We start from the raw sequence: 56,359 nt of genomic DNA, 5'->3' as shown, positions 1-56,359 counted from the left end.
CCGGCACCTTTCCCTTGAGGTCATCCAGAACGGCCGTCGCTGTGGCGAGCGCGAAGGCGAGTTCCTGTTCCGGCGTCGCGCCCGCCTCCTGCAAATGATAGGAACAAACGTTCATCGGGTTCCATTTCGGAATCTCCCGATAGCAGTATGCGGCCACGTCCGTAATCAACCTAAGGGAGGGTTTCGGCGGGCAGATGTAAGTGCCCCGGCTGAGGTATTCCTTGATGATGTCGTTCTGCACCGTGCCCTGCAATTTCGACACCTCGGCGCCCTGCTCCTCGGCCACCGCGACATAGAGCGCGAGCAGCCAGGGCGCCGTCGCGTTGATCGTCATCGAGGTGTTCATCTGCTCGAGCGGGATCTGGTCGAAGAGGGTGCGCATGTCGCCCAGATGCGCGATCGGCACGCCGACCTTGCCCACCTCGCCGCGCGCGAGGACATGGTCGCTGTCGTAGCCGGTCTGCGTCGGCAGGTCGAAGGCCACCGAAAGCCCCGTCTGTCCCTTGGCGAGGTTGCGGCGATAGAGTTCGTTCGAGGCCTGCGCGGTCGAATGACCCGCATATGTCCGCATCAGCCAGGGGCGGTCTCTCGTCGGTTCGGTCATCTGGGGCCTCGCTCTTGGTTGGGCAACATTGTTGCGCATGGCCCGATTTACTTGAAACGATCTGCCCGGTCAATTCGCTGCATCGCGGCATGGCCCGGGCGGAGCCGCGGCCGTCGGACATGGATTTACGCCGGGGCCCGCAGCCTTCAATATCCATGGGATGACCGCCTCCGTCACCCTGCCGCTCTGGCTCTTCCTGCTGATCCTCGCCTTCGCGGCGGTGACCTTCGCGTCGCATTTCCTGTTTCCCTCGGTGCGCTGGTTCTTCCGTCGCAGGCTCGAGCGGGCCGTGGCCCGGCTGAACGAGCGGCTGGAGCGGCCGATCCGGCCCTTCAAGCTGGCCGAGCGGCACGACACGATCCAGCGGCTGATCTACGACCCCGAGGTGAGCCGCGCGGTCGTCGCCACCGCCGAGGCCGAGGGCATCCCCGAGAGCGTGGCTTTCGAGCGCGCCCGCCGCTACGCGCGCGAGATCGTGCCGGCCTTTTCCGCCTCGCTCTATTTCGGCCTCGCCATCCGGCTCGCGCGCTGGCTGTCGGGGACGCTCTACGCGGTGCGTCTGGAGCGGGCCGCGGTGGTGGGCCGGATCGACCGCGACGCCACGGTCGTCTTCGTGATGAACCACCGCAGCAACATGGACTACGTGCTGCTGACCCATCTGGTGGCCGAGACCTCGCCCTTGGCCTACGCGGTGGGCGAGTGGGCGCGGATCTGGCCGGTCTCGCGGCTGATCCGGGCGCTGGGCGGCTACTTCATCCGCCGCCGCGAAGGCAACATGCTCTATCGCCGGGTGCTGGCGCGTTACGTCCAGCTCGCCACCGAGGGCGGCGTGACCCAGGCGATCTATCCCGAGGGCGGGCTCAGCCTGACCGGCGGTCTCGGACCGCCCAAGCTCGGCCTGCTGAAGTATATCGCCGAGGCCGACACCCAGGGGCGCGACGTGGTCTTCGTGCCGGTCGGGCTGAACTACGACCGCGTGCTCGAGGACCGGCTGCTCACCCGCGCCGGCGAGACCGGCGGGCGGCGCTTCCGCGCGCGGCCCTCGGCGATCGCGCGCTTCGTGCTCGGGCAGCTCTGGCTGAAGCTCCGGGGCCGGCACCGCCGCTTCGGCCAGGCCGCGGTGCGTTTCGGCCGGCCGCTCTCGCTCTCGGGCTTCCGCGGCGAGGGAGCAGCGGAGACCGAACGGCTGGCCGCCGAACTCATGGACCGGATCGGCGCGGCGGTGCCGGCGGTGCCGGTGCCGCTCGTGGCGCATCTGCTGCTCGCGGAAGGGCCGATGGACCGGGAGGCGCTCGAGGCACGGGCCCAGGCGCTGGGCGACGGCTGGGCCGCGCCCGCCGCGCGCCCCGAGGCGCTCGCGCAGGCCGTGGGGCAGCTCACGGCGCGGCGGGTCATCCTGGAGGAGGGCGGCGTGCTCTCGCCGGCGGAGTCGCAGAGGCCGCTTCTTTCCTTCTACGCGCGCTCCATCGCGCATCTTCTGCCGCCGGATGCTGCGGCTGCAGAATGACTTTCTGCGCGCGCTCGGTCATAAAGTTTCAAATGGCGCGCGCAGGAGGTTGCATTGTTGCGCGCCCGCCAGTATCCCCATCCCGACCGGGCCGACTCTGCGGCGCGGCATCAGGATTTGGCGAGGGAGGCCCGCATGGCTCTTGATTCCGAAACCGGCATCGCGCCGTACGAGGCGCCGGAAAAGGATCTCTACGAGATGGGCGAGATGCCGCCCCTGGGCTACGTCCCTAAGAAGATGCATGCCTGGGTCCTTCGGCAGGAGCGGCACGGCGAGCCCGACAAGGCGCTCCAGAAGGAGGTCGTGGACACCCCCGAGATCGACAGCCACGAAGTCCTGGTCCTGGTGATGGCCGCGGGCGTCAACTACAACGGGGTCTGGGCCTGCCTCGGCCAGCCGGCGAGCGTCTTCCGCGGCCACAAGGCCCCCTATGCCATCATCGGGTCGGACGCGACCGGGATCGTCTGGAAGGTCGGCGACAAGGTCACGCGCTGGAAGGTGGGCGACGAGGTGGTCGTGCACTGCAACCAGGACGACGGCGACGACGAGGAGTGCAACGGCGGCGACCCTATGCTCTCGCCCAGCCAGCGCATCTGGGGCTACGAGAGCCCCGACGGCTCCTTCGCGCAGTTCACCCGCGTGCAGGCGCAGCAGCTGATGCCGCGGCCGAAGCACCTGACCTGGGAGGAGTCGGGCTGCTACACGCTGACCTTGGCCACCGCCTACCGGATGCTTTTCGGCCACGAGCCGCACGACCTGAAGCCCGGCCAGAACGTGCTGGTCTGGGGGGCATCGGGCGGCCTCGGCTCCTTCGCGATCCAGCTCATCAACACTGCGGGCGCCAACGCGATCGGCGTGATCTCGGAGGAGGACAAGCGCGAGTTCGTCATGGGCCTCGGCGCCAAGGGCGTCATCAACCGCAAGGACTTCTCCTGCTGGGGCCGGCTGCCGGAGGTCGGCACCGACGAATACAAGGAGTGGTTCGCCGAGGTGCGCCGCTTCGGCAAGGCGATCTGGGAGATCACCGGCAAGGGCGTGAACGTCGACATGGTCTTCGAGCACCCGGGCGAGGCGACCTTCCCCGTATCGACCTTCGTGGTGAAGCGCGGCGGCATGGTGGTGATCTGCGCCGGTACCACGGGCTACAACTGCACCTTCGACGTGCGCCACATGTGGAGCCACCAGAAGCGGCTGCAGGGCAGCCATTTCGCCCATCTCAAACAGGCGAGCGCGGCCAACAAGCTGATGCTCGAGCGCCGGCTCGATCCCTGCATGTCCGAGGTGTTCCCCTGGGACGACCTGCCGGCCGCGCACATGAAGATGCTGCGCAACGCGCACAAGCCGGGCAACATGGCGGTGCTGGTGCAGGCGCCGCGCACCGGGCTCCGCACCTTCGAGGACGCGCTGGCCGCCCGCGGCTGACCGGCCGCGCCATCGCCGGCCTGACGGCGCCGCGCGCGGCGCCGCGCATCAGGGACTTGTCCTTCGCCGCCCCGCCATTTCCGGGGGGGATAGATCGGCGGGTTCGCCGGACGGGGTGCTGCATGCTAGAGTTGCATTAACCGCCCGTTAACACCTTGCCGAACAGACTCGCCCATGCAGCACGACTGGATACTCGACGTTCTGGAGGATCTCGGGGCGTATGCACGTGCGAACGGCTTGCCGGAACTCGCCGGCGAGTTGCTGGACGTGCGTCTGCTCGCCATGTCCGAAATCGCGTCGGGGGCAGGGGGGACGGCGGCCGGTGAGCGCATCTCGGCTGGAAAGCATTCTGGAAAGGCTGGACGCCGCCACTGCGCCTGACGATCTGCAGGCCGCGATCGAGGCGTTGCGCGCCCACTACGCAGTCGATCACCTCGTCTATCACTGGGTCAGTCCCGACGGGGAGCAATATGGCTGCGGCACCTATCCCCGCGCCTGGGTCGAGCGGTATCTGGAGCGCGGATACCTGCGGATCGATCCGGTGATCCAGGGCTGCTACCGCCGCTTCCACCCGGTGGACTGGAAGCGCCTCGACTGGAGCTCGCGCGCGGTCCGCGCCTTTCTGCGCGATGCGCGCGACCACGGCCTCGGACGGCAGGGCTTCTCCGTGCCGATCCGCGGGCCGGCGGGGCAGTTCGCGCTCTTCACCGTCAATCACGACTGTGACGACACCGCCTGGGCCGTCTTCACCGCGGCGCACTGCCGCGAGCTGATCCTCGTCGCCCATGCCTTCAACCGGAAGGCGCTCGAGTTCGAGGCCGGCCGGCTGCCCGAGCACCAGGCGCAGCTCTCGCCGCGCGAGCTCGACGCGATGACGCTGCTGGCCATCGGCTATTCGCGCGCCCAGGTGGCCGACACGCTGTCGATCTCCGAGCATACGCTGCGCGCCTACATCGAGAGCGCGCGCTTCAAGCTTGGCGCGCTCAACACGACCCACGCCGTCGCCCGCGCCATGAGCCGCGGGCTGATCGTGATCGGCCCCTGAACGCAACGGGCGGTCCGCGCGCGCGCCGTCAACCACCGCTCCCGAAATTGCCGCATCGCACGGCGAGAGGGAGCCCCATCATGCTGCGACTGCTGTCCGCCGAACGGCTGGCCCGACACCCGCGGCTGGCCGACGAGATGTTCCGCCACCGCGCGGCGCAGTTCCGCGACCGCCTCGGCTGGGAGGTGCAGGTGGATGCGGACGGCCGCGAGCGCGACGCCTACGACGCCCTCGATCCGCTCTACCTGATCTGGCAGCGCGCGGAGGGCGGGCATGGCGGCTCCTTCCGGCTGATGCCGACCGCGGGCCGCTGCATGGTCAACGAGCATTTCGCCGATGTGGCGGGCGTGACGTCCAGCCCCTTCATCTGGGAGGTGACGCGCTTCTGCCTCGCGCCGCGCGCGGAGGGGCAGGTCGCCGCGGCGCTGATGCTGGGCGGCGGCGCGGTGATGCGCGCGGCCGGGCTCGAGCACCTGCTGGGCGTCTTCGACGCGCGGATGGAGCGGATCTATGTCCGCATCGGCGCCGCGCCGGAGGTGCTGGGCCGGCGGGGCAAGGGGCGCGACCGCATCGGCGTGGGCCTGTGGCGCCTGACCCCGGAGGCGGAGGCCCGCGTCGCCGCGCGTGCAGGCCTGTCGCCCGACCTCGTGGCGCGCTGGGTCGCGCGGGACTTCGACGCCGCATCGGTGCCTGCGCCGGCGCGCAGCGCCTGAGGCGCCGGGACCGCCTCGCGCCGGCAGACCGACCCCGACGCCGGCCCCAGCGAGACGGCCCGCAAGGGCCACCGAGCGGCCCCGCGCGCGGCGTTGACGCCCGCCGCGCGCGTGGTAAACCCCGCCGCAGCTTGCAGCGGGGAGTGCCATGAACCTCTTTTCCGAGATGCACGGGGGCGTCGTCGCCGCGCTCGAGGCGCTGGTCGATGCCGGCACGCTTCCGGGCGGCCTCGACTTCTCCAACGTCACGGTCGAGCCGCCCCGCGACCCCGCCCATGGCGACATGGCCACCAACGCCGCGATGGTGCTGGCCAAGCCCGCCGGCATGAAGCCGCGCGACATCGCCCAGGCGCTGGCCGACCGCCTCGCCGGAGATCCGCGCGTCGCCGGCGCCGAGGTCGCCGGCCCCGGCTTTCTCAACCTGCGGCTCGCGCCCGCGGTCTGGCACGGCGTGCTGGCCGCCGCGCTGGGCGAGGGGCGCGATTTCGGGCGGTCGGCGCTGGGGCAGGGGCTGAGCGTCAACGTCGAATACGTCTCGGCCAACCCCACCGGCCCGCTGCACGTGGGCCACACCCGCGGGGCGGTCTTCGGCGATGCGCTGGCGAGCCTGCTGGACTTCGCGGGCTACGCCGTCACGCGCGAATACTACATCAACGACGGCGGCGCGCAGGTCGACGTGCTCGCCCGCTCGGTCTACCTGCGCTATCTCGAGGCGCACGGGCAGGAGGTCGCCTTCGAGGAGGGCACCTATCCCGGCGACTACCTCGTGCCCGTGGGCGAGGCACTGAAGGCCGAGGTGGGCGATGCCTACGTCGGCCGGCCCGAGGCCGAATGGCTCGCGCCCGTGCGCGACTTCGCCACGGACGCGATGATGGAGCTCATCCGCGCGGATCTGAAGGCGCTCGGTGTGGAGATGGACGTCTTCTTCTCCGAGAAGTCGCTCTACGGCACCGGCCGGATCGAGGCCGCGCTCGACAGCCTGCGCGACCGCGGGCTTCTCTACGAGGGCGTTCTGGAGCCGCCCAAGGGCAAGACGCCCGAGGACTGGGAGCCGCGCGAGCAGACGCTCTTCCGCTCCACCGACTACGGCGACGACGTGGACCGCCCGGTGATGAAATCGGACGGCAGCTGGACCTACTTCGCCCCCGACATCGCCTATCACTACGACAAGGTCGAGCGCGGCTTCGACTGGCTGATCGACGTCTTCGGCGCCGACCACGGCGGCTACGTCAAGCGGATGAAGGCCGCGGTCGCCGCGCTTTCGCAGGACGCGGTGCCGCTCGACGTGAAGCTGATGCAGCTCGTCAAGCTCTACAAGGGCGGCGCGCCCTTCAAGATGTCCAAGCGCGCGGGCACCTTCGTGACGCTGCGCGACGTCGTGGACGAGGTGGGCCCGGACGTGACCCGCTTCGTCATGCTCACGCGCAAGAACGACGCGCCGCTCGATTTCGACTTCGACAAGGTGCTGGAGCAGTCGAAGGACAACCCCGTCTTCTACGTGCAATACGCCCATGCGCGCGTCTGCTCGCTGATGCGCAAGGCCGCCGACGCCGGGCTGGCCGCCCGGGACGCCGATCTGCGGGCCGCCGATCTCTCGCCTCTGGCGCACGAGGCCGAACTGGCGCTGGCCAAGAAGATCGCCGAGTGGCCGCGGCTGGTCGAGATCGCGGCGAAGAACTGCGAGCCGCACCGCATCGCCTTCTACCTCTACGACCTCGCGAGCGAACTGCACGCGCTGTGGAATCGCGGCCACGACGAGCCGGCGCTGCGCTTCCTGCAGGAGGACGATCCCCAGGGCAGCGCGGCCCGCCTCGCGCTCGCCCGCGCCTGCGCCGTTGTCATTTCCGCCGGTCTTGGTATCCTTGGCGTGACGCCGGCGGAAGAGATGCGCTAGATCGCACGCCCGCCGGCGCAGACAGGCAAGAGCAGTCGGAGCCGGCCCTGCGGGCCGGACGAAACGAGGCGGGACATGACGGACAACGACACGGGTCACGGCGAGCCCGCGACCACGGCGGCGAAGCGGCCGTCGATCACGCAGTTCACCCAGATCGGGGCGGCGGCGGTCTCGCTCGCGCTGATCGCCGGCATCGGGGTCTGGGGCTACGGGCTGGTGGTGCGCGACGTGCACGGGGTGCCCGTGGTACGCGCCGCCGAAGGTGTCTCGCGCATCCAGCCCGAGAACCCTGGCGGCCGGCCGGCCGCGCATCAGGGACTCTCGGTCAATGTGGTGGCCGGGACTGGCACCGCCGCGCCGCCGCCCGAACGGCTGGTGCTCGCGCCGCGCGCCGTCACCCTGACCGACGAGGATCGCCCGCAGGCGGAACTCGCAGCCCGGGCGGCGGAGCAGGCGCCGCCGGCGTCCGGCGGCGAGGCGCCGAGCCCCGCCCTTCTGGCGCTCGCCGACCAGATCGCGGGCGATGCCCGCCCCCTTGCGCCGCTCGCGGATGCGGGGGCCTCCGAGGTGCGCGTCTCGCTGGGCGGCGTGCCACGGACGCCTGACGAGACCGGAGACGACAGGGTCGCGCCAGCCGCTGCGTCCTCCACCGATGCCGGGGAAGAGGCCGCCGAGGCCGATCCGGCCGCGGAGTCCGATCCCTCCCCGGAGGCGGTTTCGATCGCGGCGGCCGCGGGCGTGCCGGCGCGCTCGCTGCGGCCCCAGGCGCGGCCGCAGGCGCTGCGGACCGCCTCGCTCGCACCGGGCGCAGCTGCTGCGCCCTCCGCCGACGAAGCGGTTCCCGAGGCCGATCCCGCCAGCCTGCCGGCCGGCACGCGGCTCGTGCAGCTCGGCGCATACGAAAGCGCGGATGTCGCACGCCGCGAATGGGCGCGGCTGGACGCGCGCTTCGAAGCCTATCTCGAGGGCAAGACGCGCGTCGTGCAGCGCGCGCAGAGCGGGGGGCGGACCTTCTGGCGGCTCCGCGCCATGGGCTTCGAGGATCTGGCCGACGCCCGCCGCTTCTGCGCGACGCTCATGGCGGAAGGGGCCGACTGCATCCCCGTCGTCACGCGGTGAGCGCGCCGGCCGCCGCGATCCTGGGCTGCGCGGGGTTGGCGCTCGGACCCGCGGAGGCGCGTTTCTTTCGGGAGGCCGACCCCTGGGGCTTCATCCTCTTCGCGCGCAACTGCGAAAGCGCCGGACAGACCGCGGCGCTGGTCGCCGCGTTGCGAGAGAGCGTAGGGCGCGCGGCGCCGGTGCTCATCGACCAGGAGGGCGGGCGCGTGGCACGGCTGTCGGCCGATACCGGCCGACGCTGGTTGCCGCCGCTGGAGGCTGTCGCGCGCGCGGGCGGGGCGGCGGCAGAGATGCTGCGGCTGCGCTACCGGATCATCGCGCATGAACTGGCGGCGCTGGGCATCGATGTGAACTGCGCCCCCATCGCCGATTTGGCGACGCCGGCCACCCACCCCTTCCTGCGCGACCGCTGCTACGGCGAGACGCCCGGAGAGGTCGCCGCGCGCGCCCGCGCCGTGGCCGAGGGACTCATGGCGGGCGGGGTTCTGCCGGTGCTCAAGCATATTCCCGGCCATGGCCGCGCCCGGGCCGACAGCCATCGCGCCCTGCCGCGCGTCGAGGCGTCGCGCGCCGACCTGCGCCTGACCGATTTCGCGCCCTTTGCGGCGCTGTCCGACCTGCCCTTGGGCATGACCGCGCATGTCGTCTACGCCGCGCTCGACGACCGCCCGGCGACGATCTCAGCCCCGGTCATCCGGCTCATCCGCGACGAGCTGGGCTTCGACGGGCTGCTGATGACCGACGACCTTTCGATGCAGGCGCTGAGCGGCCGCCTCGGCGCGCGCGCTGCGGCGGCGATCGCGGCGGGCTGCGACGTGGCGCTGCACTGCAACGGCGATCTGCCCGAGATGGAGGAGGTGGTTGCACAGGCCGGCCCGCTCGCGCCCGAGGCGCGCCGCCGCGCCGAGACGGCGCTGGCCCGCCGGCGCGCGGCCGAGCCGGTTGACATCGCCGCGCTCGAGGCGAAGCATGAGGCCCTTCTGGCCAAGGCGCGCGATGGCTGAGCAGGAGTTCGAACAAGCCCCGCAGGACAGCGTTTCGGCGCGTCTCGCCGCCGAGGCGCTGATCGTGGACGTCGACGGCTACGAGGGGCCGCTGGACGTGTTGCTGACGCTCTCGCGCAACCAGAAGGTCGACCTGCGGCGCGTCTCGATCCTGCAACTCGCGGAGCAGTATCTCGCCTTCGTCGAGAAGGCGCGCGCGCTGCGCATCGAGCTCGCCGCGGACTATCTGGTGATGGCGGCCTGGCTCGCCTTTCTCAAGTCGCGCCTCCTGCTGCCGCCCGATCCCGAGGAAGAGGGGCCCTCGGGCGACGAGATGGCGGCCTATCTCGCCTTCCAGCTCGAGCGGCTGCAGGCGATGCGCGACGCGGCGGCGCGGCTCATGGCGCGCGACCGGCTGGGGCGGGACGTCTTCGCCCGCGGCCGCACAGAACGGGTGGAGCGCGTCAAGCGGGTGCGCTACACGGCCACGCTGCTCGACCTCATGCAGGCCTACGCGCGCATCCGCACCCGCGACGAGTTCCGCCCCTGGGCCTTCGACCGGCAGTCGGTCTACACCATGGAGGAGGCGCTGGAACGGATGCGCGGCATGATCGGCTTCGCCGGGACATGGACGGACATCTCGGTCTATCTGCCCGAGGGATGGCGCGCGGAGCCGAGCCGCCGGCGCTCGGCCACCGCCGCCACCTTCGCCGCCACGCTGGAGCTCGCGCGGGAGGGACGCATCGAGATCCGGCAGGAGGAGACCTTCGCCCCGATCGAGGTGCGGCGGCTGGAGCGCCCGGATGGCTGAGGGCGGCGACGAGGAAGAGGGGGCGCTGCCCCCGTCGCCCGTGCCGGGCGACTCCCCCGGGGTATTTCCGGCAAGAGGAAGGGACCGGGAGGCGCCGGCGCCGGGTGCGGAGGCGGGTGGTCCGGCGGAGGGTTCTGCCCGCGAGAGCCTTTTCGAGGCGCCGCCGATGGCCGAACAGGAGCGCATGGTGGAGGCGATGCTCTTCGCCTCGGCCGAGCCGCTCACGACCCGGGCCATGGCCGAGCGGATGCCGCATGGCTCGGACGCGGCGGAGGCGGTGCAGCACTTGCGCCGCCGCTACGAGGGCCGCGGCGTGCGCGTGGTGCGGGTGGGCGACGCCTGGGCGATCCGCACCGCGCCGGATCTGGGCTTTCTCATGCAGTCCGAGGTGGAGGAGACGCGGAAGCTCTCGCGCGCGGCCCTGGAGACGCTGGCGATCGTCGCCTATCACCAGCCGGTGACCCGCGCCGAGATCGAGGAGATCCGCGGCGTCTCGGTCAGCCGGGGCACAGTCGATCAGCTGCTCGAGCTCGACTGGATCCGCTTCGGCCGGCGCAAGATGACGCCGGGGCGGCCGGTGACCTTCGTCGTGACAGAGGCCTTCCTCGACCACTTCGGGCTCGAGAGCGCGCGCGATCTGCCGGGGCTCGCGGAGCTGCGCGCGGCGGGGCTTCTCGACAGCGCGCCCGGCGCGGGGGCGCCGGCGGGGCCGGGCGATGCGGCGGCCGAGGAGGGCGAAGAGGAGGCCGGGGGCGAGGATCAGACGGATCTTTTCGGGGACTGACGCCAAGAAATGACCATCTTCTCGTGCCAGGCAGGGCGCGAGGCGCAGAGGCAACGGAGCGGAGCATGAACGCGAACCGGATCTTCGACATGATGCTGCGGCAGGTCATGCGCCGGCTGATCGGCCGGGGCGTGAACGCCGGTATCGACAGGATGACGCGCGGTGGCGGGCAGAACGACGGGGAGGCCGACGGCGCAGGCGGAAAGGGGCGGCGTGCGTCGCCGGGCGGCGCGCGCAAGCACGCGCGCACGACGAAACAGGCGATGCGGCTGGCGCGGCGGATCGGCCGGTTCTGAGCCCTGGCGGCTCAGGCCGCGCGGAAGTGCTTGGACAGTTTCAGCCCCTGGCCCTGGTAGTTCGACGCGATCCCCGCGCCGTAGAGCCGCTCGGGCCGCTCGGCCATGCGCTCGTAGACGAGCCGGCCCACGGTCTGGCCGTGTTCGAGCACGAAGGGCGCCTCGTGACAGCGCACCTCGAGCACGCCGCGCGCGCCCGTGCCGCCCGCGCCCGCGTGGCCGAAACCGGGATCGAAGAAGCCCGCGTAATGCACGCGGAACTCGCCCACCATCGCGAGATAGGGCGCCATCTCGGCGGCGAAGTCCGGCGGGATGTGCACCGCCTCGCGGCTCACGAGGATGTAGAAGGCGCCGGGGTCGAGGATCAGCCGTCCGTCGCGCGCCGCGAGCGGCTCCCAGAACTCTGCCGGATCGTAGTGATCGAGGCGGTCGAGGTCGATGAGCCCGGTATGCGGCTTGGCGCGCCAGCCGACGCGTTCGCCCGCGCCGCGCCGCAGATCGACGGAGAAGCCGAGACCCCCGTCGATCACCGCCGGGCCGCCGGCCACGAGGCGCGCGCTGTCGTGCAGGGCCGCGAGCTCGGCATCGGTCAGCACGGCCTGCCCGCGGCGGAAGCGGATCTGGTTGAGGCGCTGGCCGGGCCGGACGAGCACGGAGAAGGAGCGCGGGCAGATCTCGGCGTAGAGCGGTCCGCGATAACCCGCCGCGATGCGGTCGAATTCGGTCCCGCCGTCCGTGACCGCCCGCGTGAGCAGGTCGAGCCGGCCGGTCGAGCTCTTGGCGTTGGCCACGCCCGAGATCTCGCCGGGCAGGTCCAGCCGCTCCTCGATCTCGGCCAGATAGACGCAGCCCTTCTCCAGCACCGCGCCCGGGCCGAGGTCGATCTCGTGCATGGCGAGATCCTCGAGGCGCCGGGCGACGCTGTGTTCCGCGCCGGCCAGGAAGGAGGCGCGCACGCGCCAGGCGCGCCGGCCGAGCCGCAGGTCGAGGCTGGCGGGCTGGACCTGATCGGGCGCGATCGGCGTGGTGGCGGTCGCTGCGCCGCGGGCGATCAGCGACTCGATGGTCTGGCACGGCAGCACGCCGGTCACGTCGAGAGATCCCTGTGCGGGTGGGGGCGCGTGGTGTCTGGCATGGCGTTTCGGCTCCGCAGCGGTCGCTGGGGGCGCATATTCGCGCAGTTTCCCGGGCAGGGCCAGAGGGGAGGCGGGGCGGTGGCTGGTCGGGCTAGCAGGACTTGAACCTGCGACCTTCCGTCCCCCAGACGGACGCGCTACCAGACTGCGCCATAGCCCGATCAGGGCGCCTTTCTAAACGTTCTGGCGTCGAGGGCAAGAGGGGAATCCGGCGGCGCCCAAGCCACCGTTCCCGGGCGGGGCGGCCAGGGATCGTCGCAGCGCGCGTTCCGCGCCGGGCGGGTCAGCTTCGGGCGGTCCCGGCTTTCCGGCGGTCCTGGAGCGCCGCCAGCGCGGCGAGATGGGGCTGCATGGCGCGCGCGGCGTCGGGCCGAAGGGCGCGCAACCGGGCGATCTGGGACAGCGGGCCCGGAGGCGCCTCGAGCGCATCGTCATCCGGGTCGGGCGGCAGATCCACCCGCATGGGATCCCGCGGCCGCGGCTGCGACGCGCCGGTTGTCGGGCGCTCGCTGCGCGTCCCGCGCCGCAGGAAGGAGGGCAGGTCGCCGGCGGGCGCGAGAATCGGGCCGGGCGCAGGGCCGTCGCCGGGCTCCGGTTGCGCGGCCGCGGCGGGAAAGTGCTCGGCCTGCTGCGCCGGCTCGGCGCTCTCCGATGCGGCGGGGGCGGCGGCCGGCTCCTCTTCCTCGGCGGTAGGCGCTTCGGGCAGCTGGCCTTGGTCGGCGTCGGCCGGTTCTGCGGTGGCATGTGCCGTGGCGGGCTCCTCCGTCGTCGGTGCCGCATCGGCCGCCTCGACCTGCGTGTCCGCCTCGGCCGGCGTGACCTCGGCGTCCACCGATCCGTCCCGTGCGGCAAAAGGCGGCGCTTCCGTCTCCTGATCGCCCGTGCCGTCGCCTTCAGGCGCGGCTGCGGCGGCGGGCGGACCTGCGGCCTCCGTCTCCGCTGGCTCGGGCGCCTCCGCCTGGGCCGGTTCGAAGGGCACCACGGTGCCCGATGCAGGCGGCGCAGCCTCGATCACATCCCCCTCGCCCTCGAGCGGCGGCGAATAGCCGGCGACATGGCGCACGCCCTTTTCGCGCAGGAGTTTCTGCACGCCCTTGATGGTCATGCCCTCGTCGTGCAGCAGCCGCTTGATGCCGCCGATCAGTTGCATGTCGGAGGGCCGGTAGTAGCGCCGCCCGCCCGCGCGCTTGACCGGCTTCACCTGGGTGAACTTGCTCTCCCAGAACCGCAGGACATGCGCCGGGGTGTCGAGCCACTCGGCGACCTCGCTGATCGTGCGGAAGGCGTCCGGCGATTTCTCGGGCATCTGGCTGCGCGCCTCCTCAGCGCCGGTTGCCCGCCGCCACCCGGTCCTTCATCAGGTGGGAGGGGCGGAACGTCAGCACGCGGCGCGGCTCTATCGGCACTTCCTCTCCGGTCTTGGGATTGCGCCCGACGCGCGCGGCCTTCTGGCGGACGCTGAAGGTGCCGAAGGACGAAATCTTGACCTGCTCCCCGCGCACGAGCGCGTCGGAGATATGTGCCAGAACGCTCTCGACGAGTTCCGCGGATTCGTTGCGCGAGAGCCCGACCTCGCGGAACACCGCCTCGCTGAGATCCATGCGCGTCAGCGTCTTTCCCATGCTGTCCCCCCTGTCGGTATGAGGGGCAGATTAGAAGCAGCGCAAAATCGCTGTCAACGACAAGGGGTTGCCTCGGCGGGCCGACGCCTGCGGCGGTCTACCACCGCAGGACGACCGATCCCCACGCGAGCCCGCCGCCGATCGCCTCGGTGACCAGCAGGTCGCCCGGCTTGATCTGGCCGCGGGACGCGCCGACCGAAAGCGCCAGCGGAATGGAGGCGGCGGAGGTGTTGCCGTGGTCCTGGACGGTGACGACCACGTTGTCCATCGGCATCTGCATCTTCTTGGCGGTGCCCTGGATGATGCGGATATTGGCCTGATGCGGCACGATCCAGTCCACGTCCGCGCTGGTCACGCCGGCCTTGTCCATCGCGGCGTGGGCGGTGGCCGCCAGCTTCTCGATGGCGTGGCGGAAGACCTCCTTGCCCTCCATGCGCAGATGGCCCAGCCGCTCGGTCGAGACGCCGCCGTCGACATAGAGGATGTCCTTGTAGCGCCCGTCGGAGTGCAGATCGGTGGACAGGATGCCGCGATCCTCGGCGGTGCCCTGACCCTCGCCCGCCTCCAGAAGAAGCGCGCCGGCGCCGTCGCCGAAGAGCACGCAGGTCGACCGGTCCGACCAGTCCATCAGGCGCGAGAAGGTCTCCGAGCCGATCACGAGGATTCGTTCGGCCTGCCCGCAGGCGATCAGCGCCGAGGCGTTGGCGAGCGCGAAGACGAAGCCCGCGCAGACCGCCTGGATGTCGAAGGCGAAGCCGCGCGTCATGCCGAGCTCGGCCTGCACCATCGTCGCGGCGGAGGGAAAGGTGAGATCGGCGGTCGAGGTGGCCAGGATGATCGCGTCCACCTCGTCGGGGGCGCAGTTCGCTGCCGCGAGCGCGGCGCGCGCCGCCTGCGTGGCCATCCCAGAGGTGGTCTGGCCCTCGGCAGCGAAATGCCGCCGCTCGATTCCGGACCGCGCGCGGATCCAGGCGTCGGAGGTGTCGAGGAAGGACTCGAAATGGCTGTTCTCGACGACCCGGTCGGGCAGGTAGTGCCCGACCCCCCTGACGATGGCACGGCGTGTCATGCGTGTGTTCCGTTCTGCTGGCTGCCCGACGCGACGGGAATCGCCTCTCCCGCGCCGGCGATGCGCTGGGCCAGCCGCTCCGAGAAGCCCGACTGCGCGAGCTGGAAGGCGAGTTTCACCGCTGCCGAGACGCCGGTCGCGTCGGCCGCGCCGTGCGATTTCACCACGGTGCCGTTGAGGCCCAGAAAGACGCCGCCGTTGACGCGCCGCGGGTCGATCCGCTTCTGCAGGCGGCGCAGCGAGGTGTAGGCCAGCACCGACGCGAGCCGCGACAGCGGCGTATAGGCGAAGGCTTCGCGCAGCAGGTCGCCGATCAGCTTCGCGGTGCCCTCGCCGGTCTTGATCGCGATATTCCCGGTGAAGCCGTCGGTCACGATCACGTCGGCGCGGTCGCCCGGAATGTCGCCGCCCTCGACGTAGCCCACGAAGTCGTAGTTGGCGTCGCCGGCGTGACCCTCGATCAGCTGATGCGCGGCGTGAAGCTCGGCCCGGCCCTTGTGCTCTTCCGTGCCCACGTTCAGCAGCCCGACCCGCGGGCGCACGAGATCGAGCCCGTTGCGCGCGTAGGAGGCGCCCATCAGCGCATATTGCAGCAGGTCCTGCGCATCGGCGCGGATGTCGGCGCCCACGTCCAGCATCACGTTGAAGCCCTGCGGGTTGCGCGACGGCCAGAGCACGGCGATCGCCGGGCGGCTGACGCCGGGCAGCTTGCGCAGCCGCACCATCGAGAGCGCCATGAGCGCGCCGGTATTCCCGCAGCTCACGCAGACGGTCGCCTCGCCGTTGCGGACGGATTCGAGCGCCGACCACATCGAGGTGCCCTGACCCTGCCGCATCACCTGGCTGGGCTTGTCGGCCATCCGCACGACACCGGGGGCTTCGCGAATCTCGACGCGGCCGCCGAGATGCCGGCGCTTGGCCACCAGGCGCGACAATTCTTCCTGCGGGCCATGCAGGATGAAGCGGATGTCGGGGTTCTTCTTCGCGGACCGATCGAGCCCGGCGACGACCGCCGCCGGACCGAGGTCGCCCCCCATCGCATCGACGCTGATGACCGTGCCCTTGCTTGCGGAAGGGCCGGGCCCGGCATTTCGATCCTCGGGGGCTGTCATGCGCGGGGCCCGTGCCGTGACTGCCTCAGGCGGCGTCCTCGTCCAGGTCGACCTCGTCCGCCATCGCGACGACCTCGCGATCGGCGTAATGACCGCAGGAGGGGCAGACGTGATGCGGGCGCTTGAGTTCGCCGCAGCTCGGGCACTCGTTCGGGTTCGCGCCCGAGAGCGCGTGGTGTGCCCGGCGCATGTTGCGGCGCGACTTCGACACTTTGTTCTGTTGAACGGCCATGATCGGACCTCGGTTCGTTGCGGGGGCGGCCGGCCGCTGTGCGGCGCAGTCATGCGGAGTTTCGCGGCACATAGGCGCGATGCCCCCGCAAGGGCAAGCCCAAATCCGGGTGAGGCGCGGAAAATACAGCGATTCCGTCGCGGCGCAAGCAGGATTTCGGGAACCCTCTCACTCCTTTCCGGCCAGCTTGTCGCGCAGGGACGCAAGGCCTGCGAAGGGCTTGGTCTCCTCGTCCGTCATCGGCGCGGCGCCCGGCGGCGCGGCGCGGCGGCCCTCGAACGCGGCGGAGTCGGCGCGCGGATAGTCCGGCAGCTCGAGCGACAGCGCCTCGGCCATCACCTCGGCCAGGTCGATGATCTCGGGCAGCGGCTCCAGCGTCTCGTCCTCGGGCATCTCGGTCTCGCTGCCGGCCTCGGGCTCCTCGAGCTCGGCGAGATACCGGCGCGACACCGACGCGTCGATCCGGGTGGTGACCGGCTCGAGCGTCACCGCACAGGGCTGGACGACCGTCGCGCCCAGCTCCGCCTCGAGTCGCCAGCCGCCGCCCCCCTCGGGATGCAGCGCGCCGGTGAAGCGCAGCTTGGGCAGGCGGATGAGATCGAGACGCTCGGCCAGCGCGGCGCGCGCCGCCGCGTCAGGGGCGAGGTCGAAGCGCGTCGGACCGCCGGTCGGCAGGGCGGCGAGCCGGAGGCGGTCGCGGGGGGTGTCGCTTGGGGCGGCCATGCGCGGCGAGCTTCCTTTCTTGATCGTTCTGCCGTCTCTATGTAAGCGGGAGAGGCGGCGCTGAAAACCGGGGCGAAGTTTGTCGATGGGGACCATTACGAGCGGTGCGAGGGGGCTGGCGCTGGTCGTGGCGACGATCGCGCTCACGGCCTGCTCGGCCCAGTACCGCGATCACGGCTACACCCCGCCGCCCGAGGATCTGGCGCAGATCGAGGTGGGGCAGGATACGCGCGAGACCGTGCGCGAGACGATCGGCGCGCCGACCACCGAGGCCATGATCGACGAGCGCAGCTACTATTACGTGTCCAGCCGGATGCGCCAATTCGCCTGGCGCGCACCCGAAGAGGTGGCGCGCGAGGTCGTGGCGATCAGCTTCGGGCCCTCGGGAACGGTCAGCAATGTCGAGCGTTACGGTCTGGAGGACGGTATCGTGGTGCCTCTGGAGCGCCGTGTCACGGATTCGGGCGGCAACGTGGGCTTCATCCGCCAGCTGCTGAGCCGGCTTGGCGGGTTCTCTCCCGAAACCTTCCTCGACTGAACGGGCCGCGCGGTCGGCGTGCGCGGGTCCGGTGCGACGGGCCGCTTGCCTGCCGTGCGCGCGGCACATAAGCTTCGGATCACGTGGAAGGACGCAGCGATGCTCGGCTTGCAGAAAGGGCGCTACCGCGCGCGTGTGGCCGAAAGTGATGCGGACGTGCGCGCCGCACAACGGCTTCGCCATATTGCCTTCGGGGAAGACCGGCCGGGCGCCGACCCCGAAGGACTGGACTCTGACGCCTTCGACGCGCGCTGCTCCCATGTTCTGGTCGAGGAGGTCGGAAGCGGACGACTGGTATGTTGTTTCCGCATCCTGCCGCTGCCCGACGGCGGGCGCATCGGCGAGAGCTATTCCGCTCAATACTACGAGCTCTCCCCCCTGGCCGAATTCGAGGGGCCGATCGTCGAGATGGGCCGCTTCTGCATCCATCCCGAGGTCACCGATCCCGATGTCCTGCGCGTCGCCTGGGCCGCGCTGACGCGCTACGTGGACGAAAGCGGCGTCAAGCTGCTTTTCGGATGCGCGTCGTTCAAGGGCACCGACGCAGAGGCCTATCTCGACGCCTTCGCCATGCTCAAGGAACGCCATCTCGCGCCCCGGCGCTGGCTGCCACGCGTGAAGGCGCCCAAGGTCTTCCGCTTCGCCGCGCGGCTCAGGCGCAAACCGGACGCGCGGCTCGCCATGACGCGCATGCCGCCGCTGCTGAAGAGCTATCTGCTGATGGGCGGCTGGGTGAGCGACCACGCGGTGGTCGACGACCAGATGAACACCCTGCATGTCTTCACCGGCGTCGAGGTCGGCGCGATCCCGCCCGCGCGCAAGCGGCTGCTTCGCGCCGCGGCGCATTAGGTCGCCGCGCGCCGCACGGCTATTCCATGCAGATGCGAGCGAACGGCGTTGACGCCGCGCCGCGGGCCGCTTAGCTGCCGCGCATGGCGCCGCCGCTTCTTCAGCTTTCCGGAATCGAGCTCGGCTTCGGGGGCAATCCGCTCTTCCGGGGCGTGGATCTGACCGTGCAACCGGGCGATCGGCTGGCCCTGGTCGGGCGCAACGGGTCGGGCAAGTCCACGCTGATGAAGGTCATGGCGGGACTTGTGGAGCCTGACGCGGGCAGCCGGGTGCTGCCGCAGGGGGTCGTGCCCGGCTATCTGGAACAGGAGCCGCGCATGTCGGGCGCGGCCACGCTGCGCGATTACGCCGTGGGCGACCTGCCGCCGGAAGAGCACTGGCGAGTGGAGCAGGCGGCCGAGGGGCTGGACGTGGCGCTCGACCGCGGCGTCGAGGCCGCCTCTGGCGGGGAGCGCCGGCGCGCGGCGCTCGCGCGGGTGCTGGCGGGCGCGCCGGAGCTTCTGCTGCTCGACGAGCCTACCAACCACCTCGACATCGCCGCGATTCGCTGGCTCGAGGCGCGGCTGCGGTCGTGGAAGGGCGCGGTCATCCTGATCAGCCACGACCGCGCCTTCCTGACGGCGCTTGCGCGCGGCGTGCTCTGGCTCGACCGCGGAGAGGTGCGGCGCGCCGAGATCGGCTTCGACCGCTTCGAGGCCTGGCGCGACAAGCTCTGGGAAGAGGAGGACCAGGCCCGCCACAAGATGGATCGCAAGATCAAGGCCGAGGCCCGCTGGGCCGTCGAGGGCATCAGCGCCCGGCGCAAGCGCAACCAGGGACGCGTGCGCGCGCTGCAGGCGCTGCGCGCCGAGCGCAAGGCGATGATCGCGCGCGAGGGCACGGCGGCGATGGCGCTGGAATCGGGCCCGAAGTCGGGCAAGCTGGTCATCGAGGCTGAAGGGATTTCAAAGGCCTATGACGATAAGCTGATCCTCAGACCGTTCTCGCTGCGGGTTCTGCGCGGCGACCGCGTGGCCTTCGTGGGGCCGAACGGCGTGGGAAAGACGACGCTGCTCAAGATGCTGACGGGCGAGATCGCGCCGGATTCGGGGCATGTGCGCCACGGCACGAATCTGGTGCCTGCCGTCTTCGACCAGGCGCGCGCGCGCCTCGACCCGGACGCCACGCTGTGGGAGAATCTGGTGGGCGATCCCGAGCTGCGCGTGAGCGGGCAGGCCGATCAGGTCATGGTCCGCGGCACGCCGCGGCATGTCGTGGGCTATCTCAAGGACTTCCTATTCGACGAGGCGCAGGCGCGGGCGCCGGTCCGCGCGCTCTCGGGGGGCGAACGGGCGCGCTTGCTGCTCGCCCGACTTATGGCGCGCGAGAGCAACCTGTTGGTGCTCGACGAGCCGACGAACGATCTCGACATCGAGACGCTGGACCTGCTGCAGGAGTTGCTCGACGGCTACGAGGGCACCGTGCTGCTGGTCAGCCACGACCGGGACTTCCTCGACCGGGTGGCCACGACCACCGTCGCGATGGAGGGCGACGGCCGCGCGACCGTCTATGCCGGGGGCTGGAGCGACTATGTCGCGCAACGTGGCTCGGAGCCGTTTTCATCAAATAATGCAGATAGTTCCGTTGCGGAGCGAAAGCAGCGGGCAAGTTCTGGCCGTGGGAGTGGGAAACCCGCCGGGACAGGCGTGAAACATTCTGAGAAACCGGGGGCTTCCGGCGCGTCGGAAAAGACCGGCGCGCCCGGGCAGCTGACCTTCACCGAACGGCACCGGCTTGACGCGCTGCCGGAGGAAATCGCCCGCCTCGAGGCGGAGGTCGCGAAACTCGAGGCGCTTCTCGCGGATCCGGAGCTCTACAGCCGCGAGCCGGTGAAGTTCCGCAAGGCGACCGAAGCGCTGGCCGCGCGGCAGGACAAGCTCGCCAAGGCCGAAGACGAGTGGTTGACTCTGGCAGAAAAGGCAGAAGCTTAGCGCGGTATCTTCAACTTCGATGCGACGCTGATGATCACCACCGTCAGCCCGATGCGGAACAGGTGGTGCAGCGTCACGATCGCCGGGCTCGCCCCGAGGCTCAGCGCGACGAGCGACATCTCGGTGACGCCGCCGGGGGCGAAGCTGATGAGCAGAACGTCCACCGGCTTGCCGGTCACGCCCGAGAGCGCCATGGCGGCGCCCCCTGCCATCGCCAGCATCACGCCGACCGAGACGAGCCCCAGGCCGGCCGCGCGGCCGAGCATCCTGCCCGTGACGCCCAGAAAGCGCGCGCCGAGGCTCGCGCCGACCACGATCTGCGCCGCGATCACCAGTTCGGCCGGCAGCGCGACCGGCCCGAAGCCCGTGAGGTTGAGCGCCGCGGCGGCCAGCAAGGGGCCGAGAAGCTGCCCCGCGGGCAGGCGCAGCCGCCGCGCCGCGATCAGCCCCACCGCCCCCGCGGCGAGGGTGGAGGCAAGGCCCCATGGCGTCACCTCTGCGCCCGGCGGCGCGCCCGTCACGCCGGCGGAGCTGCCCACGGGCATCCCCTCGATCAGCGTGATGCCGAGCGGCAGCAGGGTGACGACGAGGATGATCCGAAGAAACTGCTGCAGCGTGAGCTGTCGGATGTCGGCGCCGGCCGCCTCGCCCAGCATGATGCTTTCGTAGAGGCCGCCCGGCGTGGCGCAGTAGAAGGCGGTCACGCGGTCGTAGCCGCCCAGGCCCCGGAAGACCGCGTAGCTCGCCGCGAAGGCGGCGAGCGTGAAGACGGCGAGCGCCGCGAGGCTGACCGCGAGCCCCGGCAGGCGCGTCGCGAGGTCCGGCGTGACCTGCGCGCCGATCATCAGGCCGATCACCGCGATGAAGCTCAGCCGCAGCGGCTCGGGATAGCGGAAGCCGGCGGGCAGCCGGTGGCCGCCCAGGCCGACGATCAGCGCGGATGCGGCAAGGCTGCCGATGAGCCAGGGCAGAGGCAGCCCTGCGAGGCCCGCCACCCATCCGCCCGCCGCGCCGGCGGCGGTCAGGGCGAGCGCGGCGAGCGCGGTGAAGAGCAGGGCGCGATCCGTCATCGGGTGCGCGTCCCTTACCGGGCGGGCCGGGCGGGCGCAATCTCGCCCCCGCCGCATCCCGCGCTAGGATGCAGCGCATGACGGAGCCGCTGTTCATCGGATCGGAGGTCTATCGCGGGTCGAGCTACGGGCCGCGCCATCCCCTGCGCGTGCCGCGGGTGCCCACGGTGACGGATCTCGCACGCGCACTGGGCTGGCTGCCGAAGGGCCGCTTCCGCCCCAGTCCCCGGGCCAAGCCCGCGGCGCTGGCGGCCTTTCACGATCCCGGCTATCTCGCGACGCTCGTGCGCGCCGAGCGCACGCAGCGGGTGAGCGAGGAAGAGCGTGCCCGTCACGGCCTCGGCACGCTGTCCAATCCCGTGTTCCCGGAGATGTTCCGCCGTCCTGCGACGGCCGCGGGCGGCTCGATGCTCGCCGCCGAGATCGCCGCCTCGGGCGGGCGCGTGTTCAACCCGGGCGGTGGCACGCATCACGGCATGTGCGACCGGGCCGCCGGATTCTGCTATCTCAACGATCCGGTGCTCGCGCTCCTGCGGCTGCGGGCGCTCGGGCTCACCCGGCTGGCCTACGTCGACATCGACGCGCATCACGCCGACGGGGTCGAGGCGGCCTTCGCCGGGGTCGAGGGGATGCTGCTGATCTCCACCCACGAGGAGGGGCGCTGGCCCTTCACCGGCGCGCTGCAGGATCACGCGGGGGGCGTCGCGCTCAATCTGCCGCTGCCGCGAGGGGCGCACGACGGCGATTTCGCCCGCGTGCTCGAGGAGCTGATCCTGCCCGCCGTCGCGGCGCACCGGCCCCAGGCGATCGTGCTGCAATGCGGGGCGGATGCTGTGACGGAGGATCCCCTGTCGCGCCTGGCGTGGTCGAACGGCTGCCACGCCGCGGCGGTGCGGGCGCTGGCGCCGATGGCGCCCGGCTTCGTGCTGCTGGGCGGGGGCGGCTACAACCCGTGGTCGGTGGGCCGGGCCTGGACAAGTGCCTGGGCTGCGCTCGCGGGGCACGAGGTGCCCGAGCGTCTGCCGCCCGAGGCCGAGGCGGTGCTGCGCGGGCTGAGCTGGTCGCACCGCCTTGGCCGCAGGATCCCGGAGACCTGGACGACGACCCTCGCCGACGCGCCGCGCGAGGGGCCGCCGGACCCGGAGGTGGCGGCGGGGGTTTCGCGCCTGCGCGCCCGGTTGCGGGCGTGGGTCTGAGCGCTCAGCCGTAAGTGCCGTCTCCGTCCTGCGCCGCGTTTCCGGCCGCTGACGCGCGCTGCCCGTCCGCGGCGCGGTCGGTGTTTTCCCATTCCTGCGGGGCGCGCTCGAGGCTCTGGATCAGGTGGCGCTCGGTCTCCGTCAGCCCGTTCTGCGCGGCGTAGTCGATCAGGTCGCGCAGCGTATCGACGAACCAGGCGCGCTCCACCGTGCGGATCGCGGCCTGCGATCCATTGCGGCTGGAGAGATCCAGCGCCTGGCGTGCCTGCTCGAGCCCATGGGCGATGCGCGGCAGGTCATGCTCGGTCGCGTAGAGCGCGAGATCGTCGAGCACATGGATCAGCCAGTCGTGCGGGCTGTGGCTGCTTGGCATTCTGCGCCGCGGTCGGCCGCGGTTCCCCCTGAATGGCGTTCGGCAGCCACGATCGCGCATCCAGGCGTCACAGACAAGCTTTGAATACCGAGGTATGCGCTTGGGATTGGCTGGAGCGGGTAACGGGAATCGAACCCGTAACTAGAGCTTGGGAAGCTCGCGTGATACCGTTTCACCATACCCGCGCAGGCCAAGATGGTTAGACGCGCCGGCCGCCTCGGTCAAGAGGCGCCGGGCCAGCGCGCGGCTTGGTCCGCAGTCCCGGAGGATGACTTCAGGCGCGGCGGCGGCGGCGCCGTCGGCCGCCCTCGTCCTCCGTTCCGCTGCCGGCGTTGAAGGCGACCCGGGGCAGGGGCGCGACCCGCGCGAGTTCGGGAAAGGCGGCCGTGGCGTGCGGGATCGCGTTGGCGGCGACGAAATGCTCCTGGAAGCGCGGCTCGATCGCCGTCTCGACCTTCACGATCTCGCGCACGCGCCGTTCGATCTCGGCCCGCGCGCCGCGGTTCAGAAGCGCGATGCGCGCGCCGGTGCCCGCGGCGTTGCCGGCGCTGGTGACCTTGTCGAGCGGCACGTCGGGGATCATGCCCAGCACCATCGCGTGCAGCGGCGAGATATGCGCGCCGAAGGCGCCCGCCAGCACCACGCGGTCCACCCGGTCCACGCCGCGCTGGTCCATCAGCAGCCGCGCGCCGGCGTAGAGCGCGGATTTGGCGAGCTGGATGGCGCGGATGTCGCCCTGCGTGACCGTGATGCGGGGCCCGCCCTCCGCCGTTGCGTCGTGGAGTAGATAGGCGTGAGTGCGGCCCTCGGGCACGCAGCGCGGGCTTCCGGTCTGCTCGGCCGAGCCGATGAGGCCCGAGGCGTCCATCAGGCCCGCCATGCGGAGTTCGGCCACCGCCTCGATGATGCCCGATCCGCAGATGCCGGTGACGCCGCCGGGACCGACGGCCTCGGCGAAGCCCTCCTCGTCGGACCATAGCGCGCAGCCGATGACGCGGAAGCGCGGCTCCTTGGTCTCCGGGTCGATGCGCACCGCCTCGATCGCGCCCGGCGCGGCGCGCTGGCCCGCGCTGATCTGCGCGCCCTCGAAGGCGGGGCCCGTGGGCGAGGAGCAGGCGAGCACGCGGCTGGTGTCGCCCAGCAGGATCTCGGCATTCGTGCCCACATCCACGATGAGCGCGAGGTCACTGGAATTCCAGGGTTCTTCGGAAAGGGCCACAGCCGCGGCGTCGGCGCCCACATGCCCCGCGATGCAGGGCAGCACATAGGCCCGCGCGCGCGGATTGATCGCGCCGAGCCCGAGGTCGCGCGCCTCCAGTTCCAGGCTCTCCGACGTGGCGAGCGCGAAGGGCGCCTGTCCCAGTTCCACCGGGTCGATGCCCAGCAGCAGGTGATGCATCACCGGGTTGCAGACGAAGACCGTCTCCACGATCAGGCCAGGGTCGATCGCGGCCTCCGCGGCGATCTCCGTCGCCAGGGTGTCGATCGCCTCGCGCACCGCTGCGGTCATCTCCGCCTCGCCGCCCGGGTTCATCATCGCGTAGCTCACGCGGCTCATCAGATCCTCGCCGAAGCGGATCTGCGGGTTCATGATGCCCGAGGAGGCGCGCACCTCGCCGGTGTCGAGATCGGTCAGATGCGCCGCGATCGTCGTGGAGCCCACGTCGATGGCCAGGCCGTAGAGGCCCCCCTCATGCAGCCCCGGCCAGATCTCGAGCACGCGCGGCGCGGCGCCCCTGTGCGGGCTGTGCACCGCCACCGTCACCTGCCAGCCGCCCTTGCGCAGCGCGGGCTGGAGCCGGGCGAGCAGCGACAGATCGCAGGTGACGCCCGCGATGCCCCATTGCGCCTCGAGCGCGGCCGCGAGCCGCTCGAAGTCGCCCGAGGGCTCGTGCATGTCGGGCTCGGCCACCTCGACCAGATGCAGCCGCGTCGCGGGGTCCATCTCGATCGCGCGCACCGCGGCGGACTTGCGGACTACCTGCCGGTGCACCTGGCTTTCGGGGGGGACGTCGATCACCACGTCGCGCAGGATCTGCGCCTGACAGCCGAGCCGGCGGCCCGGCTTCAGGCCGCGCTTGGAGTCGTAGCGTTCCTCCACCGCGTTCCAGGGCGAAAGGGCGTCCTCGGCCACCGTCACGCCGTGCTTGGGAAAGGCGCCGTAGGCGGGCGCCACCTGACACTTGGAGCAGATCCCGCGCCCGCCGCAGACCGAATCGAGATCGACGCCCAGCCTGCGCGCCGCGGTCAGCACGGGCGTTCCGGCGGGGAAGCGGCCGCGCTTGCCCGAGGGCGTGAAGACGACGAGGGGATCGGTGCTCATGCTGTCGGTCCTGTTGCCTTGCCTTGTGCGGCGGACAATACCCGCTCGCACCAGGGCGAACAGGCTGCGAGCGTCGCAAAACTGCATTCCTGCGGCATCTTCACCCCCAGGCCGACAGCGCGCCGGTGCCGAAGAACCACGCCGCGGCCGGAATGGGCAGCGCGGCGAGCGCGATGGTGGCGAGCGTCGGCGCTGTGCGGAAGACCCCCGACAGCCCTGCGACGAGCGCGAGGCCCCCGCCGCCGCCCAGCACGACGTTGCCCGGCAGGTTGATGAGCAGGGCGAGCGCGAGGTAGCGCGCCTGCAGCAGCAGCGGACCGGCGCGCGCCGGCAGGCGGTCGCGCAGCAGGTCCAGCCGCTCCTCTGGCGACAGCGCGCTCACCCGCAGCATCAGCCGCGCCGCGCGCCGAAGGCGCAGGTCGTTCAGCGTCTCCGCCAGCGACTGCGGGGGAACATGCCGCCCCGCGAGAAACGCCAGGGCGAGGCCGCCGGTCGTCGCGGCCCAGACGACCGGCGCAACCTCCGCCCCGCGCAGGAGCAGAAGGGAGACGGCGATCTCGACGCCGGGCACGAAGGGCACGGCGAGCAGAAGCGCGTAGAGCAGCAGGATCGCGCCGGTGACGAGCGGGACGGCCAGCTCGAGGCGCCCGTTCGCCGCCTCGGTCTCGACCCAGCCCAGCAGCCAGTGCAGCGCCGCGACGACCGCCGCCACGAGCGCCAGGCGCAGCGCGACACGCCGGATGGCGACGCCCGGCGGCGGCGGATCCCCCAGCGCGTCCGGCGCGCCTTCGCCGCGTGATCTTTGCGCTTTCTCTGCCATCGGTCGTGGACATCAACGGCGCAAGCCGCAGCTTGTGCCGTGGGCGCGCGGAATCCGGGCTTTCCATCCCCGGGCATACATGCAAAAGGGACGCGCCAAACGATGATCCGCAGGAGCGATGCGATGGAGATTCGGGAGGCGCTGACCTTCGACGACGTGCTGCTGGTTCCCGGCGCCTCCGAGGTGCTGCCGAGCGCGGCCGACACCCGCACCCATGTGACGAAATCCATCGCGCTCAACATCCCGCTGCTGAGCTCCGCGATGGACACGGTGACCGAGAGCGACATGGCGATCACCATGGCCCAGGCCGGCGGCATGGGGGTGATCCACCGCAACCTCGGGGTCGAGGAGCAGGCGCGCGAGGTCCGGCGCGTGAAGCGCTTCGAGAGCGGTATCGTCTACAACCCGATCACGCTGCGCCCCGACCAGACGCTCGCCGACGCAAAGGCGCTGCAGGAACGCTACCGGGTCACCGGCTTTCCCGTGGTCGACGATGGCGGGCATGTCGTCGGCATCGTCACCAACCGCGACATGCGCTTCGCCACCTCGGACGACACGCCGGTCCGGGTGATGATGACCTCGGAAAACCTCGCCATCCTGACCGAGCCGGCGGATCGCGAAGAGGCCAAGAGCCTGATGAAGGCGCGGCGGATCGAGAAGCTGCTCGTCACCGACGCGAAAGGCCGGCTCACCGGGCTGCTCACGCTCAAGGACACCGAGCAGGCGGTGCTCAACCCCACGGCCTGCAAGGACGACCTCGGCCGGCTGCGCTGCGCGGCGGCGACGACGGTGGGCGACGCGGGCTTCGAGCGCTCGGAGGCGCTGATCGACGCGGGCTGCGACCTGATCGTGATCGACACCGCACATGGCCACGCCGCGGCCGTGATGGAGGCCGTCGAGCGGGTCAAGCGGCTCTCCAACGAGGTGCAGGTGGTGGCCGGCAACGTCGCCACGGCGGAGGCCACGCGCGCGCTGATCGACGTGGGCGCCGATGCGGTGAAGGTGGGGATCGGCCCCGGGTCGATCTGCACGACGCGCGTGGTGGCGGGCGTGGGCATGCCGCAGCTCACGGCGATTCTCGACTGCACGGCCGCGGCCGGCGACGTGCCGGTGATCGCCGACGGCGGCATCAAGTTCTCGGGCGATCTCGCCAAGGCGATCGCGGCGGGCGCCTCCTGCGCGATGGTGGGGTCGATGCTGGCGGGCACCGACGAAAGCCCGGGCGAGGTGATTCTCTACCAGGGCCGCTCGTTCAAGTCGTATCGCGGCATGGGCTCGCTGGGCGCGATGGCGCGCGGCTCGGCCGACCGCTACTTCCAGAAGGATGCGGCCTCCGACAAGCTGGTGCCGGAGGGTGTCGAGGGGCAGGTGCCCTACAAGGGACCGGCGACCGCCGTGATCCATCAGCTCGTGGGCGGGCTGCGCGCGGCGATGGGCTACACCGGCAACGCCTCCATCGCCGAGATGCGCGGCGGCTGCCGCTTCGTGCGGATCACCGGGGCCGGGCTCAAGGAGAGCCACGTGCACGACGTGCAGATCACGCGCGAGACGCCGAACTATCGGCTCGGCTGACCCTGGCGCCGGCGCGGCCGGGCCGGGCAGCGGCAAGGGTGAAGCGGCCCCGGAGTCCGTGGCCCTGCCGACCGGTCTCGCCCCCGCTGTTCCCTGGCGCCGGTTTAGGGCCCCGCCGCGCGCGACGCGGTTGTCCGCGCCCGTCGGGTCAAGCTAATCTCTGAGCGATCCGTGCTGGGTGCTTTCGTAAGAGGCCGCGATGAACAGAAGCTTTCTACTCGGGGCCGCCGTGGCGGTCGGCGCCGTGATGCTGGTCCCGGGCGTCGCCGGGGCGCTGGGCCGGGCAGGGCGGCCGCTGGTGCGTGCCGGCATGCGGACCGGGGCCACGGCCTACGACGAGTTCCGCAAGGCGGGCGCCGAGGCCTTCGAGCACATGGAGGACATCGTCGCCGAGGTGCGCGAGGAGATGGAGGCGGAACGCGCGGCGGCCGAGGCCGAGGCAGCGGCCGATGCTCAGACCGGGCCGGAGGACGATGTCCGAGGCGTCTGAGGCGCCGGCCGCGGTTCCCGTCCATCGCGCGCATGTGCTCGCCCGCCGCGCGCGGCTGCGGCCGGCCGCGCCAATGGAACGCGAGGCGCTCGTGGGCCTTGCAGAGAGCCTCGCGGCGGTGGCGGGCGTGGATCGCGTGCTCGCCCGGCCGACGACCGGCAGCCTGATCGTCGAGACGCATCACGACGCGGCCGAGGTGCTGGCGGAGATGGAGGCGCAGGGCCTGATCCGGACGCGCCGCGCGCCCAGCCCGCCGCCGGTGGGTCAGGTCGTCCGGCTCGGCCTGCTGCAGGCCGACATGGGCGTGAAGCGCCGCACCGGAAACGCGCTCGATCTGCGCACCGCGATGGCGGTGGCGCTCGCCGCCGGGGCGGTGCTGCAGCTCGCCCGGGGCCGGGTCGCGGGGCCGGCCACCACGCTCGCGATGGCGGCCTTCTCGCTGCTCGACCGCGACGCGCCCAAGGGGTGAGGCTCAGCCCAGCCGCGCGGCGAGCGCGGCGACCTCCTCCCAGGGCGGGGAGAGCGCATCGCGCCCCATGTGCCCGTAGCGCGCAAGATCGCGGTAGAAGTGCCCGCCGCGGGCGCCCGGCAGATCCCAGAGCCCCATGCGCTCGGCGATGGCGCCAACACGGAAGTCGCAGAGCTCGCCCAGCCTGCGCGAGAGTGTCTCGTCGCTTTCCCGCCCGCTGCCGTAGGTGTCGACCTCGACCGTCGCCGGCGCCTCGTCGCCCACGATGTAGGACAGCTGCGCCTCGCATTCGCGGGCGAGTCCGGCCGCCACCACGGCGCGCGCCGCCTGCCGGGCGGCATAGGCCGCGATACGGTCGATCCTGGAGGGATCCTTGCCCGAGAGCGCCGGTCCGCTGCGCCGGATGAAGGCGCCATAGGCGTCGTCGGCCGATTTCCGGCCCGTGAGGCCAGAATGCACCTGCGGCCCGGCCGGGCCGTGCGCGGGAAAGAGCACGATCCGCGTGCGCTCGTCGGGCTCCAGCGCCGCCCCGGCGAGGGCCGGGCGCACCGCCTCGGTCAGCAGATCCGCGCGCGCCGCGTCTTCCCCCGGCATGCCGTCATGGCCGAAGCTCAGCGCGATCGCGCCCAGCGCGACCGGCCGGCGATCCCGGAAAGCGACGGCGACCTGTGCCTGCGCGTCGGGGGACAGCCAGGGCAGCCGCCCCTCGCGCCGGGCGGCATCCAGCGCCGCGGCGATCCGGTGGGCCGCGTCGATCGGAAAGGGCATCGCGGTCGGGCTGTCGGCGCAGGCGTAGCCGAAGGCGCTGACCATGTGCCGCGCGCGCCGGCGCGCGACCATCTCGGGCGCGAGGTCGGGCGAGGTGACGAGATCGAGCATCACGGTCGGCGCCCGCGCCTCGCCGTAGCCGGCCTCCGCCATCACCCGGCGCGTGAGCGCGGCGAGGTCCACCGGCGCCTCGGCGCCCGCCCGCACCGAGAGGAAGGTGACGCCGGTGGCGATGGCGCATTCCGCGATCACGCCCGCCCGCAGACCCGCGGCGAGATAGGCGTCCACCACCGCGTCGCTGATCTGGTCGCAGAGCTTGTCGGGGTGGCCTTCGGTCACGGATTCCGAGGTCATCACGAAGTTGCGCATGGTTTCACCTCCACCGTCTCGGGCAGGAACGTGACGCCGCGCCGCGCTAGGACGGCCCCGGCCGGCGCGGCGGCGCCCAGCAGACCCACGGTCATCGCACCCGCGTCGAGCGGCGCGATGCGCAGAAGCCGGCGCAGGCCGGGCACGAAGAACGGCAGGACGGCGAGCCCGCCGGAGATCACCAGCGCGCCGTCGAGGTTGCGGTTGGCGAAGAGCCGCTCCAGCCGCAGCTTGGCCGGATCGCTGCGCTGGCAGGTCAGCGCATAGGCGAGCTGGCCCAGCGAGAGCGACAGGAAGGTCATCGCGCGGGTCTGCGGGCCGGGGCCGAAGCGGGCCAGCCCCACGAAGTGCGACACCAGCGAGGCCGCCGCGATGGTGCCCGCGTCGAGCGTCATGCGCCGGAAATGCTCGGGCGGGATCACCGGCTCGTCCGGCGCGCGAGGCGGGCGCGTCATGGCGTCGGGGTCCGGGTCGGCGAGCGCGAGGCCAAGCCCCGGCAGCACGTCCGAGACGAGGTTGATCCAGAGCAGTTCCATCGGCGATTCGATCTCGCCCGGCCCGTGCGCCGCCTCGACCATGCCCACGAGGATCTCGGAGAGATTGGTGGCGATCAGGAATTCCAGCGCACGACGGATGTTGCGATAGACGGCGCGGCCCTGCGCGATCGCGTCCACCAGCGTCTCGAGTTCGTCGTCGCGGATCACCACGTTGGCCACGTCGCGGGCGAGGTCGGTGCCCGAGGCGCCCATGGCGATGCCGACGTTCGCGGCCTTGAGCGCGGGGCCGTCGTTCACGCCGTCGCCGGTCATGCCGACCACCGCGCCGGATTGCTGCAGGGCCTGCACGATGGCGAGCTTCTGCGCGGCGCTCACGCGCGAGAAGACATGCGCCTGCGCCGCCACGCCGCCCAGGAGCGCAGGGTCCATCGCCGCGACCTCGGGCGAATCGATGATCCGCAGCGGCCCGCCCTGCGCCAGGTCGAGCTCGCGCGCGATGGCGGCGGCGGTGGCGGCCTGGTCGCCGGTGATCATGATCGTGCGCAGGCCCGCGCGGTGCATCGCCGCGATGAAGTCGCGTGCGCCGGGGCGCAGCGGATCGACCATCGCCATGATCCCCAGCCAGCGCATCGCGCGCGGCACGCCGTCCTCGGGCGGCGCGTCGCCCGCGGCGAAGGCCAGAACGCGCGCCGGCCGCGCGGCGAGCAGGTCGTTGGCCGCGAGGATTCGGGAGCGCAGCGCGTCGTCGAGCGGCGTGCCGTCCCAGAGCGCCGCGCATTGCGCGAGCACCGCCTCCGGCGCGCCCTTGACGAAGACGGCCGGCCCCGCGCCGCCGTGCTGCGTCACCATGTAGGGCCGCTCGGGGCGGCGTTCGTGCAGCGCCTCCAGGGGCCGCGCGGCGCGCAGCGCGGCCACGTCGACACCGGCGGTCAGCGCCCGCTCCAGAAGCGCGCGCTCGGTGGCCGAGGAGCCCTCGGCGCCGTCCTGGCCCGCCTCCGCTTCGCTGTTGAGCGCGGCCGCCTGCATGAGCATCTCCCGCGCACCCTCGATCTCCGGGTCGTCGGGGTGCGGCCCGGCCAGCACCTCGACCACCTCCAGCCGGTTGCGGGTGAGGGTGCCGGTCTTGTCGAGGCAGAGGATCTGCAGCGCGCCGAGGCTCTCCACGGTGTCCACCCGCCGCACCAGCACGCCGCGCCGCTCCATCCGCCGCAGCCCCAGCGACATCGTCGTGGTGGCCACCACCGGCAGCCCCTCCGGCACGGCGGCCACGGCCAGCGCCAGCGAGTCCTTCAGCATCTCGGCCAGGCTCATGCCCCTGAGCCAGCCGATTCCCAGAAAGACGCCGCAGGCGCCGAAGGCGAGCTTGGCCAGCACCCCGCCCATGCGGTCGAGTTCCGTCTCGACGGGCGCGCGCGGCCGGGTCGCGCGCTCGCTGATCTCGGCGATGCGGGCGGCCACGGTGCGCGGGCCGGTGGCCACCACGACCGCGCGGCCCTCGCCTTCGGCGACCAGCGTGCCGGAATGCAGCATCGTCGGCCGCTCGCCCAGCGGCGCCTCTTCGTCCACCTGCGCGTCGGGGAGCTTGGTCACCGGCAGCGTCTCGCCGGTGAGCGCGGATTCGTCCACGCGCAGGCGCCTGGCCGCGACGAGCCGCGCATCCGCCGCGATGACGCGGCCCGCATGCATCTCCACTAGGTCGCCCGGCACGAGTTCGCGCGCCGGCAGCGTGCGCGCCGTGCCGTCGCGCAGGACCGTCACGGCCTCTTCGGAGCTGTCCATGAGCTTGCTGATCGAGGCCTCGGCCTGGCCCTCCGTGACGTAGCCCAGCGCCGCGTTGATCAGCACCACCGCGATCGTCGCCGCTGCGTCGGCGGCGCCCCCCGTGGCCACCGAGACCGCCGCCGAGCCCAGCAGCATGGCCACCGGCAGGCTCTGGAACTGCTCGGCCAGCATCGCCGCCTGCGACCGCTGCGCCCCGCCGGGCAGCCGGTTCGCTCCCAGCCGGGCGAGCCGCGCCCGTGCCTCCTCGTCAGACAGGCCGGTCGTCGCGTCCGTGGCGACGCGCGTCAGCGCCTCTTCCGCCGACAGGCCGTGCCAGGCCGGACCCGTCTCGGCCGCGCGCCGGGTCGCCCGCGGGCGCGTTCTGCAGGACGGGGCGGCCAGCGTCGCCTGCACCGCGGCGAGCACCTCGGCGTCCGAGAGCGGGCCTGCGAGTTGCAGGATCACGCTGCCCGTGGTGGCGCGCACCTCGGCGGTGCGCACCCCCGGCACCGCGCCCAGATGCCGCTCAGCCGCCTGCGCACGCTCGGGGCGGTTGCGCAGCGCGGGGCATCGCAGGCGCACACGGCCGCCGGCCGTGCGGTGGGCGAGCGAGACGGATGGCGGCGTGCGCGGCACAGCGAGGCTTCCCGGCGGGGTTGTCGGCAGCCGCAGCTTGCCATTTACCATGGGCATGGCAAAGACGGTGCGTGGCCCGCCGCTGCGACCGGGCGCCGCGCCGGATCGGGCCGCAGCGGAGCCGCCGGGCGGTGCGGCACCCGGAGACGACGAGGCGACATGAAGACCACGCAGACAGCGGCGGCGAAGCGTCCGGCGCGCAGTCCCGCACCATGACTCCGGCCGCGCGGATACAGGCGGCGGCCGAACTGCTGGACACCGTGCTCGCCGGGGCCAGGGCGGAGCCCGCGCTCACGACCTGGGCGCGGCAGGCGCGCTACGCAGGCTCCGGCGATCGCCGGGCCGTGCGCGATCTCGTCTATGACGCGCTGCGCCGGCGGCGGAGCTACGCCGCGCTGGGCGGCGCCGAGACCGGACGCGGGCTCATGCTGGGCCGCCTGCGCGCCCGCGGCGAGGATCCTGACGCTGTCTTCACCGGCGACCGCCACGCGCCGGCTCCGCTCGATCCGGCGGAACGTGCGGCCGGCCGCGCGCCGCAGGGGGCCGAGGCGCTGGATCTGCCCGACTGGCTCTGGGACGCCTTCCGCCAGAGCCTCGGCGACGGGGCCGAGGCTGCCGCGCTGGCGTTGCGCGAGCGGGCGCCGGTCCATCTGCGGGCGAACCTGCTGCGGGCCGACCGCGACGCCGCCGCGCGGGCGCTGGCCCGTGAGGGCGTCGAGACCCGGCCGGTGGCGACCGCCCGCACCGCGCTCGAGGTCACCGCCGGCGCGCAGAAGGTGGCGCAGGGGCGCGCCTTCGCCGATGGGCTGGTGGAGCTTCAGGACGCCGCCAGTCAGGCGGTCGTCGAGGCCCTGCCGCTCTCGCCCGGCGACCGCGTGCTGGATCTTTGCGCCGGCGGGGGCGGCAAGACGCTGGCCATCGCCGCGCGGCTCGGCGGCGAGGTTTTCGCGCATGACGCCCATCGGCGCCGTCTCGCGGATCTGCCGGCGCGTGCCAGGCGGGCGGGAGCGCAGGTGCGGATCCTCGACACGCCGGAGGCGGAAGCGCCTTTCGACCTGGTGCTCTGCGACGTGCCCTGCTCCGGCAGCGGCGCCTGGCGGCGCGACCCGGACGCCAGGTGGCGGCTCACGCCCAAGGATCTGGAAGATCTGGCAGGCACGCAGGACGCGATCCTCGACCGTGCCGCCGCGCTCGTGACGCCGGGCGGGACGCTCGCCTATGCCACCTGTTCCGTGCTCACCTGCGAGAACGAGGACCGGATCGCCGCGTTTCTCGGCCGGCATCCCGTCTGGCGTGCGCGCCGCGCGCACCGTTGGGCGCCGGGCAACGGGGGCGACGGCTTCTTCCTGACTGTATTGACGCACGAAATCCGATGAGTAATCTCAACTTTGAGGTGTGGGATACATTAAGCGCGGCTTAAGGGCTCTGTCGCTTACTGCCGCCTGGACGAATCGAAGCAAGGGCGGCGGCGTGTCCTACCTTGACCTCAATCCCGGTGCGGTGTCGCGGACGGCGTGGTCGATCGGGCCGCGGCTCTGGATTCTCCCCGTCCTCGGCGCGGCGCTGGTGGCGCTCGGGTTGCTTGCGCCGGACGCGACCGTGGCGGCGGGCGCCCATGCGGCCGGCGCGACGCTGATCGCCGTGGCCGGCCTCCTGCGCGGCGGCGAGTTGTTGGCGACGTGGCGGCGCAACCGGGCGTTGGCGTCCATTGCGGATTTCGTCGCCAACGATGCCGTTCCCTGCCTGATCACCGACGCGACAGGGGCGCTGCGGCTGCAAAACGCAGCGGCGGACCGGTTCTTCGGCGCCGGGGTGCACGAAACGCTCGCGGCGGCGCTGCGCAGCATGATCGCCAATCCGGCCGCGGTCGTGGGGCGGCTGCACGACCGGGCGCTGACGTCGGGCACGGCGCGCGAAGATGTCGTCACCCGAAAGGGTCAGTTGCGGGTCAGCGCGCAGCGGATCGGTCGCCGTGCGCTGCTGTGGCGGATCGAGCCGTTCGCCGACCGGGCAGCCGCCTCCGGCGGTGGTGAGGCGCTGGGCGTGCCCCGGCTCACCGTGGGGCGCGGCGGCGCGGTTCTCTTCATGAACGACGCCGCGCGCCGATTGACGGGCGGTCGCGTCAGGACGCTGGACGCCATCTTCGACGCACCGCCCGTCTTCGGCGAGGTGGCGCGCGTTGCCGGCGCCGACGGGCCGGTGAATTGTCTCGTGGCCCGTGTCGAGGGGGGCGGCCGGGACGAACTCTATCTCTTTCCCGCGCCCGAGGGTCGCTCCGTCGCGCCGCCCGTCGGCGACGTGGAGAACCTGCCCGTCGCGCTGCTCAAACTGGCGCCGGATGGCAGGCTCCTGATGGCCAATGCGCACGCCCGGCTCCTGCTTCGGCTGGACGAAGGCGAGCGCAGGACGCTTGGCGAACTCACCGAGGGACTGGGCCGCCCGATATCGGTCTGGCTCGAGGAGGCGCTGCGGGGGCAGGGCGCGAACAGATCCGAATTCCTGCGTCTGCGACGCCGCTCCGAGGATGTCTTCGTCCAGGTGACGCTTTCCCGCAGCGAGGAGGGGGGCGAGCCCGTCCTGCTCGCGGTTCTCAACGACGCCACGGAGCTCAAGACGCTCGAGAGTCAGTTCGTGCAGAGCCAGAAGATGCAGGCCATCGGGCAGCTCGCCGGCGGCATCGCGCATGACTTCAACAATCTGCTCACGGCGATCTCCGGGCACTGCGACCTGCTGTTGCGGCGCCACGACGAGGGCGATCCGGACTATGCCGATCTGATCCAGGTCAGCCAGAACGCGAACCGGGCCGCGGCCCTCGTCACGCAGCTGCTCGCCTTTTCGCGCAAGCAGACGCTCAGCCTCGAGCTGCTCGATCTGCGCGATACCCTGTCCGACATCACCCACCTCCTGAACCGGCTCGTGGGAGAGCGCATAACGCTCAGTTTCAGCCATGACGCCGATCTGCCGCCGCTGCGGCTGGACAAGCGACAGCTTGAACAGGTCATGATGAATCTGGTGGTCAACGCGCGGGACGCGATGCCGGAGGGCGGCGAGATCCGGATCGAGACCGAGCGCCTCACCCTTTCGGAGCCGCTGCGGCGCGGGCGCGCCGAGGTGCCGGCCGGGGACTACGCGCTCGTGCGGGTGACGGATGAGGGCGCAGGAATCCCCCCGGAACAGCTCGACAAGATCTTCGAGCCGTTCTTCACCACCAAGCGCACGGGCGAGGGGACCGGCCTGGGCCTTTCGACCGTCTATGGTATCGTGAAGCAGACGGGCGGCTTCGTCTTCGCCGACAGCGCGCCGGGCGCGGGCACCACCTTCCTCATCTATCTGCCGATACCGGCCGATACACCGGTTGCCCGGCCCGACCCCGCCGACACGCCGGAGCCGCCCGAGCCCGAGCGGCGCGACGGTGTCGTCCTGCTCGTCGAGGACGAGACGCCGGTGCGTGCCTTCGCCTCGCGCGCGCTGCGTCTCTCGGGGCACACGGTGCTCGAGGCGTGCAGCGCCGAAGAGGCGCTGGACATGGTCCGGGACGGCGACATGGCGGTCGATGTCTTCGTCACGGATGTCGTAATGCCGGGCATGGACGGACCGAGCTGGGTGCGCGAGGCGCTGAAAGAGCGGCCCGAGGCCCGCGTCGTCTTCGTCTCGGGCTACGCGCAGGACAGTTTCGAGCCCGGCGAGATCCAGGTGCCCAACGCGGTCTTCCTGCCCAAGCCCTTCTCGCTCGAGGATCTCACCCGGACCGTTCAGCGCCAATTGCATTGAGATCAGGCGCGATCGGCCCTGACGGTGCGTCGGGCGACACCGCCGCGCCGGTCGCATCCAGCCGACTCGCCAGCCGGCTGCTCCTGCGGTCGGCCACGTGAACGCCTGCCGACGCGTCGCAGACCTTCGATGCGTCTGAGGGCCGCCCCGAGCTGCGCGGAGCGTCGGCCGGACCGGCGCGCCTTGCGTTTCCGCATCCGCCGCGCTTGGGCGACGCGGACCAATGCCCGCCGCGCTGGCCTCAGCCCTCCGCGCTGGTCCAGAGCGCGAAATCCTCGGCGCGCGCCGCGTGGAGCGCGCTCTCGGTCGCCGGGGAGAGGGTGAGCGGCGCGGGCGGCGAGACGTTCTCGCGCTCGGGCGCGACGGCGATGCCCAGCCGGTCTTCGAGGAACATGCGCAGCGCGTCCTGCGACTCGTAGCGAAAGAGGCGATCCACCCGCACACCGCTGGGGCGTGGCGCGAGGAAGGCCGCCTGGCTGCCCACCGCCGCCCAGGGCGGCGGCGTCGGCTGAAGATAGCCCTGAACGAAAGCATCGAAGCTCAAGCCCTCGGTCGAGGCGGGCTTGCCGCGCAGGAAGGGACGCTGCCGGTAGCGGTACCAGCTCCCGAGCCAGCTCACCGGTTCGCGCACCACGGCCACGATCTCGATGGGCCCGTCGCAGAACTTCTCGAACATCGGCCGAAAGAAGCGGTTGTAGCGGTAGAGGGGCGCATGCTTGAGCTCGGGCGGGTCGCGCACAACCATGCTGGCCCGCGCGCCAAGCGCGCTCTGCCAGGCAGTCGTGCCGGTCTTGGGCACCGACAGCAGCACCAGCCGTTCCCTGGCGAAAAAAAGCATCGCGCCCTCGCGCCTCCACACGGGCGTAAACTAGCCGTTAACCCTGCCGGGCGAAAGTGACGCCGACGGAATTCGACTTGAAATGTTCACGCTTTGCCCTCATGATGCGGCAAGAACAATGCGCGAACAACACGGTGACGTTGCCGCGGCGCGCGCGGTGTGAAATAAGGCGGGAAACCTCATGGCTTCAGCAGATCTCCTTTCCATGGACAGCAAGAAAAGCGCGGACAAGCAAAAGGCGCTGGACAGCGCGCTCGCCCAGATCGAGCGCCAGTTCGGCAAGGGCTCGATCATGAAGCTCGGCGCCGACAACCCGGTGAAGGACATCGAGGCGACCTCGACCGGTTCGCTGGGTCTCGACATCGCGCTGGGCATCGGCGGGCTGCCCAAGGGCCGGATCATCGAGATCTACGGTCCCGAAAGCTCCGGCAAGACGACGCTGACGCTCCACTGCATCGCGGAAGAGCAGAAGAAGGGCGGCGTCTGCGCCTTCGTCGACGCCGAGCATGCCCTCGATCCGCTCTACGCGAAGAAGCTTGGCGTCGATCTCGACGAGCTGCTGATCAGCCAGCCCGACGCCGGCGAGCAGGCGCTCGAGATCACCGACACACTGGTGCGCTCGGGCGCGGTCAGCATGGTCGTGGTCGATTCGGTCGCGGCCCTCACGCCCAAGAGCGAGCTCGAGGGCGACATGGGCGATTCGAGCGTCGGCGTGCAGGCCCGGCTGATGAGTCAGGCGATGCGCAAGCTCACCGGCTCGATCTCCCGATCGAACTGCATGGTGGTCTTCATCAACCAGATCCGCATGAAGATCGGCGTGATGTTCGGCTCGCCCGAGACCACGACGGGCGGCAACGCGCTCAAGTTCTACTCCTCCGTCCGCCTCGACATCCGCCGCATCGGATCGATCAAGGACCGCGACGAGATCGTCGGCAACGCGACGCGCGTGAAGGTGGTGAAGAACAAGGTGGCGCCGCCCTTCAAGGAGGTCGAGTTCGACATCATGTACGGCGAGGGCATCTCCAAGACCGGCGAGCTCATCGACCTCGGCGTGAAGGCCGGCGTGGTGGAAAAGTCGGGCAGCTGGTACAGCTACGGCGACGAACGCATCGGCCAGGGCCGCGAGAACGCCAAGACCTTCCTCAAGGAAAACCCCGGGATCGCGCTCGAGATCGAGGACCGGATCCGCGCGGCGCACGGTCTCGACTTCCACGGCTCGGAGGACGGCGCGGACGTCGTGGAGGGCTGACCGGGCCCGCCACGTCGCGCGGCAGGACAGGCGAGACGAGGCCGGCCCCGGCGGCGCTTCGGCGCCGCCACGGGCATGGACAGCGCGCGCGTGCGCCGCTACATCTGCGCCACCCTGCGGTTCGACCGCCGCAGTCGCACGCCCGAACTCCCGCCGCGAGAGACCGACCGCCCGATGACGAGCCTCAGCGACATTCGCAAGACGTTCCTCGACTTCTTCGCCAGGAACGGCCACGAGATCGTGCCCTCCAGCCCGCTGGTGCCGCGCAACGACCCCACGCTCATGTTCACGAACTCGGGCATGGTCCAGTTCAAGAACCTGTTCACGGGAGTCGAGCACCGCGACTACAGCCGCGCGGCCACGGCACAGAAATGCGTCCGCGCGGGCGGCAAGCACAATGACCTCGACAACGTGGGCTACACCGCGCGGCATCACACCTTCTTCGAGATGCTGGGCAACTTCAGCTTCGGCGACTACTTCAAGGAGACTGCGATCCCGCTCGCCTGGGAGCTGATCACGAAGGAGCTCGACATCCCCAAGGACCGGCTTCTGGTGACGGTCTTCCACACCGACGACGAGGCGGCGGATCTCTGGAAGAAGGTCGCCGGCCTGCCCGACGATCGTATCCTGCGCATCGATACAGACGACAACTTCTGGATGATGGGCCCCACGGGGCCCTGCGGGCCCTGCTCGGAGATCTTCTTCGATCACGGCGAGCAGTACTGGGGCGGCCCGCCGGGCACGCCCGAGGAGGACGGCGACCGCTTCGTCGAGATCTGGAACCTCGTCTTCATGCAGTACGAGCAGTTCGAGGACGGCACGCGCCGGGAGCTCTCTGCGCAGTCGATCGACACTGGCATGGGCATCGAGCGCGTCGCGGCGCTCCTGCAGGGGACCAACGACAACTACGCGACCGACCTGATGCGGCGGCTCATCGAGGCTTCGGCCGAGTCCTCGAACACCGACCCCGACGGGCCGGGGCGCACGCATCACAGGGTGATCGCGGATCATCTGCGCTCGACCTCCTTCCTGATCGCCGACGGGGTGATGCCCTCGAACGACGGGCGCGGCTACGTGCTGCGCCGGATCATGCGGCGCGCGATGCGCCACGCGCACCAGCTGGGCATCGACGCGCCGCTGATGCACCGGCTGGTGCCCGCGCTGGTGGCAGAGATGGGCGCGGCCTATCCCGAGCTGCCGCGGGCGCAGCCGCTGATCGAGGAGACGCTGAAGCTGGAGGAGACGCGCTTTCGCAAGACGCTGGAGCGCGGGCTGCGCATGCTCGACGAAGAGATCGAGGCGCTGCCCGAGGAGGCGCCGCTGCCCGGCCGCGCGGCCTTCCGCCTCTACGACACCTACGGCTTCCCGCTCGATCTCACCCAGGACGCGCTGCGCGAGAAGGGCCGCAGCGTGGACACCGAGGGCTTCGAGGCCGCGATGGCCGAGCAGAAGGCGCAGGCGCGCGCCGCCTGGTCCGGCTCGGGAGAGGCGGCCGACGCCGCGATCTGGTACGATCTCTCCGAGACCCATGGCGCGACCGACTTCCTCGGCTACGACACCGAGACGGCCGAGGGGCAGATCGTGGCGCTCGTGCAGGACGGGCGCGAGGTCGCGCAGGCGCACCCCGGGCAGACGGTGCAGATCGTGCTCAACCAGACGCCGTTCTACGCCGAAGCCGGCGGGCAGGTCGGCGACACGGGCATGATACGCACCGACGAGGCGCTCGCCCGCGTCATCGACACCAAAAAGGCCGCGGGCGTGCACATCCACTTCGCGGAGGTCGAGGAGGGCGTGCTCCAGCCCGGAAGCTCGGCCAGGCTGGAAGTCGATCACGCCCGGCGCGCGGCGATCCGGGCCAACCATTCGGCGACGCATCTTCTGCACGAGGCGCTGCGGCAGGCGCTCGGCCCGCATGTCGCGCAGCGCGGCAGCCTCAACGCGCCCGACCGGCTGCGCTTCGATTTCAGCCACGCCAAGCCGCTCACCGAGGCGGAGGCGGAACGCGTCGAGGCCGAGGTGAATGCCTACATCCGCGCCAACGCGCCGGTCGAGACGCGGATCATGACGCCCGACGAGGCGCGCGAGATGGGCGCGCAGGCGCTCTTCGGCGAGAAATACGGCGACGAGGTGCGGGTGGTCTCGATGGGCCGGCAAAGCGGATCGGGGCGCGGCCCGCAGGGCGAGACCTATTCGATCGAGCTCTGCGGCGGCACGCATGTCGCGCGCACCGGCGAGATCGGCGAATTCGTCATGCTGGGCGACAGCGCGACCGCCGCCGGCGTGCGCCGCGTCGAGGCGCTGACCGGCGAGGCGGCGCGCGCCCATGTCGCGCGCCTGCGCAAGCTGGTGGCCGAGGCGGCCGCCGAGCTGCGCACCCAGCCCGAAGAGCTGCCGCGCCGCATCCGCGCCGAACAGGCGCGGCTACGGGAACTCGACGCGGAGGTCGCCAGGCTGCGCCGTGAACTCGCGATGGCGGGCGGCGGATCGAGCGCCGCGCCGGAGGCGCGCGAGGTGGGGGGCGTGCCGTTCCTCGCACAGGTCGTGAGCGGCGTGACCGGCAAGGATCTGCCGCCGCTCATCGACGAGATGAAGACGCGGCTGGGGTCGGGCGCGGCGCTGCTCATCGCGGACACCGACGGCAAGGCGGCGGTCGCCGCCGGGGTGACCGACGATCTGACCGGGCGGCTCTCGGCGGTCGAGATCGTGCGCGCCGCCGTGCATGAGCTGGGCGGCAAGGGCGGCGGCGGCCGGCCCGACATGGCGCAGGGCGGCGGCAAGGCGCCCGAGAACGCCGAGGCGGCGATCCGCGCGGCGGAGGCCGTCGTCGCGCAGGCAAGTGCGGAAGTCAGCTGAGGGAGGACGGGATGCCGGCGCTCTGGATCGCGCATGTGAAGGTGACGGACGAGGCGGCCTACGGCAAATACGCCGCGCTCGCGACCGAGGCGCTCAAGGCGCATGGGGGCGAGGTGCTGGCGCGGGGCGGACGCTACGTCCAGCTCGAGGGGCCGGACCGGCCGCGCAACGTCGTGGTGCGCTTCCCCTCGGTCGAGGCGGCCGAGGCCTGCTACCGGTCGGAGACCTACCAGGCGGCGCTCGCACATGCGAAGGGCGCGGCGGAGCGCGAACTGGTGATCGTCGAGACCAGCGAATAGCCCCGGCTCAGAACGCACCGAGCCCCAGCTGCGCCTCGCCCGAGATCAGGCGGCCGATGAAGGCGCAACCGTTCTCCGGGCGCGAGAAATGCACCCAGACCCAGGCCGCGAAGGTTTCCGGCGCGGCGAAGGCGATGAACTCGTTGAGCCGCGTCTCGGTGACGCGGTCGGTGCCGCGCGCCGCGGTGACGATCCGCGCGCGCTGCGCAGGGTCGAGCGACTGCATCTGCATGCTGTAGGCCACGTATTCGTGCTCCGCCGCGCAGGGCGGATCGGCGCAGACCTGTCGATCGAGCGCGGCATGGGCAAGCTCGTGCACCAGGACGCTGTCGTAGAACTCTGGTCGCGGCAAGGCCCGGAAGGCGCTGTCGGGCGCGAGCGCCCGCTCGAAGGCCTCCGGCGCGGCCAGCTGCACGCGATCGGCGCCGCACTCGTGCCCGCCGAGGCACGGGATGCCGGCGTGGGTCAGCTCCGCCACCACGTCGATGGTCATCGTGGGGGAGGTTGGAAGCCCGCAGGCGTCGAGCTGCCGGATCCCGCGCTCGGCCGCGGCGCAGAGGCGATGCGCGAGCTCCGGCGCGGCGCCCTCGACCCGCACGGCGCGGTCGGGCAGGCCGCAGTCGACCGGAGACCCGGGTTGTGCCTGGGCGGCGGCGGCTTGCGAAAGGGCGAGGGCGACAAGAAGCCCGGTGACGCGGCGCATGGGCGAGACTAGCGCGCCCGCCGCGCCACCGGCAAGCCTCAGACCGCCGCCTTGGCCGCGCGCTTGCGTTCGTGCGGATCGAGGTGGCGCTTGCGCAGCCGGATCGCGTTCGGGGTCACCTCGACCAGTTCGTCGTCGTCGATGTAGGCGATGGCCTCCTCGAGCGTCAGGCGCGTGGCCGGCGTGAGCCGCACCGCGTCGTCCGAGCCGCTCGCCCGGACGTTGGTGAGCTTCTTGCCCTTGAGCGGGTTCACCTCGAGGTCGTTCTCGCGCGAATGCTCGCCGATGATCATGCCCTCGTAGACCCGCTCCTGCGGCCCGATGAAGAGCCGCCCGCGCTCCTCGAGGTTCCAGAGCGCATAGGCCACCGCCTCGCCGTCCTCCATCGAGATCAGCACGCCCGCGCGACGCCCGGGAATGGGCCCCTTGTGCGGCGCCCAGCCGTGAAAGACGCGGTTGAGCACGCCGGTGCCGCGCGTGTCCGTCAGGAACTCGCCGTGATAGCCGATGAGCCCGCGCGCGGGCACATGCGCCACGATCCGGGTCTTGCCCGCGCCTGCGGGCCGCATCTCGACCAGGTCGCCCTTGCGCGGGCCGGTCAGCTTCTCGATCACGGCGCCGGCGTGGTCCTCGTCCACGTCGATGGTGACTTCCTCCACGGGCTCGAGCGTCTGGCCATCTTCCTCGCGCAGGAGCACCCGCGGCCGCGAGATCGACAGCTCGAAGCCCTCGCGCCGCATGTTCTCGATCAGCACGCCCATCTGCAGCTCGCCGCGGCCAGCCACCTCGAAGGCCTCGCCGCCGGGGGCGTCGGTGACGCGGATGGCCACGTTCGACTCGGCCTCTTTCATCAGCCGCTCGCGGATCACGCGGCTCTGCACCTTCTTGCCGTCGCGGCCGGCGAGCGGGCTGTCGTTGATCCCGAAGGTCACGGAGATCGTCGGCGGGTCGATGGGCTGCGCGGGAAGCGGCTCCTCGACCGCGAGCGCGCAGATCGTGTCCGAGACGGTCGCCTTCGCCATGCCGGCAAGCGTCACGATGTCGCCTGCCACGGCCTCGTCGATTTCCGTCTGCGCGAGGCCGCGGAAGGCCATGATCTTCGAGATGCGGAACTGTTCGACCTTCTGGCCCATGCGACTGATCGCCTGCACGGTGGCGCCCGTCTTCGCACGGCCCGACTCCACCCGTCCGGTCAGGATGCGCCCGAGGAAGGGATCGGCGGAAAGGGTCGTGGCCAGCATGCGGAAATCCTCGTCCGCGCGCGCCTGCTGGCGCGGGCGCGGGACGTGGTTGACGATCAGCCGGAAGAGCGCCGAGAGATCGGCGCGCGGCCCGTCGAGCTCTGCGTCCGCCCAGCCGGCCCGCCCGCTGGCGTAGAGGTGCGGGAAATCGAGCTGGTCCTCGTCGGCGCCGAGCGCGGCGAAGAGGTCGAAGACCTCGTCGAGCGCGCGGTCGGGCTCGGCGTCGGGCTTGTCCACCTTGTTGAGCACGACGATCGGCCTGAGCCCCAGCGCCAGCGCCTTGGCGGTGACGAACTTGGTCTGCGGCATCGGCCCCTCGGCCGCGTCCACCAGCAGCACGACGCCGTCCACCATGCTCAGGATCCGCTCCACCTCGCCGCCGAAATCGGCGTGGCCGGGGGTGTCCACGATGTTGATGCGCGTGCCGTGCCATTCCACGCTGGTGGCCTTGGCGAGAATGGTGATCCCGCGCTCGCGCTCGAGATCGTTGGAATCGAGCGCGCGCTCGGCGACGGCCTGATTGGCGCGGAAGGCGCCCGACTGGCCGAGCAGCGCGTCGACCAGCGTGGTCTTGCCATGGTCGACGTGCGCGATGATCGCGATGTTGCGGATGTCCATATGCGGGGGGCTCTTTCCTGAAGTCGTGTCGCAGATAGGGATGCGCGCGCCGAAAGGCCAGCCCCGATCGGATCCGGCCGGGTCGCGGGCGGCTTTTCCTCGGCCGCGCGCTCGGGTAAGGGACGGGCCGAGGCGGGGCGCGTCGCGCGCCCCTGAAGAGCACCGAGGGATTGCCGGGATGACGCTTCCGAAGAGTTTCGACGCCGCCGAGGCGGAGCCGCGCATCTACGCCGAATGGGAGGGCTCGAACGCCTTCGCCGCGGGCGCCAACGCGCAGCGCGACGAGACCTTCTCGATCGTGATCCCGCCGCCCAACGTCACCGGCAGCCTGCACATGGGCCATGCCTTCAACAACACGCTGCAGGACATCCTGATCCGCTGGCACCGGATGCGCGGCTTCGACACGCTCTGGCAGCCGGGCACGGACCATGCGGGCATCGCTACGCAGATGGTGGTCGAGCGCGAGCTGGCCAAGTCCGGGCGCAGCCGCACCGATTTCAGCCGCGAGGACTTTCTCGACCTCGTCTGGGAGCAGAAGCGCAAGTCGCGCGGGAACATCCGCAGCCAGCTTCAGCGCCTCGGCGCCTCCTGCGACTGGGCGCGCGAGGCCTTCACCATGGCCGGCGCGCCGGGCGATCCCGAGGGCGCGCCGGGCGGGCAGAACTTCCACGATGCGGTGATCCGCGTCTTTCTGGAGCTCTACGAAAAGGGGCTGATCTACCGCGGCAAGCGGCTGGTGAACTGGGATCCGCATTTCGAGACGGCGATCTCGGACCTCGAGGTCGAGAACCTCGAGGTCGACGGATTCATGTGGCACTTCAAGTATCCGCTCGCCAACGGCGAGACCTATACCTACGTCGAGCGCGACGCGGACGGCAACGTCGTGCTGGAGGAGGAACGCGACTACATCTCCATCGCCACGACGCGCCCCGAGACCATGCTGGGCGACGGCGCCGTGGCGGTGCACCCGTCGGATGCGCGCTACGCACCGATCGTCGGCAAGCTCTGCGAGATTCCCGTGGGGCCCCGCGAGCATCGCCGCCTGATCCCGATCATCACCGACGACTACCCTGACCCCGACTTCGGCTCGGGCGCGGTGAAGATCACGGGCGCGCACGACTTCAACGACTACGCGGTCGCGCGGCGCGCGGGCATCCCCTGCTACCGGCTGATGGACACCCGCGCGCGGATGCGCGACGACGGCGACGCTTACGCCGAGGCCGCGATGCGCGCGCAGGAGATCGTCTCGGGGCTGAAGCTGTCCGATGCCGAGATCGACGCGATCAACCTCGTGCCGGACGAGCTGCGCGGACTCGACCGTTTCGAGGCGCGCGAGCGGGTCGTCGAGGCGATCACCGAGGAGGGCCTCGCCGTCATGACCACCGACGAGGAGGGCAACGCGGTCCCCCTCGTCGAGCGCAAGAAGATCATGGCGCCCTACGGCGACCGCTCGAAGGTGGTGATCGAGCCGATGCTCACCGACCAGTGGTTCGTGGACGCCGAAAAGATCGTCGGCCCCGCGATCGAGGCGGTGAAGACGGGCGAGACGACGATCCTGCCCGAGTCCGATCGCAAGGTCTATTTCCACTGGCTCGAGAACATCGAGCCCTGGTGCATCTCGCGCCAGCTCTGGTGGGGCCACCGCATGCCCGTCTGGTACGGCTTCGACCTCGCGCGCGAAGGCTTCCGCGACGACGAAGGCGACGGGGCGCTCGACCCGGTCGAGGTGGGGCGGCTCCTCTCGCATCAGCATCTTCTGCGCGGGGAAGAGCGCCACCACGCCGCGCATGACTTCGAGTCGGTGCGCCGGCAGTTCGACGACGTGCTGGCCGGCCTGCCCACGCCGCTTAACCATGCCCGTGTCGTCGAGGTCGCCGACCGCGAGGCGGCGCTGCACACCATCGCCGAGAGCCTCGCGGAATACTCGGTGAGCCAGGATCCCACGCATCTGGTCTATCCCGTCTGGCAGGATCCGGACGTGATGGACACCTGGTTCTCGTCCGGGATCTGGCCGATCGGCACCCTGGGCTGGCCGGAGGACACGCCGGAGCTCAGGAAATACTTCCCCACCAGCGTGCTCATCACGGGCTTCGACATCATCTTCTTCTGGGTCGCCCGGATGATGATGATGCAATATGCCATCGTGGGCGAGCGCCCCTTCGACACGGTCTATGTCCATGCCCTCGTGCGCGACGAGCAGGGCAAGAAGATGTCGAAGTCGCTGGGCAACGTGCTCGATCCGATCGACCTGATCGACGAGTTCGGCGCCGACGCGGTGCGCTTCACCCTGGCCGTGCTCGCGGCGATGGGCCGCGACGTGAAGCTCTCCAAGGACCGCATCGCGGGCTACCGCAATTTCGGCACGAAGCTCTGGAACGCCGCGCGCTTCGCCGAGATGAACGGCGCGGTCTGCGGGCAGGACGGCGTGCCCGAGGCCACGGCGCCGGTCAATCGCTGGATCCTGGGCGAGACCGCCCGCGTGCGCGAGGAGGTGGACGCGGCGCTAGAGGCCTTCCGCTTCAACGACGCGGCCGCGGCGCTCTATGCCTTCACATGGCATCGGGTCTGCGACTGGTACGTGGAGTTCTCCAAGCCGCTCCTTCAGGGCGAGGACGAGGGGCTGAAGGCCGAAACGCAACGCGTGATGGGCTGGGTCATCGACCAGTGCCTGATCCTGCTGCACCCCTTCATGCCCTTCATCACCGAAGAGCTCTGGGACGTGCTGGCCGAGCGGCGCAAGATGCTGATTCATGCCGACTGGCCGCAGTATCAGGCCGCCGATCTCGCCGACGCGGCGGCGGACGCCGAGATGCGCTGGGTGATCGCCGTGATCGAGGAGGTGCGCAGCGTCCGCGCGCAGATGCACGTCCCCGCCGGCCAGTATGTCCCCATCCTCGCCACGGAGATCGACGCCGAAGGCCGCCGCGCCTGGGACCGCAACGCGGCGCTCATCAAGCGTCTGGCGCGCATCGACAGCCTGAGCGAGGTCGAGAGCTTCCCCAGAGGCACGGCCACGGTGGCGCTCGAGGGCACGACCCTCGGTCTGCCGCTCGAGGGGCTGATCGACGTGGCCGAAGAGAAGGCGCGGCTGGAGAAGACCCAGGCGAAGCTCGACAAGGAGATCCGGGGTCTCTCGGGCCGCCTGTCGAACCCGCAGTTCGCCGCGAACGCGCCCGAGGAGGTCGTCGAGGAGGCGCGTGAAAACCTCGCCGCCCGCGAGGACGAGCGCGCGCGCGTCGCCGAGGCGCTGTCGCGGCTGGCAGAGATCGGCTGATCCGCGCGGGTGCGGCGCTCAGACCGTCCGCACCTCGCCTTCCGCGCCGAGTGCTGCGCAGAGCGCGCGAAAGCGGGCCTCCGCCACTTCGCCGAAGAGCGGCGCGGCCGCCCCCGAGAGGCGCAGTTCGAGCGCCTTCTTCTTGGGAAACCAGCGCAGCTCGCCCGGCCGCTCGTCGTTCGACATCCAGAGCATCGCGCCGAAGCGCATCGCCTTGCCCAGCACCTCCGCCTCGGCGCGATCGGCTTCGGGCAGCAGCGAGAACAGATGCTCGAAGGGCGTGCCCTCGCGCTTGTTGCGGTAGCGGTGCAGGAGCGCGAGCCCGAGGTAGACGCGCTCGGAATGCTTGAGCCCCCCGAGGTTGGCCCGCGTCGCATTGTCGAAGCAGATCTCGGCGCGGTAGTCGGGATGCGCCCGCCAGCTCACGTCGTGCAGCAGGCAGGCCGCCTTGATGATCCGCCGCCGCGCCTCGGGCACGTTGCGAAAGAGCGGCTGCACGAAGTCGTAGAGCTTCCTGCCGAAGCCGGGCATCCGGGCGTCCTTCGCCTCGGAGAAGAGGCAGGCCTCGATCAGAGGGTCGCGGTCGCGCAGCTTCTGCGGCATCTGTTCGTAGAGCAGCCCTTCGCGGATCCCGTAGCTCGACAGCGCGATGTCCTTGGGCTGGAAGGTGCGCACGAGGCGATAGAGCACCTCCGCGGCGAGCGGCACGAGGCTCATCCGCGAAGCGGAGATGCCGCAGGCCGCGCGGAGCGTCTCGGTGTCCGTCTTCTCGATGTACTTGACCGTCTCCGCGACGGATTTCCGGCTCATCCTGTATTCGTGCAGCACGTGCAGCGGGTAGTTGCGCCGGTACATGTCGATCCGCGCGATGGCGCGCCACGAGCCGCCGACCAGAAAGAGGCGGTTGTGCTGCGGCCCCATCTCGCGGGCGAGCCGCTCCATCACCTTCCGCAGATGCGCCTGCCGCCCCTTGCGGCCCCCGGGCAGATCGACGAGCTTGAGCGGCCCGAGTTCGGAAGAGAGCCGCCGGCCCACGCGCCCCTCGGTGATCTCGGCGAGCTCCATCGAGGCGCCGCCGATGTCGCAGACCAGCCCGTAGGAGCCGGGCCAGCCCAGCAGCACGCCCTGCGCCGCGAGCCGCGCCTCCTCGCGGCCGTCAATCACCCAGAGCTTCAGCCCGGTCTCGCGCTCGACCTCGGCGCAGAATTCCGCGCCGTCGGCGGCGTCCCGGACCGCCGCGGTGGCCACCACGCTGAGCGGCGCGGCGCCCATGCCCTGTGCGAGCAGCGCGAAACGTGCCAGCGCACGCAGCGCCCGCCTGCGGCCCTCGGGGTTGAGCCGCCCGGTTTCGCCGAGGCCCGCGCCCAGGCCGCACATGATCTTTTCGTTGTAGAAATACGCCGGGCTGCGCGCGGCGCCGTCGAAGACCACCAGCCGTACGGAGTTGGAGCCCACGTCCACCACGCCCACGCGCGACAGGGCGCGTGCCTGCGCGTCGCGGAACAGCGGACGGCCGAAAGGCCCCCAGTCCCCCGGATCGTGAACGTCCAAGCCGTCCATCGCTCCCCGTCGTTCAGCCCCGCAGACCATGCGCCGGGGAACGGCCGGGGTCAATCGGCGGCGTGCGTGAGTTGCGGAACGTCAGCGGCGCCCGCCGAGCCCCGCCCCGAGAGCGAGGGGTTCTCCATGAAGAAGCGGTGGCAGCTGAATCCGGTCTCGCCTTCGGCCAGCGCGGCGCGATGAAAGCTGCCGTCAGGGGCCATCACCCAGCTCTGCGCCGTGTCGGCGAGATTGGCCGCCATGATCTGATCGACGATCTGCGCCTTCACGGTCGGGTTGCGTATGTCCACCAGCGTCTCGATCCGGCGGTTGAGGTTGCGCCCCATCCAGTCCGCGGACGAGATGTAGACCCGGGCGTTCCGCGACGGCAGGCCCGAACCGTTGCCAAAGCAGATGATCCGGGAATGCTCGAGAAAGCGGCCGACGATCGACTTCACCCGGATGGTCTCGGACAGCCCCTCGATACCGGGCCGGAGCCCGCAGATGCCGCGGATCACGCAGTCGATCCGCACGCCGGCGCGGCTCGCCTCGTAGAGCGCGTCGATCATGTCGGGCTCGATCAGCGAGTTCATCTTCAGCCAGATCTGCGCGGGCTTGCCCGCGCGGGCGAACTCGGCCTCGCGCGCGATCATCTCCAGCATCCGCGGCTTGAGCGTGTGCGGCGAGATCGCCAGGTTCTCCAGATCCTCGGGCAGGGCGTAGCCCGAGAGGTAGTTGAACACCTTGGTCGCGTCCCGCCCCAGCGCCGCATCGCAGGTGAAGAAGCTCAGGTCGGTGTAGATCTTGGCCGTGATCGGGTGGTAGTTGCCCGTGCCGTAATGCGTGTAGGTGACGAGCTTGTCGCCCTCGCGCCGGACCACGGTGCTGATCTTGGCGTGGGTCTTCCAGTCGATGAAGCCGTAGACGACATGCGCGCCCGCGCGCTCCAGCATCCGGCTCTGACGGATGTTGGCCGCCTCGTCGAAGCGCGCCTTGAGCTCGACCAGCGCGGTGACCGACTTGCCGTCCTCGGCGGCTTCGCAGAGCGCGGCGACGATCGGGCTGTCGCGCGAGGTGCGGTAGAGCGTCTGCTTGATCGCCACCACGTCCGGGTCGGCCGCGGCCTGGTTGAGAAAGCGCACCACCATGTCGAAGGTCTCGTAGGGGTGGTGCAGCAGCATGTCTTTCTGCCGGATCGCGGCGAACATGTCGCCGTCGTGGTCCTGCACGCGCTCGGGCACCCGCGGCGTGAAGGAGGGCCAGAGCAGGTCGGGCCGGCTCTCGAGGACCAGCTCCTTCAGGTCGGCAAGCCCGATGACGCCCGGAATCTCGATCACCTCTTCGGGGATCACCTCGAGCTCGCGCATGATGACCTCCTTGAGCGCGGCGGGCGCGCCGGCGGAGATCTTCATGCGCACCACCTCGCCCCGGCGGCGGCGCTTGAGCGCCACCTCGAATTCGCGCACGAGGTCTTCCGCCTCTTCCTCGACTTCCAGATCGCTGTCGCGCAGCACGCGGAAGGTGCAGTGCCCGGTCGCGCTGTAGCCGGGAAAGAGGCTGTCGAGGTGCAGCAGCAGCAGTTCCTCGAGCGGGAGGAAGCGTTTCTGTCCCGCGTCGTCGGGAAGGGCGATGAAGCGGTGAATCTGGTGCGGGATCGGCAGCAGGGCCTGCAGCGGCCAGCCGTCCTTGCGCCGCTCGAGCTGCAGCGCGAGGCTGAAGCCGGTATTGGGGATGAAGGGGAAGGGATGTGCCGGGTCGATCGCCAGCGGCGAAAGCACCGGAAACACCCGGTCGAGAAAGACCTGCCCCAGGTGCGCGCGGTCCTGCTCGGTGAGCGCGTCGCGCTCGAGGATCACGATGCCCTCGGCCTCCATCTCGGCGCGCAGCGCGGCATAGACCGCCTGCTGGCGCTCCATCAGCCGCCGGGCGTCCTCGTCGATCAGCTTGAGCTGTTCGGCGGGCGTGAGCCCGTCCGCCGCCGGCGTCGTGTTGCCGGCCTTGGCGAGCTCGCGCAGGCCCGCGACACGCACGGTGTAGAATTCGTCCAGGTTGGTCGCGGAGATCGACAGGAAGCGCAGCCGCTCGAGCAGCGGCACGCGGAGATTCTCCGCCTCCTCCAGGACTCGCCAGTTGAATCCGAGCCAGGACAGTTCCCGGTTGAAGAAGCGCCCGGGCCCCTCGATCTCTTCGGCCGGCCGCGAAACCGGGGCGGGCGGGTCGGTCTTCAGAAAGTCGGCGCTGGTCATGGCGCTCCTGTGAACGCAGTCTGTGACGCCCGGATGACGGGGGCTTTCGGCGACTATCCGGCATGGCTGGAAGCGTCGCAAGGGATTGCGCGCAGGGCGCCGGGCTAGCCGTCGCCCAGCACCTGCGCCGCCAGGGATCGCGTCAGGGGGCGCTTGGCTTCGAGCGCGGCCCGGTCGAGCCGCTCCACCGCCTCGGCCGCCGCGGCGAAGGAGCGGTCGATCCGGCGCGTGACATAGGTCAGCGTCGCGGGCCCGGGCGTGAGCTGCCGGTCGGCGAAGAGCTTGGCCAGGAGCGCGAAGAGAAGGCGGTCGTCCGGCGGCTGCACGCGCGCCAGCGTTGCCGCCTGGAGCCGGCTTTCGAGGTCGGGCAGGGCGAGGCCCCAGCGGCCGGGCGCGTCGCGCGCCGTGACCAGCAGCGCCTTGCCTTCCGCGAGCACGAGGTTGTGCAGATGGAAGAGCGCCGCCTCGGCCGCCGGATCGCCGGCGATCCGGTCGGCGTCCTCGACGGCCACCGGCGCGCGGGCGAGGGCGGGGATTTCGGCCTCGGCGAGCGCCGTCGCCTGCACGATCGTGGCCGCCGCGAGCGCCGCCCAGACATGGGCGAGATGCGTCTTTCCGGCGCCCTCGGGTCCGGTGAGCACCATCTTGCGGCCCGGCCAGCCCTGCCACCCCTCGATCGCGGCGAGCGCCGTCGCATTGGCCTCGGACACGAAGAAATCGCCGCGTCCCAGGGCCGGGCGGACCGGCAGGGCGAGGCTGAGCTGCTGCTGCATCGCGGGCTTCACTCGTCCTCGCCCGTGGCCTCCAGCCCGCGATAGAGCCGGCTGCCGCGGTATTGCTGGACCACGAAACGCGCCAGCACGCCCAGCGCCGCGGCCACCGGGACCGCGACCAGCATGCCCACGAAGCCGAAGAGCGAGCCGAAGACCGACAGCGCGAAGAGCAGCCAGACCGGGTGCAGCCCGACGGAGCTGCCCACCAGCCGCGGCGTGAGCACGTTGCCCTCGACGAGCTGGCCCACCTGGAAGATTGCCGCCACCGCCACGATCCAGAGCCAGTCGCCCCAGAACTGGAAGAGCGCGAGCCCGATGGCGAGCACGCCGCCCACGATCGCGCCCACGTAGGGGATGAAGGTCAGGATGCCGGCCACGAAGCCAACGACCAGGCCGAAGTTCAGCCCGACAAGCATCAGGGCGACCGCGTAGTAGGTGCCGAGGATCAGGCAGACGGTGCCCATGCCGCGCAGGAACCCCGACATCGAGGCGTCGATCTCGCGCGCGAGGCGGCGGATCACCGGCGCGTGGTCGCGCGGCAGCAGCGTGTCGATCTCGGCGATCATCCGGTCCCAGTCGAGCAGGAGATAGACCGCGACGACCGGAACGACGACGAAGAGCAGCACCACGTTGAGCAGCGAACCCACCGAGGCGACCACCGTGTTGAGAAGCTCGGCGCCGCGCGACTGGATGGTCGCGCCGATCTGGTCGAAGGTCTGGCGCAGCTGGCTGTCGGGCACCACGAGATCGGGAAAGCGCGCCACGACGAAGTCGCGCAGCTGCGCGACGAGCACCGGCGCGGTCTGGATCAGTTCGGTGGTCTGGCGCACCAGCGTCGGGATCACGAGCAGCGCGACCAGCACGAAGATCAGCACCGCCGCCACGGTGATGATCGCCGTCGCCGCCGCGCGGGAGAGGCCGACACGTTCGAGCCGGTCGGCCAGCGGATCGAGCAGATAGGCGATCGCGCCGCCCAGCACGAAGGGCAGGATCACGTCGCCAAGATACCACAGCACGACGAGAAAGACCGCCGCGGCGATCCCCCAATACGTCACCTGTTCCCTGACCGGCAGCGCCATCCGTTCCTCGCCAGTGCTCTCGCGGTTGTCTCGCGCGTCAGCCGCCCGCAATCAAGCGCAAAGACGGGCAGGGCGCCGGGGTGGTCGCCGGCCGCCTTCGCCCGTGCGACGCCCTGGCGCAGCGCCGGAACACGGCATCGCCGCAGGACGTTCCTGTGCTACGCTCCATCAGGAGCATGGGCGGCCATCGGACGTGGCCGCGCCGACTTCTTCCTTGAACGCGACGGAGCGAGCAAGGTGCTGACGGTGCAGGAGGGACGACAGGCCCGCTGGCGCGGGGCGATCGGCGTCGCCGGAGCCCTCCGGTGACGCGGGCGGCAGGCCGGATGATCCGCGCGGGCCTCGCCCTGCTCGCGCTCGTCTTCTCCGTTGCCGGGCTGTGGGCCCAGGGAGAGCAGGCGGACCCGCAGGCGCCGATCATCCTCGTCACGCCCGTCGAGGGCGCGATCGGGCCGCCCGCGACCCGGCACATCGCCTCCGTCATCGAGCGCGCCGAGACCCGCGGCGCGGCGCTCGTGGTGCTGCGCATGGACACCCCGGGCGGGCTTGCCACCAGCACCCGCGACATCAACCGCGCGATCCTGTCCGCGCGGGTGCCCGTCGCCGTCCATGTCGCCCCCGCCGGCACACGGGCGGCCAGCGCGGGCACCTACATCCTCTATGCCGCGCATGTCGCCGCGATGGCGGAGGGCACCAATCTTGGCGCCGCGACGCCCGTGGCCATGGGCGGCGGCGCGCCGCTGCCCCAGGGCGGCGAGGCGCCACGGGACGAGGGCAGCGGCGAGGAGGGCGAGGCGCCCCCGTCCCCCGAAGACGCCGGCGCGCAGAAACGCATCGAGGATGCCGTCGCCTCGATCCGCGCGCTGGCCGAGCTGCGCGGGCGCAACGCCGACTGGGCCGAGAAGGCGGTGCGCGAGGCGGCGAGCCTGACCGCCCGGGAAGCGCTGGAGCGCGGCGTGATCGAGCATCTGGCCGCCGACACCGCCGCGCTCGCCGCGGCGGCCGACGGGCGCACCGTCAGCGTAAACGGCACGGAGCGCAGGCTCGCGCTCGGCGATCCGCGGATCGAGACGGTCGCGCCGAGCCTCGTCACCCGGATCCTCTCGGTGCTCGCGAACCCAAACGTCGCGCTGCTGATGATGACGCTGGGCTTCTACGGGCTGCTCTACGAGCTGGCGAGCCCCGGCCTCGGCCCCGGCGTGGCCGGCGCGATCCTGATGCTGCTCGGGCTCTATTCGCTCAACACCCTGCCGGTGAACTACGCCGGAATGGGGCTCATTCTGCTGGGGCTGCTGCTCTTGGGGCTCGAGGCGCTCTCGCCCAGCTTCGGCGTCGCCGGCATCGGCGGGATCGTGGCCTTCGGGATCGGCGCGGCGATCCTGATCGACACCGACGTGGCGGCCTTCCAGGTCTCGCCGGGGGTGATCGTGACGCTCGGCGCGCTCAGCGGCGCGGTCGTGCTGCTGCTGGTCGGCGCCGTGGTCGGCACCCGACGACAGCGGCCGCGCGAGAGCGCCGGAGAGATGGCGGGCGCCATGGCCGAGGTGCTCTCGTGGGAGGACGGAAAGGGCCGTGTCCGCGCGCATGGCGAACTCTGGCGCGCGACCGGCCCGGCCGGGCTGTCGCCCGGCGACACGGCCCGCGTCGACTCCGTCGAGGGCCTGACGCTCCACCTGCGCCGCGCCGACGGCGCCGACCGAAAGGACCAGTCATGATCGACACCAACCTGCTCATCTACATCCTGATCGCCATCCTGGTGGTCGCCTTCCTCGCGGCGGCCATTCGCATCCTGCGCGAATACGAACGCGGCGTGGTCTTCACCCTCGGCCGCTTCACCAAGGTCACCGGCCCCGGCCTCGTGATCATCATTCCCTTCATCCAGCAGATGGAGCGCGTCGATCTGCGCGTCTTCGTCGAGGACGTGCCGAGCCAGGACATCATCTCGAAGGACAACGTCTCGGCCAAGGTCAACGCGGTGCTCTATTTCCGCGTCGTCGATCCCGAGCGTTCGGTGATCTCGGTCGCCAACTTCCGCGCCGCCACCAGCCAGCTCGCGCAGACCACGCTGCGCTCGACGCTGGGCAAGCACGAGCTCGACACGATGCTCTCCGAGCGCGAGCGGCTCAACGCCGACATCCAGGAGATTCTCGACACCCAGACCGATCCATGGGGGATCAAGGTCACCAACGTCGAGATCAAGCATGTCGACATCGACGACTCCATGGTGCGCGCCATCGCCCGGCAGGCGGAGGCCGAGCGTGACCGTCGCGCCCGGGTGATCTCGGCCGAGGGCGAGGCGCAGGCGGCGCAGAAGCTGGTGGAGGCCAGCCAGACCATCGGCGACAATGCCTACGCGATGCAGCTGCGCTACCTGAACTCGCTGCAGGACGCCGCCGCGAGCCCCGCCTCGACGATCGTGCTGCCGCTGCCGCTGGAGGTGCTGGAAAGGCTCCGGCCCGCGTGACCCCCCGGGGCGGCGGCGCGATCAGGCGTAGAGCGCCTCGATCTGGTCGCCGTAGGACTGGTAGATCTTGGCGCGGCGCACCTTCATCGTCGCCGTCACCTCGCCGTCGTCGTGGTCGAGCTCCTTGGGCAGCAGCCAGACCTTCTTGACCTGCTCGACGCGCGCGAGCTGGCGGTTCAGCCGCTCCACCTCGCCCTCGATCAGTTCCTGCACGCGCGGGTTCTCGGCCAGCGAGCGGAAGGTGGTGTAGGCGAGCTTCTGGTTCTCGGCCCAGATGCGCACCGTGTCCATGTCGATCTGAACCAGCGCGGTCACATACTGCCGCCGGTCCGCGATGACGATGCATTCCTTGATGTAGGGGCTCGACTTCATCACGTTCTCGATCAGCGAGGGCGAGAGGTTCTTGCCGGCGGCGTTGATCATGATGTCCTTCTTCCGGTCGACCAGCGTGATCGAGCCGTCGGGCGCGTGCTCGGCCACGTCGCCGGTGTGCAGCCAGCCGTCCTCGGTGATCGTCTCGGCGGTGGCGTCCTCGTTCCTGTAGTAGCCCTTGAAGACGATGGGCCCCCGCACCAGCAGCTCGCCGTCCTCCGCGATCCGGTGCTCCATCCCCTCAATGAAGAAGCCCACGCGCCCGTC

At 71.2% G+C, this 56,359-nt stretch carries 47 protein-coding genes and 2 tRNA genes (2 of these 49 running past the window's edge); 25 read left to right on the top strand and 24 right to left on the bottom strand.

Going from position 1 to position 56,359, the window contains the following annotated elements:
- Positions 1 to 604: the 5' end (the start) of a protein meaA gene (locus DRV85_RS13840; protein ID WP_113290062.1), read on the bottom strand. Its footprint begins 1,364 nt before the window's first position; 604 of the gene's 1,968 nt are visible here — the first part of the coding sequence; the start codon lies at positions 602 to 604; its stop codon lies beyond the left edge, outside the window.
- A gap of 160 nt (positions 605 to 764) precedes the next feature.
- Between DRV85_RS13840 and DRV85_RS13835 the strand changes: the two genes are divergently transcribed.
- From DRV85_RS13835 to DRV85_RS13790, 10 genes are all read left to right on the top strand, one after another.
- The gene (locus DRV85_RS13835; RefSeq protein ID WP_113290061.1) at positions 765 to 2,111 is read left to right on the top strand and encodes a 1-acyl-sn-glycerol-3-phosphate acyltransferase; all 1,347 of its coding nucleotides are present in this window, start codon (positions 765 to 767) and stop codon (positions 2,109 to 2,111) included.
- Between the two features lie 135 nt (positions 2,112 to 2,246).
- On the top strand, positions 2,247 to 3,533 hold the full coding sequence (gene ccrA, locus DRV85_RS13830; RefSeq protein ID WP_113290060.1) for a crotonyl-CoA carboxylase/reductase: 1,287 nt from the start codon (positions 2,247 to 2,249) through the stop codon (positions 3,531 to 3,533).
- A gap of 322 nt (positions 3,534 to 3,855) precedes the next feature.
- The gene (locus DRV85_RS13825; protein ID WP_233495520.1) at positions 3,856 to 4,578 is read left to right on the top strand and encodes a helix-turn-helix transcriptional regulator; all 723 of its coding nucleotides are present in this window, start codon (positions 3,856 to 3,858) and stop codon (positions 4,576 to 4,578) included.
- Positions 4,579 to 4,658: 80 nt separating this feature from the next.
- Positions 4,659 to 5,291, top strand: a complete 633-nt coding sequence (locus DRV85_RS13820; protein ID WP_113290058.1) for an acyl-homoserine-lactone synthase — start codon at positions 4,659 to 4,661, stop codon at positions 5,289 to 5,291.
- A gap of 148 nt (positions 5,292 to 5,439) precedes the next feature.
- Positions 5,440 to 7,185 carry an arginine--tRNA ligase gene (argS, locus tag DRV85_RS13815; RefSeq protein ID WP_113290057.1) on the top strand — a complete coding sequence of 582 codons (1,746 nt, stop codon included), beginning with the start codon at positions 5,440 to 5,442 and terminating at the stop codon, positions 7,183 to 7,185.
- Between the two features lie 75 nt (positions 7,186 to 7,260).
- Positions 7,261 to 8,304, top strand: coding sequence for an SPOR domain-containing protein (locus tag DRV85_RS13810; protein ID WP_113290056.1), 1,044 nt, complete (start codon positions 7,261 to 7,263; stop codon positions 8,302 to 8,304).
- Positions 8,301 to 9,308, top strand: a complete 1,008-nt coding sequence (locus DRV85_RS13805; protein WP_113290055.1) for a glycoside hydrolase family 3 N-terminal domain-containing protein — start codon at positions 8,301 to 8,303, stop codon at positions 9,306 to 9,308. Before DRV85_RS13810 ends, DRV85_RS13805 begins: the two co-directional genes overlap by 4 nt.
- On the top strand, positions 9,301 to 10,098 hold the full coding sequence (locus DRV85_RS13800) for a segregation and condensation protein A (RefSeq protein WP_113290054.1): 798 nt from the start codon (positions 9,301 to 9,303) through the stop codon (positions 10,096 to 10,098). The genes DRV85_RS13805 and DRV85_RS13800 overlap by 8 nt, the downstream gene beginning before the upstream one ends.
- Positions 10,099 to 10,264: 166 nt before the next feature.
- Positions 10,265 to 10,882 (top strand): SMC-Scp complex subunit ScpB, encoded by a 618-nt coding sequence (scpB, locus tag DRV85_RS13795; protein ID WP_113290053.1) that lies wholly within the window; start codon positions 10,265 to 10,267, stop codon positions 10,880 to 10,882.
- Between the two features lie 65 nt (positions 10,883 to 10,947).
- Complete coding sequence (locus DRV85_RS13790; protein ID WP_113290052.1) at positions 10,948 to 11,178, top strand: hypothetical protein; 231 nt, start codon at positions 10,948 to 10,950, stop codon at positions 11,176 to 11,178.
- An 11-nt stretch (positions 11,179 to 11,189) separates the two neighbouring features.
- On the opposite strand, the gene DRV85_RS13785 is transcribed toward DRV85_RS13790, so the two are convergent.
- From DRV85_RS13785 to DRV85_RS13750, 8 genes are all read right to left on the bottom strand, one after another.
- On the bottom strand, positions 11,190 to 12,269 hold the full coding sequence (locus tag DRV85_RS13785) for a 2'-deoxycytidine 5'-triphosphate deaminase (RefSeq protein ID WP_113290051.1): 1,080 nt from the start codon (positions 12,267 to 12,269) through the stop codon (positions 11,190 to 11,192).
- 128 nt (positions 12,270 to 12,397) lie between these two features.
- Positions 12,398 to 12,474 (bottom strand) — tRNA-Pro (locus DRV85_RS13780).
- Positions 12,475 to 12,597: 123 nt separating this feature from the next.
- Positions 12,598 to 13,620 carry a MerR family transcriptional regulator gene (locus DRV85_RS19545; RefSeq protein WP_233495519.1) on the bottom strand — a complete coding sequence of 341 codons (1,023 nt, stop codon included), beginning with the start codon at positions 13,618 to 13,620 and terminating at the stop codon, positions 12,598 to 12,600.
- Between the two features lie 16 nt (positions 13,621 to 13,636).
- Positions 13,637 to 13,936 (bottom strand): integration host factor subunit alpha, encoded by a 300-nt coding sequence (gene ihfA, locus DRV85_RS13770; RefSeq protein ID WP_113290050.1) that lies wholly within the window; start codon positions 13,934 to 13,936, stop codon positions 13,637 to 13,639.
- A gap of 97 nt (positions 13,937 to 14,033) precedes the next feature.
- Positions 14,034 to 15,005: a beta-ketoacyl-ACP synthase III gene (locus DRV85_RS13765; protein ID WP_113290049.1), complete on the bottom strand. Its 972-nt coding sequence runs from the start codon at positions 15,003 to 15,005 to the stop codon at positions 14,034 to 14,036.
- Positions 15,002 to 16,117 carry a phosphate acyltransferase PlsX gene (plsX, locus tag DRV85_RS13760; RefSeq protein WP_113290048.1) on the bottom strand — a complete coding sequence of 372 codons (1,116 nt, stop codon included), beginning with the start codon at positions 16,115 to 16,117 and terminating at the stop codon, positions 15,002 to 15,004. Before plsX ends, DRV85_RS13765 begins: the two co-directional genes overlap by 4 nt.
- 25 nt (positions 16,118 to 16,142) lie before the next feature.
- Positions 16,143 to 16,349: a 50S ribosomal protein L32 gene (gene rpmF, locus DRV85_RS13755; RefSeq protein ID WP_113290047.1), complete on the bottom strand. Its 207-nt coding sequence runs from the start codon at positions 16,347 to 16,349 to the stop codon at positions 16,143 to 16,145.
- 168 nt (positions 16,350 to 16,517) lie between these two features.
- Positions 16,518 to 17,072: a YceD family protein gene (locus DRV85_RS13750; protein WP_113290046.1), complete on the bottom strand. Its 555-nt coding sequence runs from the start codon at positions 17,070 to 17,072 to the stop codon at positions 16,518 to 16,520.
- An 85-nt stretch (positions 17,073 to 17,157) separates the two neighbouring features.
- On the opposite strand from DRV85_RS13750, the gene DRV85_RS13745 reads away from it, so the two are divergent.
- The 3 genes from DRV85_RS13745 (at position 17,158) to DRV85_RS13735 (ending at position 20,429) form a co-directional block, all read left to right on the top strand.
- Complete coding sequence (locus DRV85_RS13745) at positions 17,158 to 17,610, top strand: outer membrane protein assembly factor BamE (protein WP_113290045.1); 453 nt, start codon at positions 17,158 to 17,160, stop codon at positions 17,608 to 17,610.
- A gap of 99 nt (positions 17,611 to 17,709) precedes the next feature.
- The gene (locus DRV85_RS13740; RefSeq protein WP_113290044.1) at positions 17,710 to 18,459 is read left to right on the top strand and encodes a GNAT family N-acetyltransferase; all 750 of its coding nucleotides are present in this window, start codon (positions 17,710 to 17,712) and stop codon (positions 18,457 to 18,459) included.
- 83 nt (positions 18,460 to 18,542) lie between these two features.
- Positions 18,543 to 20,429, top strand: a complete 1,887-nt coding sequence (locus DRV85_RS13735) for an ABC-F family ATP-binding cassette domain-containing protein (protein ID WP_113290043.1) — start codon at positions 18,543 to 18,545, stop codon at positions 20,427 to 20,429.
- Here DRV85_RS13735 and DRV85_RS13730 read toward each other — a convergent pair.
- Positions 20,426 to 21,499: an AbrB family transcriptional regulator gene (locus DRV85_RS13730; RefSeq protein WP_113290042.1), complete on the bottom strand. Its 1,074-nt coding sequence runs from the start codon at positions 21,497 to 21,499 to the stop codon at positions 20,426 to 20,428. The genes DRV85_RS13735 and DRV85_RS13730 overlap by 4 nt on opposite strands.
- A gap of 77 nt (positions 21,500 to 21,576) precedes the next feature.
- On the opposite strand from DRV85_RS13730, the gene DRV85_RS13725 reads away from it, so the two are divergent.
- Positions 21,577 to 22,695 carry an arginase family protein gene (locus DRV85_RS13725; RefSeq protein WP_113290102.1) on the top strand — a complete coding sequence of 373 codons (1,119 nt, stop codon included), beginning with the start codon at positions 21,577 to 21,579 and terminating at the stop codon, positions 22,693 to 22,695.
- Positions 22,696 to 22,699: 4 nt separating this feature from the next.
- Here DRV85_RS13725 and DRV85_RS13720 read toward each other — a convergent pair whose 3' ends face one another.
- The 4 genes from DRV85_RS13720 to DRV85_RS13705 form a co-directional block, all read right to left on the bottom strand.
- Positions 22,700 to 23,068 carry a hypothetical protein gene (locus DRV85_RS13720; RefSeq protein WP_113290041.1) on the bottom strand — a complete coding sequence of 123 codons (369 nt, stop codon included), beginning with the start codon at positions 23,066 to 23,068 and terminating at the stop codon, positions 22,700 to 22,702.
- Positions 23,069 to 23,179: 111 nt separating this feature from the next.
- Positions 23,180 to 23,253 (bottom strand) — tRNA-Gly (locus tag DRV85_RS13715).
- A gap of 89 nt (positions 23,254 to 23,342) precedes the next feature.
- On the bottom strand, positions 23,343 to 25,391 hold the full coding sequence (locus tag DRV85_RS13710; RefSeq protein ID WP_113290040.1) for an ASKHA domain-containing protein: 2,049 nt from the start codon (positions 25,389 to 25,391) through the stop codon (positions 23,343 to 23,345).
- A gap of 100 nt (positions 25,392 to 25,491) precedes the next feature.
- Positions 25,492 to 26,211: a hypothetical protein gene (locus tag DRV85_RS13705; protein ID WP_113290039.1), complete on the bottom strand. Its 720-nt coding sequence runs from the start codon at positions 26,209 to 26,211 to the stop codon at positions 25,492 to 25,494.
- Positions 26,212 to 26,334: 123 nt separating this feature from the next.
- Between DRV85_RS13705 and guaB the strand changes: the two genes are divergently transcribed.
- The 3 genes from guaB to DRV85_RS13690 all read left to right on the top strand — a co-directional run bounded on the left by guaB (position 26,335) and on the right by DRV85_RS13690 (position 28,742).
- The gene (gene guaB / locus DRV85_RS13700) at positions 26,335 to 27,783 is read left to right on the top strand and encodes an IMP dehydrogenase (RefSeq protein WP_113290101.1); all 1,449 of its coding nucleotides are present in this window, start codon (positions 26,335 to 26,337) and stop codon (positions 27,781 to 27,783) included.
- Between the two features lie 199 nt (positions 27,784 to 27,982).
- Positions 27,983 to 28,273: a DUF5132 domain-containing protein gene (locus DRV85_RS13695; protein ID WP_113290038.1), complete on the top strand. Its 291-nt coding sequence runs from the start codon at positions 27,983 to 27,985 to the stop codon at positions 28,271 to 28,273.
- Positions 28,257 to 28,742 (top strand): hypothetical protein, encoded by a 486-nt coding sequence (locus DRV85_RS13690; RefSeq protein ID WP_113290037.1) that lies wholly within the window; start codon positions 28,257 to 28,259, stop codon positions 28,740 to 28,742. The genes DRV85_RS13695 and DRV85_RS13690 overlap by 17 nt, the downstream gene beginning before the upstream one ends.
- Before the next feature lie 3 nt (positions 28,743 to 28,745).
- On the opposite strand, the gene DRV85_RS13685 is transcribed toward DRV85_RS13690, so the two are convergent.
- A complete protein-coding gene (locus DRV85_RS13685) occupies positions 28,746 to 29,879 on the bottom strand; it encodes a methionine adenosyltransferase domain-containing protein (RefSeq protein WP_113290036.1) in 1,134 nt (377 codons plus the stop codon).
- Positions 29,864 to 32,824, bottom strand: coding sequence for a cation-translocating P-type ATPase (locus tag DRV85_RS13680; protein WP_233495518.1), 2,961 nt, complete (start codon positions 32,822 to 32,824; stop codon positions 29,864 to 29,866). The genes DRV85_RS13685 and DRV85_RS13680 overlap by 16 nt, the downstream gene beginning before the upstream one ends.
- Positions 32,825 to 32,985: 161 nt before the next feature.
- Between DRV85_RS13680 and DRV85_RS13675 the strand changes: the two genes are divergently transcribed.
- Positions 32,986 to 34,149 (top strand): RsmB/NOP family class I SAM-dependent RNA methyltransferase, encoded by a 1,164-nt coding sequence (locus DRV85_RS13675; protein WP_113290100.1) that lies wholly within the window; start codon positions 32,986 to 32,988, stop codon positions 34,147 to 34,149.
- Between the two features lie 94 nt (positions 34,150 to 34,243).
- Positions 34,244 to 36,544, top strand: a complete 2,301-nt coding sequence (locus DRV85_RS13670) for a hybrid sensor histidine kinase/response regulator (protein ID WP_233495517.1) — start codon at positions 34,244 to 34,246, stop codon at positions 36,542 to 36,544.
- A gap of 241 nt (positions 36,545 to 36,785) precedes the next feature.
- Here the strand turns inward: DRV85_RS13670 and DRV85_RS13665 are convergent, their stop codons facing one another.
- Positions 36,786 to 37,382, bottom strand: coding sequence for a sulfotransferase family protein (locus DRV85_RS13665; protein WP_113290034.1), 597 nt, complete (start codon positions 37,380 to 37,382; stop codon positions 36,786 to 36,788).
- Positions 37,383 to 37,563: 181 nt separating this feature from the next.
- Between DRV85_RS13665 and recA the strand changes: the two genes are divergently transcribed.
- From recA to DRV85_RS13650, 3 genes are all read left to right on the top strand, one after another.
- A complete protein-coding gene (gene recA, locus DRV85_RS13660) occupies positions 37,564 to 38,631 on the top strand; it encodes a recombinase RecA (protein WP_113290033.1) in 1,068 nt (355 codons plus the stop codon).
- Between the two features lie 174 nt (positions 38,632 to 38,805).
- Positions 38,806 to 41,484: an alanine--tRNA ligase gene (alaS, locus tag DRV85_RS13655; protein WP_113290098.1), complete on the top strand. Its 2,679-nt coding sequence runs from the start codon at positions 38,806 to 38,808 to the stop codon at positions 41,482 to 41,484.
- A gap of 11 nt (positions 41,485 to 41,495) precedes the next feature.
- Positions 41,496 to 41,783, top strand: coding sequence for a DUF1330 domain-containing protein (locus tag DRV85_RS13650; RefSeq protein ID WP_113290032.1), 288 nt, complete (start codon positions 41,496 to 41,498; stop codon positions 41,781 to 41,783).
- Between the two features lie 7 nt (positions 41,784 to 41,790).
- Here DRV85_RS13650 and DRV85_RS13645 read toward each other — a convergent pair whose 3' ends face one another.
- Positions 41,791 to 42,486 (bottom strand): DUF6639 family protein, encoded by a 696-nt coding sequence (locus DRV85_RS13645; RefSeq protein ID WP_113290031.1) that lies wholly within the window; start codon positions 42,484 to 42,486, stop codon positions 41,791 to 41,793.
- Between the two features lie 38 nt (positions 42,487 to 42,524).
- Positions 42,525 to 44,345 carry a translational GTPase TypA gene (gene typA, locus DRV85_RS13640; RefSeq protein WP_113290030.1) on the bottom strand — a complete coding sequence of 607 codons (1,821 nt, stop codon included), beginning with the start codon at positions 44,343 to 44,345 and terminating at the stop codon, positions 42,525 to 42,527.
- Between the two features lie 178 nt (positions 44,346 to 44,523).
- On the opposite strand from typA, the gene DRV85_RS13635 reads away from it, so the two are divergent.
- Positions 44,524 to 47,619 (top strand): valine--tRNA ligase, encoded by a 3,096-nt coding sequence (locus DRV85_RS13635; RefSeq protein ID WP_113290029.1) that lies wholly within the window; start codon positions 44,524 to 44,526, stop codon positions 47,617 to 47,619.
- An 18-nt stretch (positions 47,620 to 47,637) separates the two neighbouring features.
- On the opposite strand, the gene DRV85_RS13630 is transcribed toward DRV85_RS13635, so the two are convergent.
- The 4 genes from DRV85_RS13630 to DRV85_RS13615 all read right to left on the bottom strand — a co-directional run bounded on the left by DRV85_RS13630 (position 47,638) and on the right by DRV85_RS13615 (position 53,256).
- Entirely contained in the window at positions 47,638 to 49,179 is a 1,542-nt protein-coding gene (locus DRV85_RS13630; RefSeq protein WP_113290028.1) for a Ppx/GppA family phosphatase, read from the bottom strand.
- A gap of 50 nt (positions 49,180 to 49,229) precedes the next feature.
- Positions 49,230 to 51,404: an RNA degradosome polyphosphate kinase gene (locus DRV85_RS13625; protein ID WP_113290027.1), complete on the bottom strand. Its 2,175-nt coding sequence runs from the start codon at positions 51,402 to 51,404 to the stop codon at positions 49,230 to 49,232.
- A gap of 104 nt (positions 51,405 to 51,508) precedes the next feature.
- On the bottom strand, positions 51,509 to 52,177 hold the full coding sequence (locus DRV85_RS13620) for a P-loop NTPase family protein (RefSeq protein ID WP_113290097.1): 669 nt from the start codon (positions 52,175 to 52,177) through the stop codon (positions 51,509 to 51,511).
- An 8-nt stretch (positions 52,178 to 52,185) separates the two neighbouring features.
- Entirely contained in the window at positions 52,186 to 53,256 is a 1,071-nt protein-coding gene (locus tag DRV85_RS13615; protein ID WP_113290026.1) for an AI-2E family transporter, read from the bottom strand.
- Positions 53,257 to 53,561: 305 nt separating this feature from the next.
- Here DRV85_RS13615 and DRV85_RS13610 point away from each other — a divergent pair, with 305 nt between their 5' ends.
- The gene (locus DRV85_RS13610; RefSeq protein WP_147238853.1) at positions 53,562 to 54,971 is read left to right on the top strand and encodes an NfeD family protein; all 1,410 of its coding nucleotides are present in this window, start codon (positions 53,562 to 53,564) and stop codon (positions 54,969 to 54,971) included.
- A complete protein-coding gene (locus tag DRV85_RS13605) occupies positions 54,968 to 55,720 on the top strand; it encodes a slipin family protein (RefSeq protein ID WP_113290024.1) in 753 nt (250 codons plus the stop codon). Before DRV85_RS13610 ends, DRV85_RS13605 begins: the two co-directional genes overlap by 4 nt.
- A gap of 21 nt (positions 55,721 to 55,741) precedes the next feature.
- Here the strand turns inward: DRV85_RS13605 and DRV85_RS13600 are convergent, their stop codons facing one another.
- Positions 55,742 to 56,359, bottom strand: the 3' end of a protein-coding gene (locus DRV85_RS13600) for an AMP-dependent synthetase/ligase (protein ID WP_113290023.1). 1,188 nt of this gene lie beyond the right edge of the window; only the last 618 of its 1,806 coding nucleotides appear in the window; the start codon falls outside the window, past its right edge — the gene reads right to left on this strand; the stop codon is at positions 55,742 to 55,744.

Source organism: Rhodosalinus halophilus (genome assembly GCF_003298775.1).
GTDB lineage: Bacteria > Pseudomonadota > Alphaproteobacteria > Rhodobacterales > Rhodobacteraceae > Rhodosalinus > Rhodosalinus halophilus.
The sequence above is the reverse complement of the archived record's forward strand: the minus strand, read 5'-3'. Positions and strand labels throughout refer to the sequence as shown.

What these genes read in the sequence shown, in the direction of transcription:
- DRV85_RS13605 (WP_113290024.1), top strand. Translation starts at nt 54,968, where the DNA reads ATGATCGACACCAACCTGCTCATCTACATCCTGATCGCCATCCTGGTG.
- DRV85_RS13740 (WP_113290044.1), top strand. Translation starts at nt 17,710, where the DNA reads ATGCTCGGCTTGCAGAAAGGGCGCTACCGCGCGCGTGTGGCCGAAAGT.
- DRV85_RS13625 (WP_113290027.1), bottom strand. Translation starts at nt 51,404, where the DNA reads ATGACCAGCGCCGACTTTCTGAAGACCGACCCGCCCGCCCCGGTTTCG.
- DRV85_RS13710 (WP_113290040.1), bottom strand. Translation starts at nt 25,391, where the DNA reads ATGAGCACCGATCCCCTCGTCGTCTTCACGCCCTCGGGCAAGCGCGGC.
- DRV85_RS13630 (WP_113290028.1), bottom strand. Translation starts at nt 49,179, where the DNA reads ATGGACGGCTTGGACGTTCACGATCCGGGGGACTGGGGGCCTTTCGGC.
- DRV85_RS13675 (WP_113290100.1), top strand. Translation starts at nt 32,986, where the DNA reads ATGACTCCGGCCGCGCGGATACAGGCGGCGGCCGAACTGCTGGACACC.
- ihfA (WP_113290050.1), bottom strand. Translation starts at nt 13,936, where the DNA reads ATGGGAAAGACGCTGACGCGCATGGATCTCAGCGAGGCGGTGTTCCGC.
- DRV85_RS13750 (WP_113290046.1), bottom strand. Translation starts at nt 17,072, where the DNA reads ATGGCCGCCCCAAGCGACACCCCCCGCGACCGCCTCCGGCTCGCCGCC.
- DRV85_RS13635 (WP_113290029.1), top strand. Translation starts at nt 44,524, where the DNA reads ATGACGCTTCCGAAGAGTTTCGACGCCGCCGAGGCGGAGCCGCGCATC.
- rpmF (WP_113290047.1), bottom strand. Translation starts at nt 16,349, where the DNA reads ATGGCCGTTCAACAGAACAAAGTGTCGAAGTCGCGCCGCAACATGCGC.
- recA (WP_113290033.1), top strand. Translation starts at nt 37,564, where the DNA reads ATGGCTTCAGCAGATCTCCTTTCCATGGACAGCAAGAAAAGCGCGGAC.
- typA (WP_113290030.1), bottom strand. Translation starts at nt 44,345, where the DNA reads ATGGACATCCGCAACATCGCGATCATCGCGCACGTCGACCATGGCAAG.
- DRV85_RS13730 (WP_113290042.1), bottom strand. Translation starts at nt 21,499, where the DNA reads ATGACGGATCGCGCCCTGCTCTTCACCGCGCTCGCCGCGCTCGCCCTG.
- DRV85_RS13835 (WP_113290061.1), top strand. Translation starts at nt 765, where the DNA reads ATGACCGCCTCCGTCACCCTGCCGCTCTGGCTCTTCCTGCTGATCCTC.
- DRV85_RS13615 (WP_113290026.1), bottom strand. Translation starts at nt 53,256, where the DNA reads ATGGCGCTGCCGGTCAGGGAACAGGTGACGTATTGGGGGATCGCCGCG.
- DRV85_RS13720 (WP_113290041.1), bottom strand. Translation starts at nt 23,068, where the DNA reads ATGCCAAGCAGCCACAGCCCGCACGACTGGCTGATCCATGTGCTCGAC.
- DRV85_RS13620 (WP_113290097.1), bottom strand. Translation starts at nt 52,177, where the DNA reads ATGCAGCAGCAGCTCAGCCTCGCCCTGCCGGTCCGCCCGGCCCTGGGA.
- DRV85_RS13705 (WP_113290039.1), bottom strand. Translation starts at nt 26,211, where the DNA reads ATGGCAGAGAAAGCGCAAAGATCACGCGGCGAAGGCGCGCCGGACGCG.
- DRV85_RS13745 (WP_113290045.1), top strand. Translation starts at nt 17,158, where the DNA reads ATGGGGACCATTACGAGCGGTGCGAGGGGGCTGGCGCTGGTCGTGGCG.
- DRV85_RS13790 (WP_113290052.1), top strand. Translation starts at nt 10,948, where the DNA reads ATGAACGCGAACCGGATCTTCGACATGATGCTGCGGCAGGTCATGCGC.
- argS (WP_113290057.1), top strand. Translation starts at nt 5,440, where the DNA reads ATGAACCTCTTTTCCGAGATGCACGGGGGCGTCGTCGCCGCGCTCGAG.
- DRV85_RS13685 (WP_113290036.1), bottom strand. Translation starts at nt 29,879, where the DNA reads ATGCGCAACTTCGTGATGACCTCGGAATCCGTGACCGAAGGCCACCCC.
- scpB (WP_113290053.1), top strand. Translation starts at nt 10,265, where the DNA reads ATGGCCGAACAGGAGCGCATGGTGGAGGCGATGCTCTTCGCCTCGGCC.
- DRV85_RS13725 (WP_113290102.1), top strand. Translation starts at nt 21,577, where the DNA reads ATGACGGAGCCGCTGTTCATCGGATCGGAGGTCTATCGCGGGTCGAGC.
- DRV85_RS13820 (WP_113290058.1), top strand. Translation starts at nt 4,659, where the DNA reads ATGCTGCGACTGCTGTCCGCCGAACGGCTGGCCCGACACCCGCGGCTG.
- DRV85_RS13810 (WP_113290056.1), top strand. Translation starts at nt 7,261, where the DNA reads ATGACGGACAACGACACGGGTCACGGCGAGCCCGCGACCACGGCGGCG.
- DRV85_RS13695 (WP_113290038.1), top strand. Translation starts at nt 27,983, where the DNA reads ATGAACAGAAGCTTTCTACTCGGGGCCGCCGTGGCGGTCGGCGCCGTG.
- DRV85_RS19545 (WP_233495519.1), bottom strand. Translation starts at nt 13,620, where the DNA reads ATGCCCGAGAAATCGCCGGACGCCTTCCGCACGATCAGCGAGGTCGCC.
- alaS (WP_113290098.1), top strand. Translation starts at nt 38,806, where the DNA reads ATGACGAGCCTCAGCGACATTCGCAAGACGTTCCTCGACTTCTTCGCC.
- plsX (WP_113290048.1), bottom strand. Translation starts at nt 16,117, where the DNA reads ATGACAGCCCCCGAGGATCGAAATGCCGGGCCCGGCCCTTCCGCAAGC.
- guaB (WP_113290101.1), top strand. Translation starts at nt 26,335, where the DNA reads ATGGAGATTCGGGAGGCGCTGACCTTCGACGACGTGCTGCTGGTTCCC.
- DRV85_RS13800 (WP_113290054.1), top strand. Translation starts at nt 9,301, where the DNA reads ATGGCTGAGCAGGAGTTCGAACAAGCCCCGCAGGACAGCGTTTCGGCG.
- DRV85_RS13665 (WP_113290034.1), bottom strand. Translation starts at nt 37,382, where the DNA reads ATGCTTTTTTTCGCCAGGGAACGGCTGGTGCTGCTGTCGGTGCCCAAG.
- DRV85_RS13650 (WP_113290032.1), top strand. Translation starts at nt 41,496, where the DNA reads ATGCCGGCGCTCTGGATCGCGCATGTGAAGGTGACGGACGAGGCGGCC.
- DRV85_RS13645 (WP_113290031.1), bottom strand. Translation starts at nt 42,486, where the DNA reads ATGCGCCGCGTCACCGGGCTTCTTGTCGCCCTCGCCCTTTCGCAAGCC.
- ccrA (WP_113290060.1), top strand. Translation starts at nt 2,247, where the DNA reads ATGGCTCTTGATTCCGAAACCGGCATCGCGCCGTACGAGGCGCCGGAA.
- DRV85_RS13680 (WP_233495518.1), bottom strand. Translation starts at nt 32,824, where the DNA reads ATGGTAAATGGCAAGCTGCGGCTGCCGACAACCCCGCCGGGAAGCCTC.
- DRV85_RS13765 (WP_113290049.1), bottom strand. Translation starts at nt 15,005, where the DNA reads ATGACACGCCGTGCCATCGTCAGGGGGGTCGGGCACTACCTGCCCGAC.
- DRV85_RS13690 (WP_113290037.1), top strand. Translation starts at nt 28,257, where the DNA reads ATGTCCGAGGCGTCTGAGGCGCCGGCCGCGGTTCCCGTCCATCGCGCG.
- DRV85_RS13735 (WP_113290043.1), top strand. Translation starts at nt 18,543, where the DNA reads ATGGCGCCGCCGCTTCTTCAGCTTTCCGGAATCGAGCTCGGCTTCGGG.